This window comes from Massilimicrobiota sp. An142 (genome assembly GCF_002160725.1).
GTDB classification, from domain to species: domain Bacteria; phylum Bacillota_I; class Bacilli_A; order Erysipelotrichales; family Coprobacillaceae; genus Allocoprobacillus; species Allocoprobacillus merdigallinarum.
Genome location: NZ_NFLD01000022.1, coordinates 1 through 47,290, shown reverse-complemented (window position 1 = coordinate 47,290; position 47,290 = coordinate 1). Strand labels below are relative to the sequence as shown.

The window sequence follows — 47,290 nt, the reverse complement described above, 5'->3', positions numbered from 1 at the left end:
TACCGACATGCTTTGGTCCCCGTTGGGTTATCCCCGCGAGGTAAGTCGGTTGCTTTACATCGCATTGCAGGAGCGATGATTTCAAAAGAAATATATATTAAGCGCAAGAACGTGCGCACGGAAAGAAGGGAAATAATATGAAAACAAGTGATTTAGAAAGAGAATTGGGACTAAGTAAACATACAATTCGTTATTATGAAAAAGAAGGTTTTATTACTCCTCAAAGAGATGATAATGGTTATCGTAACTATAGTGATGAAGATTTACAGGTCTTAAAATTAGTTAAATTTTTAAGAGGATTAAATATTTCTATTGATGATGTTAAAGCTATTGTTAATGGACATTTAGATTTTCATGAATGTTTAAGAGTCAATCAGGTTCATTTGGATAATCAAATAGAAAATATGAAAGAAATTAAAAAAACGATTGATAACTATCATGATAAAGATTTACCATTAATTCCAGCTTTACAGGATATTGAAGAAACCTCACATCATTGGAAGTTAGGTATTCAAAAAACAACCAATACTGTATCGTTAGGAAGAAAGCTAACAAAGGCATGGGCTAAAAGACAAATTATTTATGAAGTATTAGGTTCATTATTTTTGACAGGAACAGTCATGATCTGGTTAAGGCTTGTTATAGAACAGTCTTGGATATGGTGGACTCTTTTTGCTTTGATGTTTATCACTTTAACCATTGTGTCGATTGGTGTGGCTAATCGTGCAACAGGTCCATCCATGATGTTAGATAACTCTTTAGACCAGTCTGTAGAATTTTTAAGAGATGGTATTCGCTATTATAAATTTAAAGGAATGATGGATAATTTAAAATATTTCTTTGCAGTGTTAGTGGGTAAAGATGAAAAGATTATGCATTATTATCGTTATGAAGATATTGAAAAAGTCAATGTTTATGCAAATCGTAAATATATGAATGTCATGGGAGCAAGCCTTGTTGCCTATGAAGTCTATGTTCCTGATTTTGAGTTTTTCTTTAAAGATGGGACAAGATTCTACTTTTTCTGGCCGATGATTTTAGATGATGATGCCAGATATATTGCGACAATCCTAGAAGCAAAAGTGGCTCATATCAATGATAAAAATCATGTTCTATATGCTATGAAACATGGTATTAATTTAACAGATTATATGATAAAGCAGAGTTAATTCTCTGTTTTATTTTTTCACATATTTATATGATAATCCTTTTCATAATCTGACATACAATGATGATTGGGTGATGTTATGGACTTGAAAGATGAATTGAATGATCATAAGACTTTTTGGAAAATAATGCAGCCTTATCGACAGGCTATTAAAGTCATGAAAATGAAGTTAGAAAATATTGATGATGAATTGAAGTGTGAAAATGGATATAGTCCCATTCATAATATTCAATCACGTATTAAATCTCCTGAAAGTATCATAGACAAACTGCAACGAAAGCAATATCCTTTAGAAAGGCAATCTTTAGAAAAGTTAAATGATATTGCTGGTTTAAGAGTTATTTGTCATTATATCAATGATATTCAATATATTTCTCAATTATTAATCATGCATGATGATATTATATGAGTAAAGAAAATGAATTATATTGATTATCCTAAAGATACAGGTTATCGCTCTTTGCATCTTGTGTTAGAGGTGCCTGTTTATTTGAAATCTGGAAAAATGAAGCTTCCAGTTGAAATTCAAATGCGAACAATTGCAATGGATTTTTGGGCCAGTTTAGAACATGAAATTTTATATAAAAACAAAGATCAGGTATCACAGGATATTTGTGAAGAACTCCAACAATGTGCCAGTCGTATGGCATTAACAGATTTACAAATGCAAAAAATATATCAGAAAGTACATAAAAAAGATGGGTAGCCCCCATCTTATTTCTTTGGTAATTTAAATGAACTTTTTAAAGAGACAATTCTATTAAAGACAAGATGATCATCAGTAGAATCTTTTGTGTCAACACAGAAATATCCATTTCTTACAAACTGGAATGAATCTCCAGGTTTTGCCTCTTCAATAGCTGGTTCAATATAGCAGTTTTCAACAACTGTTAATGAATTTGGATTTAAATTGACACTTCCATCTTCATTGTAAACACCTTTTTCTTCATCCACAAGATTTTCATATAATCTGGCAGTGACTTTCTTTGCGAAAGGTACTGGTACCCAATGAATTGTTCCTTTGACTTTACGACCTGTAAAGCCAGTTCCATTTTTTGTGATTGGATCATAAGTACAATGTACAACAGTCACTTTTCCATTTTCATCTTTTTCATAACTTACACATTTAACAAAGTAAGCATTCATTAAACGGACTTCATTACCTGGGAATAAACGGAAATATTTTTTAGGTGGTTCTTCCATAAAGTCATCTCTATCTATCCATAACTCCTTGCAGAATGGAATTTGTTTTACACCTAATTCAGGATTTTCCATATTCACTTGCGCATCTAAGTATTCAACCTGATCTTCTGGGTAGTTGTCAATCACAAGCTTAATAGGATCTAAAACAGCCATAACACGAGGTGCTTTTGGTTTTAAATCATCACGAATACAATATTCAAGCATTGCATAATCAACTGATGAATTACTTTTTGCGACACCAACTAAATCCATGAAATTCTTTAATGATTCAGGTGTAAATCCTCTTCTTCTTAAAGCAGCAATGGTAACTAATCGTGGATCATCCCATCCATCAACAATACCCTGATCAACTAAACGCTTAATATAACGTTTTCCAGTAATGACATTTGTTAAATAAAGTTTTGCAAATTCAATCTGTTTTGGTGGTTCAGGATATTCAAGTTCTTGGACAACCCAATCATATAAAGGACGGTGATCTTCAAATTCAAGTGTACAGATAGAATGAGTGATATGTTCAATCGCATCTTCAATAGGATGAGCAAAATCATACATTGGATAAATACACCATTGATCACCAGTGTTATGATGTGTCATTCTGGCAATTCTATAAATAATCGGATCACGCATATTGATATTTGGTGAAGCCATATCAATTTTAGCACGTAAGACTTTGCTTCCATCTTCAAATTCACCATTTTTCATTCTTTCAAACAAATCAAGGTTTTCTTCAATACTACGATCACGATAAGGTGAATTTTTTCCTGGTTCTGTTAATGTTCCACGGTATTCTTTGATTTGTTCAGCTGTTAAATCACAAACATAGGCTTTTCCTTTTTTGATTAACTTCACTGCAGCTTCATACATATCTTCAAAATAATCAGAAGCAAACTTGATTTCACCATCATAATGAGCACCTAACCATTCCACATCTTTAACAATAGAGTCAACGAATTCAGTCTTTTCTTTTGTTGGATTTGTATCATCGAAACGAAGATTAAAAGTTCCGTTATATTTTTTAGCGAGTCCATAATTTAATAAGATAGACTTCGCATGTCCAATATGTAAATATCCATTAGGTTCAGGTGGAAAACGTGTAGCAACTTTTGTGTATGTTCCTTCCTCTAAATCTTTATCTATAATTCTTTCAATAAAATTTTTACTTATAACTTCTTTATTATCCATGTGTCCAACCTTCCTTGTTTCAATATATGCTTTAGTTTACCATATTTTTTGAAAATATAAAACAGTTTCATAAGATATAGTTTTGTATATTCATCTTATTTGTGCTAGAATAGGGCAGAAAGGGTGATGTGTATGATGAGAATTGGACAATCTATTGATATTCATCAGTTAGTAGAAGGTAGACCACTTATCTTAGGTGGTGTGGAAATTCCTTACGAAAAAGGTTTAAAAGGACATAGCGATGCGGATGTTTTGCTTCATGCGATTATTGAAAGTATTATTGGTGCCATGGGACTTGGTGATATTGGAAAGCATTTTCCAGATACAGACCCTAAATACAAAGGGATTTCATCCATGTTATTATTAGAATATACGTATCAGATGATGAAAAAAGAAGGTTACCAGATTGGAAATATTGATAGCTTAATTTTGTGTGAAGAACCTAAGATGGCTCCACATATTGCCAAGATGAAAGACAATGTTGCTCGTGTTCTTCATTGTGACATCACACAAGTTAATATTAAAGCCACAAGAGGCGAAAAGATGGGCTTTGTTGGAAGAAAAGAAGGTATTGTTGCCCAGAGTGTTGTATTATTAAATAAGGAAGGATAGAGAAAATGAGTAAAGTACGTACAAGATTTGCCCCAAGTCCAACAGGTTATATGCATATTGGGAATTTAAGAACAGCTTTGTATGAATATTTGATTGCAAAACATGATGGTGGGGATTTCATTTTAAGAATTGAAGATACTGACCAGCAAAGAGAAGTTGCTGGGGCAGTTGATATGATTTATGATGTTCTTGATAAGACAGGTTTACATTATGATGAAGGACCAGATAAACCAGGAGATGTAGGACCTTATATTCAATCACAAAGATTAGCTATTTATAAAGAATATGCTGATAAATTAGTAGAATTAGGTGGCGCACATTATTGTTTCTGTGATGAAGAAACAATTGAAGAAGCGAAAAAGGAAAATGCTGATCATGAAGAATTAGGATATATTGATCCATGTAAATCATTATCTTTAGAAGAAGCAAAACAAAGAATTGCTAATGGTGAAAAATATGTTGTCAGACAAACAATTCCAAGTACAGGAGTCACTTCTTTTGATGATGAAGTTTATGGACATATTGAAGTTGAAAATGCAGGATTATCTGAAGGTGTATTGTTAAAGAGTGATGGATATCCAACATATAATTTTGCTAATATTGTTGATGATCATTTAATGAATATTACACATGTTGTTAGAGGAAATGAATATTTATCTTCTACACCTAAATATAATTTGATATATCAGGCATTTGGATGGGAACCACCAGTTTATATTCACTGTCCACCTGTGATGAAAGATGAAACACATAAATTAAGTAAGCGTAATGGGGATGCTTCTTATCAGGATTTAATTTCAAAAGGATATTTAAGTGAAGCTATTTTGAATTATATTGCATTGTTAGGATGGTCACCAAAAGAAGAAAAAGAATTATTTACATTGGATGAATTGATTGAATCATTTAGTGTTGATCGTATCTCTAAATCAGGGGCTATTTTTGATAACGATAAATTAAAATGGATGAATAGCCAATATTTAAAAGAAAAAACTTTAGATGAATTGGTTGATTTGTGTTTACCATTCTTACAAAAGGCTTATGATTTATCTGATAAGAGTGATGAATGGATCAAACAATTAATTGATGTTCATCGTGATCATATCAGTTATGGTGAAGAAATTGTTGAACAGGTTGCATTATTCTTTGAAGATGACATGCAAATCAGTGAAGAAGCTCAAGAGTTTATGCAGGATGAATCTATTCCAAATACATTAGCAGTGTTTAAATCACATTTAGAACAATTGTCAGATGAAGAATTTGATGCAGATCATATCTTTGCATGTATTAAAGCAACACAAAAAGAAGCGAAAGCAAAAGGAAAGATGTTATATATGCCAATTCGTATTGCAACGACTGGTATTATGCATGGACCAGATTTAACAAAATCAATTGCTTTGCTTGGAAAAACAAAAGTTTTATCAAGATTAGAAGGGTAACCCCTTCTTTTTTCAAAAGAAAAAGCATTAGACACAAAAATTTCATATTTTAGTGATATAATATTTAATAGGGGGTGTATACTATGCAGAATAAAATTATTGTTTCAATTTTAACCTTTTTTATTCTTGTTGATACAATATTAATTTATTTAGCATTAACAATTTCCCCAATTAAATTAAAAAGAAATGTTTTTACATTTCAATATGGACAAGTTATTCCTACAGATGTTAGTGAATATGTCAATGCGAATCATTCAGTCTTAGAAAATGTGAAATTAGATTTATCACATGTTTCAAAAGAAGTTGGAACATATCAGGCATCTATTACTTATTTTAATGAAACACAATATTTTGAGATTGTGGTAGAAGATACAATTAAACCTAAGTTTCAATTAAAGAAAGTAGAATGGCATGTTCAGTTAGGTGAAACACTTCAAGCTGAAGACTTGATTGAAAATGTTGAAGACCATTCACTTACAAAGGTTTATTTCTATGATGAAAAAAGTGGTAAAAAGAGTGAAACAAAATCTTTTGAAATTGAAGGAACACAGATTGAACGTATCATTGTAGAAGATCAGCATGGCAACCAGTCAAGTTCTTTAAGAGTCAAGGTTGTTGTAGAAAAAAATGCTATTGCACCAACAATTAAAGGTATTGAAAACCTTGAAATTCATGTTGGAGAGAGTGTGGATTTATATGATGGTGTTTATGCGACAGATGATATTGAAGGAGATATTACATCACGTCTGATTGTCGATGGACATGTTGATAATCAAGTACCAGGAATCTATGAGATTATGTATACGGTTAGTGATAAAGATGGAAATACGACACAAGTCGTAAGAACAATTACAGTTATAGAGGTAGAAGATGATAACTAATATTTATGTATTAATTTGTGCAGTTATATTTATATATATTCAGTTTATACAACATGATGATAAATGGAGTTGTGCATTAAAATTAGGAGGATTTTATCCTCCTTATATTCAAGAACGTCATCAATATTGGCGTTTTATAACATGTCACTTTATACATGTAGAATTCTTCCACTTTTTAATGAATGCATATGCATTATATCAGGTAGGACATTTTCTAGAGGCTTGTCTAGGAACAGTTCCTTACTTGTATCTGGTTATTATATCCATGATATTAAGTTCATTATTAAGTTATAGTGCATCACAAATTTCATCACGTTATTATCAGACTTTAACGATTGGAGCCAGTGGTGTTGTTTTTGGATTTTTTGGAGCTATCATTGCTTTAGGATATATTTTAGGTGGTCCATTTATGAGTGTATTAAATGATTTTGCATTTGTGATTATTATCAATCTGATTTATACATTCATGGATAGACGTATTTCTAAAACGGGTCATATTGGTGGTCTCATTGGTGGTATTGTCGCTATGGTTTTGATTTTGGCACTACATATTGTATGAGAGTGATTGTTGATGGCGATGCTGCCATGTATAAAAATGACATTTATCAATTAACATTAAATTATCAAATAGAGATGTTTGTGTATTTAGATTATGCCCATTTATTAAAGGATGCCCCTTATCCTGTTATAGAATGTGAAATTGGTAAAGATAGTGTTGATATGCGTATTTTATCTGATTTGAAAAAAGGGGATTTACTCATTACTCAAGACTATGGGTTGGCAGCCCTGGCATTAGGAAAAGGCGCTTATGTTTTACATGTTTCTGGTTTGAAAATCACATCACAGAATATTGATGAGCTTTTATTAAGACGTTATATTGGGGCTCATCAAAGAAAAAGTCATAAGCATATCAAAGGTCCATCTAAACCAACAAAAGAGAATAAGGATTATTTTTTAAAACAGTTAGAAACTATTTTGAGTATTTCGTTAAAAAGGTGATAATGTTTCATTCATTTGATGATAAAACATAGTCACTATAGATTGATTATCAATGACGTAGTTGATTAAGTATTTTGATTTAAGTGATGATTCGCTTTGATATAATGAACTCACTATATAGTATTTAATTGTAGAGAGGTATCGAAGATGTGTAAGTAATAAATCATTTCTTTGTATTGAAATAAAAAATATTTTTATTGAATGATTCATTTTTTGAATACGACTTAAAAGCGTCCATTTGGACGCTTTTTGGTCTTCTTATAGGAATTTGTTTTCGTCTGCGTTTATTGCATAAAGAACTCTATTTAATAGAATATTTAAAAGTTCCAGTTCAAGTTATACCTCATTTAACAGAAGAGATTTTATTATCTTCGTTTTATAATGATATAAAGGAAAATTTTAAACTCAAGATTGTTGGTGCTAATCGTAAGATTAGGGCTGATTTACCAAACAACTTGGAAGTCGAATACTTAAAATGTACACCAACAACACCTATGCTTGAAGTACAACAAGTAACGTATTTAAATAATGGACTCCTTTTGAATATGTTCGTTCACGTCATACGTATGGTAAAAGGTCTGTCCTTGTTCATAGTCTTTATAATGTTGATTAAATGAATTGTGTTTTGTTTTCTGCCCATTCAAAAATTGTTTTGATTTGAGGTGGAAGATCATTATGAGATGATAGTATTTGCTTTTTGAGTTGAAGGACTTCTTCAGGTTGATTATGAATATAAGCGACATAAAGAGAAACAATCAAAGTTAATGTTTTGATATTTTCTCTTTGGTGTAAACGAGGATGACTTTGATAAAGAGTTTGAAACTTTGTATAAGCATCCTCAAACTTTTCAAGATCCTGTAGCATTGCTAAATGAGCAATACAATGTTCATAGTAATAAAGTTTTGTGAGGGCAGGAAGTCTTTTGGCATTTTGTTTCCATATAAGTAAAAAATCGTAAGCTTCCTGAGGATAACCCAATCTTCCCAATGCTGATGAAACATTCATAAGTGTATTGTAACTCAAGATGGCTTTTTGAAAGACAGGGATACAACAAAGATGATAAGTCATTTGAATATAGAGTTTATAATCATGATATAAATAAGACTGATAATATGTTTTTTCAATATGCGTATAGATGTATGCATATACAAATACAATTATCAACAAACAGACTATAAACAACAAGAAAATCATACTTATAGGCTGATCAAAGAGAATACGCATAATAATATAATAAGAAAAAACAATAGCCATGATATTTAAACAGAAATAATAGACTAATAAGGCGAAGATACGTTTTTGAGCGTATGTTGTAGCGTAAGATAAAGATTGCAAATGTTGAATATCTGAATGTTTGGCAAGAAAGTTTTTTAACCAGTCATGAATGGCTGGTGTTTTTTTGTTTTGAGAAAAATACATGATCCATTGTATCAATATGATACTTATAAAAACGATTGTATAGATTATACGAAAGATAGGTGTATAAGTATAAACATTAATACGCAAGAAGAAAAAGAGAAATATAAAGAATGATAGTGTTGTGAGAATAATCATCTGATTTCTTAATTTGTTTTTGAGATTCATTTTTATCCCCTCCTGATAGTCATTATACTATAAATATGCTTATAAAATATGTGATTATCTTGGAAAATAGAATATAGACAAATGGTACAAAATTTTATAAGATAGTAAAAAAACAGGAGGTTATGATGAAATATAAATTAATCGCATTAGATTTAGATGGGACTTTAAAGAATTCTGATAATCAAATCACTGCTAAAACAAAAGAAGCTTTAATCGAAGTTCAAAAACAGGGAGTTAAGATTGTTTTGGCTTCAGGTAGACCAACAGCAGGACTTAGACATGAAGCTAAAGAATTATTGTTGGATAAATTTGGTGGATATTTACTTTCTTTTAATGGTGCCAGAGTGGGAACTGTACCGAATCAGGAAACAGTATATGAACAAACATTATCTATTGAAGAAGCTAAAAAGGTGTATACACGAGCTAAACAATACAACTTAGCTTGTATGACATATAAAAATGATAGTATCTATACAGAAGATATTGACGATGAGTATGTTTGCATTGAAGCAAAAATTAATGATATAAGAAAATATCAGGTTTCATCTTTTATTGATATATTAGAAAATCCTATACATAAAGTTTTATTAACGGGAACACCAGAATATATTGCTTCTATTGAAGAAGAATTTAAAAAGCCTTTTGGAAATGAATTAAGTATTTATCGTAGTGCACCATTCTTTTTAGAAGTAATGGCCAAAAATATAGATAAAGCAGCGTCTCTTGATCGTTTAGCTAAGAGTTTAGGCATTAAACAAGAAGAAGTCATAGCTTTTGGAGATGGCTATAACGATTTAAGTATGATTGAATATGCAGGGCTTGGCGTTGCGATGGAAAATGCAGTTGAAGAAGTGAAACAACGTGCAAAAGTCGTAACGAAATCAAATAATGAAGATGGTATTGCATATGTTTTATCACAAATCTATGAAGGAGTTGAATACTAATGTTACCTAAAGATCCAGCCATGCTTTTAAGTTTTATCAATATGAAACTGAGAGATCAATATGATTCATTAGAATCGTTATGTGATGATTTGGATGTTTCACAGGATGAAGTTATCCAAACATTACAAAAGATTGATTACATCTACGATGAACAATTAAATCAATTTAAATAAAAAAGCCTCTACAAATATGAGAAGAATTTTGTTATTTGAGTGTTCTAATAACGAGATTCATTTCATATTATAGAGGTTTATTTTTTTTAGAATACTCTTTTTATAACAAACGTCATTTGAAATACATTTGTGATGATAAGGTTTACTGATAATTGTGTTTTTTTTATGGGAATTAAACTAACTTTAGATTGGAAATAAGTATAGTATCTTATTCATATGACTTTTTATATCAGAAAAAATCTTTATAAAATATTAACATGTCATGAAAGGTGTGTTATCGTAAAGGTATGGTTTATCAACTATATCTTTTATTGTCATGGAGGTGATCAAATGATTTATTTTGCAAGTGATTTACATTTAGGACATCAAAATGCTCTGCGTTTATGCAATAGACCATTTCAGGATGTTGATGAGATGAATAGAACATTGATACAAAACTGGAATCAGTTTGTAAAAAAGAATGATTTTATTTATATCTTAGGAGATTTAACAATGAAATTGTCTTTAGATGAAGCCAACCAAATGATTTCTCAGTTAAATGGAAGAAAAATACTGGTGAGAGGGAATCATGATAAAAAGTATGATGCATGTTTGTTTGAAGAAATCTGTGATTATAAGGAATTAAAGTATCAAAAGAAGTTTTTTGTTTTATCACATTATCCTTTTTTAGAGTGGAATCATTCTTTTAGAGGTTCTATTCATTTACATGGACATCAACATAATGATAGGAGCTATAATTTAAAAATGAGAGAAGAAGGTATTTATAGATATGATGTTGGTGTGGATGCGCATGAATATAGACCTGTAAGTATTGATGAAATTTTTAATTTCTTTCATATATAAATTTGTATTTAACTAAATCATAAGTATAGTATTTATGAATATGAAAAAAATCAATTCAAATCTATAATGAGTTATGTTATAATGTTGAAAATATATGAAAGAGAGGGAGATTCAATATGTTAGATTTAAAGCATTTTCAAGAAGCCAAAAAGAGAGTTGATGAAGTCATTATTCCTACTCCCTTAATATATAGTGAAGCCTTTTCAAAGGAATGTAAAAATCAGGTTTATATCAAACCTGAGAACTTACAGAGAACTGGTGCTTTTAAAATAAGAGGGGCTTATAATAAGATTGTCAAAATGGATGATGAAGCGAAAGCTAAAGGTTTAATTGCTTCCTCAGCTGGTAATCATGCGCAAGGGGTGGCATACGCAGCTTCTAAGTTAGGTGTCAAGGCCACAATTGTAATGCCTCAACATACACCATTAATTAAAGTAGAAGCAACAGAAGCACATGGGGCTGAGGTTGTTTTGGCTGGTGAAGTTTATGATGAAGCCTATCAGAAAGCTTGTGATTTACAAAAGGAACATGGATATACTTTTGTACATCCATTTAATGATGAAGATGTCATTGAAGGGCAAGGAACAATTGCATTAGAAATTCTTGATGAATTGCCTGAAGCAGATATTATCTTAGTGCCAATTGGTGGTGGTGGATTGATTTCAGGGATCGCCTGTGCTGCCAAACAAATCAAGCCAACAATCAAGATTATTGGAGTAGAACCAGAAGGTGCTGCCAGTGCTTTAGCGGCTATTAACGAAGATCAGGTTGTGGCTTTAAAAGAAGCCAATACAATTGCGGATGGGACAGCCGTTAAAGAAATTGGTGATATGACTTTTGATTATATTAAAGAATATGTGGATGGTATTATTACGGTTTCTGATTATGAATTGATGGATGCGTTCTTGTTGCTTGTGGAAAAACATAAACTGGTCGCTGAAAATTCAGGTATTTTATCTCTTGCAGCATTAAAGAAATTAAATGAAAAGAATAAAAAAGTGGTATCTTTGATTAGTGGTGGAAATATTGATGTTTTAACAATTTCTTCAATGATTAATAAGGGATTGATTGCTAGAGGTCGTGTCTTTACATTTACTGTACAGTTATTAGATAAACCTGGTGAACTTGAATATGTATCTCATGTTTTAGCTCAATGTAATGCGAATGTTATTGGTGTGGAACATAACCAGTTTAAGAACTTTGCACGTTTCTCTGAAGTGGAATTACGTGTCACTTGTGAAACCAATGGGGAAAAGCATATACAAAGAATTATAGATACATTTGCCAAAGAGGGATATGAAATCACAAGAATTAATTAATAATTTATTATCTTTTTGATTATTATTTATCATTTTCTTGAATGTATAAATACAAAAATATATACTTATTAAGGATAAGGAAAGGAATGAGAAAAATGATGGATTTTGGTTTAAAAACAACGAATCAAATAGCTGTTTCTCCAGAGTCTTCTTTTTCTTATTTTTTATATTTGTTATAGGACATATCATTTGATTTGATATGTCTTTTTTATGGGTAAGGAGGAAAAGATATGCCAAAAAGAGAAGATGTAAACACAGTATTAGTTATTGGTTCAGGACCTATTATTATTGGTCAGGCTTGTGAATTTGACTATTCAGGAACACAGGCATGTAAAGCATTGAGAAGTTTAGGATACAAGATTGTCTTAGTCAATTCTAATCCAGCGACAATCATGACAGATCCAGAAACTGCTGATGTGACTTATATTGAACCATTGAATTTAAAAAGATTAACACAAATCATTGAAAAAGAAAGACCAGATGCCTTATTGCCTAACTTAGGTGGACAATCAGCATTAAACTTATGTGCTGAATTACATAATGCCGGAGTCTTAGATAAATACAATGTCAAAGTTCTAGGTGTGCAGGTTGATGCGATTGAACGTGGTGAAGACCGTTTAGAATTCAAAAAAGCCATGAATGAACTTGGTATTGATATGGCAAGAAGTGAAATTGCGAATACAGTTGATGAAGCTTTAGCGATTGCTGATAAATTAGGATATCCTGTTGTTGTGAGACCTGCTTATACAATGGGTGGTGCCGGAGGAGGACTTGTTTATAATGTTGAAGAATTAAAAACAGTTGTTTCTCGTGGTTTACAGGCAAGTCTTGTTCATGAATGTTTGATTGAAGAATCTATCCTTGGATGGGAAGAATTAGAAGTAGAAGTTGTCAGAGATGCTAAAAACAATATGATTACTGTATGTTTTATTGAAAACATTGATCCATTAGGTGTGCATACTGGAGATTCTTTCTGTAGTGCGCCAATGTTGACAATTTCTCAAGATGTTCAAGATCGTTTAAAAGATCAGGCTTTTAGAATTGTAGAATCAATTGGTGTTATTGGTGGAACAAACGTTCAGTTTGCACATGATCCAAAAACAGATAGAATTGTTGTTATTGAAATCAACCCAAGAACCTCACGTTCTAGTGCTTTGGCTTCAAAAGCAACAGGTTTCCCTATTGCCCTTGTTTCAGCTATGTTAGCTGCTGGTTTAACTTTAGATGAAATTCCATGTGGAAAATATGGAACTTTAGATAAATATGTACCAGATGGTGACTATGTTGTTATTAAATTTGCAAGATGGGCTTTTGAAAAATTCAAAGGTGCACAAGATAAACTAGGAACACAGATGAAAGCTGTTGGGGAAGTTATGAGTATTGGTAAGACTTATAAAGAAGCTTTCCAAAAAGCGATTCGTTCTCTTGAAATTGGTCAATATGGTTTAGGATATGCAAAGAATTTCAATGAATTAACAAAAGAACAATTATTAGAAAAATTAACAGTTCCTACAAGTCAAAGACAATTCATCATGTACGAAGCTTTAAGAAAAGGAGCAACTGTTGAAGAATTATATGAATTAACAAGTATTAAACATTATTTCATTGAACAAATGAAAGAATTAGTTGATGAAGAAGAAATGTTAAAATCATATGCAGGGAAAGAGTTGCCAGTAGATGTTTTAAGACAAGCTAAACAAGATGGTTTCTCAGATAAATATTTAAGTCAGATTTTAAATGTTTCTGAAGATAGTATCAGAAATGAAAGAATTGAAAATGGTATTACTCAAGCTTGGGAACCAGTTCATGTCAGTGCTACAAAAGATAGTGCATACTACTATTCTACATATAATGCCAAAGATCATAGTGATATTCATCATGATAAGAAAAAGATTATGATTTTAGGTGGAGGACCAAACAGAATTGGTCAAGGTATTGAATTTGACTATTGCTGTGTTCATGCTTCACTTGCTTTAAAGAAATTAGGATTTGAAACAATTATCGTCAACTGTAATCCAGAAACAGTTTCTACTGATTATGATACTTCTGATAAATTATATTTTGAACCATTAACATTAGAAGATGTTTTAAGTATTCATGATAAAGAAAAACCAGTTGGTGTGATTGCTCAATTTGGTGGACAGACACCATTAAACTTAGCTTCTCAGTTAAAAGCCAATGGTGTGCATATTTTAGGAACAACACCTGAAACAATTGATATGGCAGAAGATAGAGATTTATTCAATGAAATGATGGAAAAATTAAAAATTCCTATGCCAGAATCAGGAATGGCTGTCAATGTTGGAGAAGCTTTAGAAATCGCTAAAAGAATTGGTTATCCATTAATGGTAAGACCTTCTTATGTCTTAGGTGGACGTGGAATGGAAGTTGTTTATGATGATGATAGCTTAAAACAATATATGGCTGCGGCTGTTGGTGTGACACCAGATCGTCCAATCTTAATTGACAGATTCTTAAATAATGCAATGGAATGTGAAGCAGATGCTATTAGTGATGGAACAAATGTTTTCGTTCCAGCTGTTATGGAACATATTGAATTAGCTGGTATTCACTCTGGAGATTCAGCATGTATCTTACCTTCTAAACATATTCCAATGAGACATTTAGAAACAATCAAAGAATATACAAAGAAAATCGCGAAAGAAATGAATGTTCGTGGACTTATGAACATGCAATATGCGATTGCTGATGATAAAGTTTATGTTCTTGAAGCCAACCCAAGAGCTTCACGTACAGTACCTTTAGTATCTAAAGTATGTAATGTTAATATGGTGAAAATTGCAACTGATATTGTGACAATGGAATTAACTGGTAGAGAATCACCAGTACCAAAATTAACTGAAAAGAAAATTCCACATGTTGGTGTTAAACAAGCTGTATTCCCATTCAATATGTTCCCGGAAGTTGACCCAATCTTAGGACCAGAAATGAGATCAACAGGTGAAGTATTAGGATTAGGAAGTTCATTTGGAGCAGCTATCTATAAAGCTGAAGAAGCGACACAAACAATCTTACCAACTGAAGGAAAAGTATTAATCAGTGTTAATGATTTAGATAAACCACAAGTTGTCTCTCTTGCAAAAGGATATTACGATGCAGGATTTACAATTGTAGCAACAGGAAATACATACGCTTTAATTCAAGAAGCAGGTGTACCAGTTGAAAAAATTAAGAAATTAAATGAAGGACGTCCAAACATTACAGATGCCCTTACAAATGGTGAACTTGCTATGGTGATCAATACACCTCATGGTAAACAAAGTGCTCATGATGATAGCTATATCAGAAAAACAGCTATTAAGATGAGAATTCCATATATGACAAATATTGCTGCTGCAAAAGCTGCATTAGAAGGAATTATGGAAATGAAGATTCATGGTAGCCATGCAGTGAAATCTTTACAAGAATATCACCGTGAAATTCAATAAAATCAATGAGAGAATGGAGTTATCTATTCTCTTTTTTTGGTTAAAAATAGTTGAATAGAAGGATATCGTTGTTGTGGATAATAGTTATTGGTATAATAAACATACAGGAGTAGACAAATTAGAAGTTGTAGGAGAGGATAAAAAATGAATTTGGAGGAATTAAAAAAAGATTGCAGTAAAAAGCAAAAGAAAGGTATACATTTTATCATTGCATCAGTAGTAATATGGACCATGGTTTTAATAGTACAATTAACAAATTTGCCTGTATTAACAAAAAATCTATTAACATTTTGTTGTACTGCACCATTATTACCAATAGCTTTTTTAATATCTAAAATATTAAAAATACAATTTCAAGATAGAAGTAATCCATTAAATAATTTAGGAATACTATTTTCTGCAAATCAAATGATATATCTTTTAATAGCAATGTGGATTTATCCTACATTGCCAGATAAAATGCTAATGGTTATCGCTATGATTTTTGGGGGTCATCTATTACCTTATAGTTGGTTATATAATTCAAAATCATATATGGTGTTATCTATAATAATCCCTATATTATCATTAGTAGTAGGATTAACTTTTGAAAATTATGTTCTTGCAATGATGATGATAGGGATAGAGATAATATTTAGTGTTTTATTAGTATTTGAAAATAAAAAACTTATGAAAGATTAGAATTGCAAATACCAGTTTATCAGCGTGTTAAATAAAGCAAAGTTTACAGTCGTATATTATAGAAAAAGATAAATCCTAATTTAGAAGTGTAATCATAATGAACAATATCGATTTTTGGAGATGATAAGATGGAATTTAGACTAGCAAGAATAGAAGATCTGAAACAACTGAAAATAATTTATAAAGAGATCATAAAAAATATGAATAAAAATAACATTCAAATTTGGGATGATATTTATCCTTGCGAGTTCTTTGAAGATGACATAAATAACAAGCGTTTTTATGTTATTGCAGATGATGAAGAAATCATATCTGCTTTTGCTTTATGTGATAACAATGCAGGAGAAGCTTATGTTGAATGGAGTGAAAAATCTGCTAAAGCAATGTATATTGACCGATTGGGTGTTAATGTTGAGTATTCTAAAAAAGGAATTGGTCAGCAAATGCTCAATAAAGCAAAAGAAATTTCTAAATCACTTGGTGCTGAATATTTGCGATTATTTGTAGTAGATATAAATAAACCGGCTATTCGATTGTATCAAAAAAATGGTTTCACAAAAGTTGATGGAGTTTATGATGAGGTGTTTGACGATGGATATGTTTTACATGAAATAGGATATGAAATCAAGTTGTAAAACAAATCCTAATTGACCTAGCAAAAAGCGAGAGATACTTCTTGTCTGGAGGGTAAGAAGAGAAAAAAATTGTATGAATCAAGGAAATTTAAGTATATAAATGATTAAGAAAAGGTGGTGCTAATTATGTCAGTACAAACAGATTTTGAAAAAGAATTCGAAACAGAAGAATATGAAATGCTTATTTTAGTACAATCACCGTGTAAAGGGGCTGCAAATATAAAAGACATGTTGAAACCTTTTGTTGATTTTCTTGCGTCTATAGATTTGCGTACTGGTCAGTTCTTTCATGAGAAAGGTCGTGTTGAATGGCTTATAAAAAATGATAATAAACGCAATGGATGGGGATATAAATTTGAGCAATTTGGCATTTATCGTGTCACTGTCAGAAAATGTATACCGCAAAAATTGCTGCCATATCAATCACAATATATAAACAACAGATATATGCTTATAAATGTACTTGAAGAAAATGCTTCAAATGAAAAATTGGAAGCTTTAAAAGAATATTATTCTAAGCCAATTTCTATAGAAAATGAATTAGGTTCTTTTGCCATAGATAGAGAATTTTCATGGTTTGAGGGAATTGTCAATTGGAATGGAGTAGAAGTGAATGCATATCTGGAAACCGATGAGGAGGATGGGGATACTGCAAAACAGGCAATGAAGGTACTAAAAAAGGTATTAGATAATATTGTGGAGCATGATACGAAGTACCGTGAATTCGCTGCGCAAGAACTAACAGAACTTGCAAATGAGTGGATGGATGCGTCAGATGAAATTGATGCTGAAGAAATTACAAAAGAAATATTTATGAAGCGTATGGAAATGAGTGAAATAATAGTTAGTTCAGATGGAAGTTTATCTTTGTTTTACAATGATGACGATATGTTTTGGGGACATGCTATTGAAATAGAGGTTAAGCCAAATGGAGAAATTATAAGTGCTAATATAGCTGGATGAGAGTAAAAACTTGCAATTGAGCAAAGGAGGATTCTTTATTCATGATATATTTAAGAAGTTTTCAATTGAGTGATTTTCAAATATCTAATCCTCATATTTATCCGTATAGTGTTTTTAGGGATAAAGATATAGAGCCTTTTGTATTTACACCAGTAACAGTCTTTTATGGGAATAATGGTTCTGGGAAATCAACATTACTTAATATTATCGCCAACAAGCTAGAACTTAAAGGTAGGGAAAATGAAACTTGTCATTCATATGGTATGGCAAACTACTTTACTCAATTTTGTTTAGAATGCTCTTATCGTTTGGGTGAAGATGAACTTGGTCAAAAGATAAGACACTTACCAGAGAATAGCCATTATATCAAAAGTGAAGATATTCTCTATGAGATTAAGAAAATTCAACAGCAACAAGTGTTATCAGATGGTATGTTATATGATTATGTAAAAAAGGGAATGACGAAGGAAGAAGCAAGAAAATATTTAGAGTCAAAGGATGGCTCAAAACAGATGGAGTATATCATGTTTGCACAAGAAAAATATTCTAATGGTGAGACATCTATGCAATACTTTGATAACTTTTTACAACCGGATGCATTATATCTATTAGACGAACCTGAAGTATCTCTTTCTCCTGCAAATCAAGTTGCATTAGCCCAAGAAATTAATAACATGGCAAGGTGGCTAGATTGTCAATTTATTATTGCAACTCATTCACCTTTTATGTTAGGAACTTTAGATGCAAAAATATATAATATTGATTCCAAAGAATATGCTGTTACCAAATGGAGCGATTTAGAAAATGTTCGTTATTTTTACAATTTTTTTAAAAAGAATGAAAAAGAATTTGAGTAAATCTTGTAGATATCTGAAATTTTTGTTTTTCAGAGAAATTGTAGCTTATTGAACACAATTGTCATTTGATAATTAATTGATAGAAATGAAACGATAATGTTTTTCGTTATTACTTGCTGATCAAAATAATTATAAGGGTGTTGATATTATAAAATTTGGACAAGATATTGATGAAATTATGGATAGAATTATTTTAGAAAATAAATCTATTTTATTGTTATTGGAAGAAAGTGTTGAAATGTATAAAAAATATTATCAATATGAAAAAATTGATGGAACTTCTAGAAAGATTGTCACACGTATCCCAGAAAATGCGTTTCGTGAAGCTATAGCCAATGCTATGATTCATCGCTTTTGGGACATCAATGCATTTATAAGAGTAAGTATGTTTGATGATAGAATCGAAATAAGTTTTCCAGGAGGTCTTCCTTCAGGAATGAGTGAAGCAGAATATCTCGATGGACAGATTTCAATGATTAGAAATCCAATTATAGGAAATGTATTCTATAGACTAAGATATATAGAAATGTTTGGTACAGGAATCAAAAGAATCAACAAATCATATCACAATTCTCTAACAAAACCACAATTCAAAGTCTATGAAAACTCCATAACAATTATATTGCCAACTGTATTAAGTATAGCTAGTTTAACAAGTGAAGAACAATTGATTGTACAGCTTTTTCATGGAAATTTAAAATTATCAAGACCAGAAATAGAAAAACAAAGTCATTATAATAAGGCAAAGCTTATTAGAATACTGAATTCATTATCTGATAAAAATATTATTGATAAGTCGGGGAAAGGACGAGCTACTAAATATCAGTTACGATAGAGAAAAAAGTTTATTTACAAAATACAGATAATAGTAATGAGGATATTTTTCAAAAGTTAACTATCGTACAAGAAGAACGAATAAATATATTATAGGAACTTTAGCCTATGCAAATGGATGTTTGTATAGGCTTTTTACATATATGAATTATATATGTTTAGTAAATATTTAGTAGGCAATTGCGATAATGCTTTGTTTTAATAAAATCTTAACTTAAAATAAAGACTATGAATATATCATTAATATCTTGCTTTGTTATACTGAAATCAAGATAAGAAAATGGAGGGGGGAGAAAATCATATGTTGTATATGACAATGCCAGAATTTGCTTTCTTTATGGGACTTACATCTTATGTCATAAGAGATGTTTTTTCTAAGAGACATGTTTTTAATGGCTCAAAAAGATTACATATAATAGGAAGTATAGTTATAGGGTTATTGTTGTTTTTATTATATTTACATGATGAAATGAATTTAAATGATTTAAAGATTTTAATGATATATGTTCTATTTGTAGGTATGGATTTTTATAAAATGCAAAATCATCATTCTATTACGGAACATTTTTTATGGCTTTCATCAAGACAAGAAAATATGGTTTTAAAAGTTTGTGGAACTTCTATAGTCATTGCACTATTAGCTTTGTTGGTCATGATTAAGTTTATATAAAAAAGAAATAGCTTTATTTTGCTATTTCATTGAGAATATATCGTTTCTAATTGATTGTCCAAGTTTTTTTGTTTGATTTCTTTGATTTGATTTTGACTATTATCAATTGTTATTTCTAAAGGGTATTTCTTTCCTGAAAGCATAGAGCCATAACCCTGAATTTGATAAACACCATCTTCTATTTGATTTAGCTTATATTTTTTATAGTAATAATGACCTGAACCATAAGGAATATGAATAATAATCTGGGATTGTTGCTCATGGACTTGATCAATATATAAATAGATAGGAACAGTTGTGAAAGTGTCTATGATGATCCATGCTATGAGAAGGGATATAAGCCCTCCAATAATGAGACGTATTTTCTTTTTATTCATGATGTCCACTCCTCTTCTTCATTATATAACAGAAAACGGTGTTATCTAAACAAAAAAGTGAATACACAAAAATTTCATATTATTTTGATATATATAAGATGGTGATCAAAATGGAAGAAATCATTCGAGAAATTGTTTATATATGTGTTATGTTTATTGGGATTATATTATATGAAGTGATGAGTGATAAATGTCTGGTTTGTATTCTAGATAAGCCTTTGTTTCCAGAATTATTTAAGAAAGAATGGAAAAGAGAAGTTATACAGGATTGGCTTGCAGTCTTATTCTTATTTGTATTTCCAGGTCTTTTTTTATCTTTTGGAATAGCATATATCAAAATAGCAATACTAGGTATTATTGTAGTTTATGAAAGCAAAACTTTACGTAGACTGAAAATCAGTCAATATGTTGCTGATAAGCACTTTTTTAAGAGGGAAGAAGAGTAAAATGTTATATATGACTTCAGCAGACTATTTGTTCTTTGTAGTTGCTTCGACATTAATTATGAAAGATGTGCTCTGTCGAGATTATCAGGCATATGGCTATTGGAATACATATAGGTATTCTAAAGGAATTTATTTTACTGGTTTGGTTATTGTTGTTTTGCTTTGGGCATATGTTTGTGATTTGTTTTCAGGGTTTGATGTGAACTCTTTAAAATTGTATATCATATTTTTAATTTTCTTAGGCGTTGAAATTTATAAATCTATGACACAGCAGTTAATAAGTGAAAAATTTTTATGGCTATCTTCTAAGCAGGAAAATAAAGTATTAAGGATTTGTGGGACAGTTCTTGTTATTGGGATGTTGGCTTTGATTATTGCGATAAAAATATAAAAGGTTTGTCGTTTTGACAAACCTTTAATCGTCTTGAAAATCATTATCATATAGTGGTGTGACATATTTTCTATTGAAACAAGCCATACATAAATCACAGGTATGTTCTTTTTTGAAATGAATAGATTTTTGAAGTCCTTCTTCACTGATGAAGGCTAAGGAATCAGCACCAATATATGCGCAAAGTTCCTGAGTTGTCATCTTGTGAGAAATTAATTCATCAAGAGTAGAAGTATCTACACCATAAAAACAAGGATATTTGATTGCAGGTGAAGCAATTCTGACATGAACTTCTGTAGCACCTGCTTCTTTTAATAAAGTCACAATACGTTTGGATGTTGTTCCTCTGACAATAGAGTCGTCAATCATGATGACTCTTTTTTGATTCACAATTGAAGAAACAGCCGAAAGCTTCATACGAACACCCTGATTTCTTAATTCTTGAGTAGGCTGAATAAATGTTCTTCCGACATATTTGTTTTTAATTAGTCCCATTTCATAAGGAATGTGTGAAGCTTCTGAATATCCAATGGCAGCAGATATAGATGAATCTGGCACGCCAATCACAATATCAGCATCTACGGGACTTTCTAAATAAAGTTGTTTTCCAGCATTTTTACGTGTTGTATGAACATTGATACCATCAAGGATACTGTCGGGACGAGAAAAATATACATATTCCATAGCACAGATCTTATCATGTATAGACTGTTTTGTATAAAGACGAGATAACAATTGATTGCCTTTGACTCTGACTATTTCTCCTGGCTCGACATCTCTTAGAAATTTAGCGCCTACAATATCTAATGCACATGTTTCTGAAGCAAAGACATACGCTCCATTAGGGAGCTGTCCAATAGCTAGTGGTCTTAATCCATAACGATCTCTGACAGCATAGAGACGATCTTCTAAAAGAATGAGGAAAGCAAAAGCTCCATCTAATTTTTCTAAAGAAGCACAGATACGATCTATCATATGTCCTTTTTGACGTTTGATTAAATGTCCTAAGATTTCAGTATCAGATGAAGATGAAAAGATACTGCCTTGTTCTTCAAATTCAGCTTTCAATACATTAGCATTCACAATATTTCCATTATGACAAATTCCCATATCACCCACCATGGTTCTAAAAAGTAAAGGCTGTACATTCATAATACCTCCACCACCTGCAGTTGAATAACGCACATGACCAATAGCGTGAATGCCATTCATCTGATGAATCTTTTCACTGTTAAAAACTTCAGTGACCAAACCTTCTCCTTTATGAATAGAAAGCTGATGATCGTTCGCAACTAAAATACCGGCTCCTTCCTGCCCACGATGCTGAAGGGCATGTAAACCATAATAACAGAGGTTAGCTGCATTTGGATGCTGAAACACACCGAACACACCACACTCCTCATGAATTTCTTTTAAATCATTTATCATTATTGTTCTCCTTATATTTTATAGAAGAATAGGAGATACATATATCAAAATTTGTTGTATAAGATGTTACATAAAAATAAATATTACGGGATTCAATATCTCCTATTCGTCTTTATTATAACGGAATAATTGTATTTTTTCAATCAAATATAATAATAATTTATTAAAATGATAAAAAAACATTGACAAAAACACGAAGCTGTATCATAATGCAAAATAAGTAAACGGATAGGTTTACATAAAGGAGTGATAGATATGGAAAAGAAAATAACAGATATTTTTGGAACTTTGGTATTTGATGAAGAAGTCATGGAAGAAAGACTGGCGAAGGATACTTTCAGAGAACTTCAAAAAACAATTAAAGAGGGGAAATCTTTAAATATCAAGATTGCAAATGCTGTGGCAAATGCGATGAAAGATTGGGCTGTGGAACATGGAGCTACACATTATACGCACTGGTTTCAACCGATGACAGGTGTAACAGCTGAAAAGCATGATGGTTTTATTGGAACAAACAAAAATGGGAAAGTTATTTTAGAATTTTCTGGCAAGGAATTAATTAAAGGAGAACCTGATGCGTCATCTTTCCCGAATGGGGGATTACGTGCAACATTTGAAGCCAGAGGATATACAGCATGGGATCCGACATCTTATGCTTTTATTAAAAATGGCGTTTTATGTATTCCTACAGCATTCTGTTCATATTCAGGACATGCCTTAGATAAAAAGACACCATTATTAAGAAGTATGCAGGCTATTAATAAACAGGCATTACGTATCTTAAAGTTATTTGGTAATGAAAATGTCAAGAATGTCAAAACAACAGTGGGACCTGAACAGGAATATTTCTTAGTCGATAAAAAATATTATGAACAAAGAAAAGACTTGATTTATACAGGACGTACTTTATTTGGTGCACCATCTCCAAAAGGACAGGAAATGGAAGATCATTATTTTGGAACGATTAAGAGTAGAGTACAAGAATTTATGAATGATTTAAATGAAGAATTATGGAAATTAGGTGTCTTAGTGAAAACTGAACACAATGAAGTTGCACCAGCTCAACATGAGTTAGCACCTATTTTCTCTACTACCAATATTGCGACTGATCATAACCAATTAACAATGGAATTGATTCAAAGAATTGCGAAAAAACATGGTTTGGTAGCTTTATTACATGAAAAGCCATTTGATGGTATCAATGGAAGTGGAAAGCATAATAACTGGTCATTATCAACAGATACAGGTGTGAATTTATTAGAACCTGGAGATACACCACATGAAAATGCTCAATTCTTATTATTCTTATGCGCTGTGATTAAAGCGGCTGATGAACATCAGGATTTGTTGAGATTATCTGTTGCGACTGCAGGTAACGATCATCGTTTGGGAGCTAACGAAGCACCGCCAGCTATTATTTCTGTTTTCTTAGGTGATGAATTAGCTGAAATCTTAAAAGCTATTGAAGAAGATCGACCATATGATTCTAAGGAAAAAGAAGTCATGAAGATTGGGGCTCATGTCTTACCTAAATTTCCTAAAGATACAACAGATCGTAACCGTACTTCACCATTTGCTTTTACAGGTAATAAATTTGAATTCCGTATGCCAGGATCAAGTTCATCTATTGCAGGATGTAATATTGTTTTAAATACAGTGATTGCAGATGAATTAAAAGAATTTGCGGATATTCTAGAAAAAGCACCGGATTTTTCTTCAGCATTACATGCATTGATTCAAGGAACAATCAAAGAACATAAACGTATTATTTTCAATGGTAATGGTTATGATGATTCATGGGTAGAGGAAGCCAAGAAACGCGGACTATTAAACTTACGTACAACACCTGATGCTTTACCATATTTTATCAAGGAAAACAATATTGAATTATTTAAAAGACATAAAGTCTTTGATGAAGAAGAAGTGCATTCTCGTTATGAAATTATGATGGAAGAATATGTCAAGATTTTGCATATTGAAGCTTTAACAATGGTCAATATGTCTCAAAAAGAAATCTTACCAGCTGTTAGTCAATATTCATATGACTTAGCACAAACTTGTGCAATGAAAACAGAAGTTGCCAAGTTAGAAAATGTTTATGAAAAAGAAACTTTAAAAGATGTTTCAGCATTATTAGATCAAGCTTTCAAAGCTACAAAACATTTAGACAAAGTCTTAAAAGAAGCTGAAACGATTGAAGACTTTGAAAAGGCAGCTTTCTATTATCGAGATGAAGTCATTCCAGCTATGAGTGCTTTACGTACACCATGTGATGAATTGGAAACATTAACTGCCGAAAATGTATGGCCATTCCCAACATATGGCAAACTGTTATTTGGTATTTTATAAAATTATATAAGAGAGGGGTTATGACAATGTGTTCGATTATGGCATATTGCGACAGCAATGTAGAAAAAGAGATTTTTTTAAAGGGTTTTGAAAGAACACATACCAGGGGACCTGATGCTATGCGTATTATTGATACAGGTAAAGGGCTATTGGGATTTCAACGTTTATCCATCATGGGATTAAATGAGTATGGTATGCAACCATTTCAAAGAGGGAAGCATTATGTTGTCTGTAACGGTGAAATCTATGGTTTTAGACCAATGAAAGAAGAATTGATGAAGCAGGGGTTTGACTTTCAAGGGGAGAGTGATTGTGAAATCCTGCTTCCTCTTTATCAAAAAATGGGTGTAGACATGTTTAAAGAATTAGATGGAGAATTTGCTTTGATTCTCTTTGATGGTGATACAAAAGAATTTATTGCTGCTAGAGATCCGATTGGAATTCGCCCATTATTTTATGGTTATGATGATCATCAGCACATTGTCTTTGCTTCAGAAGCCAAAAATTTAGTTGGCATCTGTGATAAGATTGTACCTTTTCCACCAGGACATTATTATCAAAATGGGGAGTTTGTTTGTTATAGAGATATGAGCCTGGTGGAAAACTATCATTATGATGATTTCAATACAATCTATACAAATATACATGATTTATTGGTCAAAGGTATTGAAAAAAGATTGGATGCAGATGCACCACTTGGTTTCTTATTAAGTGGTGGATTAGATTCATCACTTGTCTGTGCAGTCTCATCACGTCTGCTAAAAAAACCAATTCGTACTTTTGCGATTGGAATGGACAAAGATGCTATTGATTTAAAATATGCCAAAGAAGTGGCTGAGTTTATTGGCAGTGAACATACCGAAGTGATTATCACAAAAGATGATGTTCTAAGTGCTTTAGAACCTGTTATTGCCACTTTAGGAACATATGATATTACAACAATTCGTGCATCGATTGGGATGTATCTTGTCTGTCAGTATATTCATCAGCATACAGATATTAGAGTTTTATTAACGGGTGAGATTTCAGATGAATTATTTGGTTATAAATATACAGATTTTGCGCCAAATGCAAAAGAATTCCAAAAGGAAGCTGAAAAACGTATTCGAGAAATTTATATGTATGATGTCTTACGTGCTGATCGTTGTATTAGTGTTCATTCCTTAGAAGCACGTGTGCCTTTTGGAGATTTGGCTTTTGTGGATTATGTTATGCATATTGATCCTGCTTTAAAAATGAATAATTATGGAAAAGGAAAATATTTATTGCGTAAAGCGTTTGACAGAGGATATTTACCTCAAGATATCTTAATGCGTGAAAAAGCAGCTTTTTCAGATGCGGTAGGACATTCATTAAGTGATGAAATCAAAGCTTATGCGAATAATTATTATAGTGATCAGGAATTTGAAGAAAAAAGAAAGAAATATGATTTCGCCCAACCATTTACAAAAGAGTCATTATTATATCGTGAAATCTTTGAAAAATATTATCCACATCAGGCACAAATGGTGAAAGGATTCTGGATGCCAAATCCAAATTGGGAAGGTTGTCAGGTCAACGATCCTTCTGCCAGGTTTTTAGAAAATTATGGAGATAGTGGAAAGTAGAAAGGATGATTTGATGAAAGAGTATAATCAGGGATTGCATCATGTCAGAGAACATGATGCCTGTGGTATTGGCGCTGTCGTTCATATTGATGGACGACAGGATTATCAGGTTATTGATCAGGCACTTACAATTGTTGAAAAACTAGAACATCGTGCTGGAAAAGATGCTAGTGGAGAAGTCGGTGATGGGGTTGGAATCTTATTACAGATTTCACATCGTTTCTTTAATAAAGTTGCACATAATCTCCATATCACTTTGCCTCAACCTTATGATTATGCTGTGGGAATGTTCTTTTTACCACAGGATACACTGACAAGACAAAAAGCTATGAAAACTTTAGAACGCATTGTTTTAAAACATCAGGCCACATTTCTAGGGTGGCGAGAAGTGCCATGTCATGAAGATATCTTAGGTCAAAAGGCTAAGGATTGTATGCCTTATATTATGCAATGCTTTATTGAAAAACCTAAAACTTGTCAACAAAGAATGGACTTTGAAAGAGTATTATATGTGATTCGTCGTGAATTTGAAAAATCTTCACCACAGACATATGTGGTTTCATTATCTTCGTCAACAATTGTCTATAAAGGGATGTTTCTTGTTCATCAGTTAAGACAATTTTATGATGATTTACAAGATCATGATTATCATAGTGCCATAGCATTGGTTCATTCACGCTTTTCTACCAATACCAATCCAAGCTGGCAAAGAGCACATCCTAATCGTATGATTGCTCATAATGGAGAAATTAATACAATTAGAGGTAATGCGAATCGTATGCTGGCCAGAGAAGAAACATTAGATTCAAAGTATTTTTCATCAGATATGACAAAGGTTTTCCCAATTGTTGATGTACATGGTTCAGATTCAGCTATGCTGGATAATACATTAGAGTTCCTATATATGAATGGGATGCCATTAGCTAAAGCTATGATGCTATTGATTCCAGAACCATGGAAAAATACAGCCATGTCACAAGAGAAAAAAGATTTTTATCATTATTATGCGACAATGATGGAACCATGGGATGGACCTGCTGCTATTTTGTTTTCTGATGGTATTTCCATGGGAGCCACTTTAGATAGAAATGGGTTAAGGCCATCACGTTATTATATTTTAGATGATCAGACTTTGATTTTATCATCAGAAGTTGGCGTTTTAGATATTGATGAAAGTCATATTGTCAAAAAATCACGTCTTCAACCAGGAAAAATGTTATTAGTAGATACTCAAAAACAGCAGCTGATTGAAGATGATATATGTAAAATGAGCTATGCTAAAGAACATCCTTATGGAGAATGGTTGGATTATTATTTATTGCATTTAAAAGATTTACCAGCGCCAGATAAAAAATCTCATATTCATAGTCAAAGTGACCGTGATATTTTATATAAAATTTTTAGTTATACATATGAAGATGTCAAAGATATGATTTTACCTATGGCCAAAAATGGTGTAGAACCTACAGCATCCATGGGAACAGATATTCCACTTGCTATGTTGAGTCAAAAACATCCAACATTATTTCATTATTTTAAACAACAGTTTGCTCAAGTGACCAATCCACCTATTGATTCTTTAAGAGAAGAAGTGGTTGTAGATACAACGGTATATTTAGGATCTAATGGAAACTTATTACAGGATCAATCTGATAATTGTCAGGTCTTAGAAATTAATAATCCGATTTTAGACAGTCGTGATATGGATAAACTCAAACAGTTAAATCGTGATGGTTTCCATAGCCAGGTGATTTCTTTATTATATTACAAAGGGATTTCCTTAACAGAAGCTTTAGATCAGTTATTTCTTGATTGTGATAAAGCTTATCGTCAAGGTGTCAATATCTTAATTCTTTCTGATAAAGGTGTCGATGATAATCATTTGGTGATCCCTTCATTACTGGCTGTTTCAGCTGTAGAAAGTCATTTGGTCAAAACTAAAAGAAAAACAGCGATGTCCATTGTCTTAGAAAGTGGTGAACCACGTGATGTTCATCAATTTGCCTGTTTATTAGGTTTTGGTGCTACAGCTATTTATCCATATCTGGCCCATGAATGTATCATGGAAATGATTCAACTTAATATGTTGGATAAAGAGGAAAATAAGGCTATTGAAGATTATAATCATGCCATTTTAAAAGGTATTGTCAAGATTGCGGCGAAGATGGGTATTTCTGCTTTACAGTCATATCAGTCAGCACAAATCTTTGAAGTTGTTGGTTTAAAAGAAGATATTATGGAAAACTATTTCCCTCATACAGTTTATCGTGTGGGAGAAAAAGGTTTGACAGATATTGAAAATGATATTCGTTACTATCATGATCATGCCTTTGATCCATTAGGATTAAAGACAGATACATCGTTGAAAAGTTTAGGTTTTCATAAATTTCGACGTGGACCACAAAGTGAAGTTCATATGTATAGTCCAGAAACAATTGTTTTACTTCAAAAAGCGACTCAAAGTGGAGATTATACATTATTTAAAGAATATTCACGTCAGTTGGAAAGTCAACCCTTTGCTTTACGTCATTTATTAGAATTTGATATGACACAAAGACAATCTATTCCTTTAGAAGAAGTAGAAAGTGTTGATGATATTGTCAAACGTTTTAAAACAGGAGCGATGTCTTATGGTTCTATTTCTAAGGAGGCACATGAATGTTTAGCTGTGGCAATGAATCGTTTAGGTGGAAAATCAAATTCTGGTGAAGGTGGAGAAAATCCAGACAGATTATATACTGAGGCGAATAGTGCTATTAAACAGGTGGCTAGTGGACGTTTTGGTGTCACAAGTGAATATCTGGTGAGTGCTAAAGAAATTCAAATTAAGATGGCACAAGGTGCAAAGCCAGGAGAAGGTGGACATTTGCCAGGACAGAAAGTCTATCCTTGGATTGCCAAAACACGTTATTCAACACCAGGCGTGACTTTAATTTCACCACCACCACATCATGATATTTATTCTATTGAAGATTTGGCGCAATTGATTTATGACCTGAAAAATGCCAATCGTGATGCACGTATTTCTGTCAAACTTGTTTCAGAATCAGGTGTAGGAACAATCGCATCGGGGGTGGCCAAAGCTGGGGCTGAAGTTATCTTGATTTCTGGTTATGATGGAGGAACTGGGGCAGCTCCACAAAGTTCGATTCATTATGCAGGGTTGCCTTGGGAACTGGGATTGGCAGAAGCACATCAGAGTCTGATTGAAAATGATTTAAGAACGCGTGTTGTCTTAGAAACAGATGGAAAATTAATGACGGGTCGAGATGTGGCGGTGGCTGCATTATTAGGTGCAGAAGAATTTGGTTTTGCGACAGCCCCATTAGTGACAATGGGTTGTGTGATGATGCGTGTCTGCAATCTTGATACTTGTCCAGTCGGTATCGCAACACAAAATGCTGAGCTTAGAAAACGTTTTAAAGGAAAACCAGAATATGTTATGAATTTTATGAAATTTATCGCTCAGGAATTACGTGAAATTATGGCACAATTGGGATTCCATAGTGTTGATGAAATGGTTGGACATATGGAAGTTTTGAAAGTGAAACCTGAATATCAGCAGTTAGAACCATTCTTTGCTAAGGAAGATTTTCATGTTCACTTTGAAAAAGACAATGTCTTTGATTTCCGTTTAGAAAATAGTCAGGATTTAAAAGTGCTACTTCCAAGATTTAAGACTTATCTTGAAACAAATCAGCCACATCAGGAAACAATACGTATTACCAGTCTTGATCGTAGTCTAGGAACATTGCTAGGAAGTGAAATCACCAAACGTTTCCAAAATCATCTTCCAGATGATACATATCAGGTTCATTGTCTTGGTGGTGCTGGACAATCATTTGGAGCCTTTATACCAAAAGGCTTAACAATGCAAATTGAAGGAGATGCCAATGATTATTTTGGTAAAGGATTATCTGGTGGAAAACTGATTATTCATCCTTCTTTACATGCGCAGTTTGTCGCTCACGATAATGTCATTGTTGGAAACGTCGCCTTATATGGAGCGACATCAGGAGAGGCTTATATCAATGGGCGTGCTGGAGAGCGTTTCGCTGTGCGTAATTCAGGAGCAATAGCGGTCGTAGAAGGTTGTGGAGATCATGGACTGGAATATATGACGGGCGGAAAAGTTGTTGTCTTAGGAAAAACTGGAAAGAACTTTGCAGCTGGTATGAGTGGAGGAATCGCTTATGTCTTTGATAAAGATCATGATTTATATTTACGTTTAAATAAAGAATTAGTGACAATGCAGGAAGTGAAACAGCATAAGGATATAGAAGATTTAAAATTGTTATTACAAAAACATGTGCAATATACAGGATCGTTACTGGCTAAAGATATTTTAGAAAGTTTTGAAGCCTGGTTACCACATTTTAAAAAGATTGTGCCAGTTAATTATGCGTGTATGTTAGATAATATTGAAAGCTTTGAAAAACAAGGCTATTCACATGATGAGGCTGCATTAATGGCCTTTAAAGAAGTTCATCAATAGGAGGGTAATGTATGGGAAAAGCTACAGGATTTTTAGAGTTTGATAGAGAAGATAATTTCACTGAATCACCAGAAACAAGAATCGCTGATTTTCAGGAATTCCACATCCCTCTTTTGGATGAAAAACGTCGTCAGCAAGGAGCTCGCTGTATGAATTGTGGTGTTCCGTTTTGTCAATCAGCTATTGAAATCAATCATATGGTTACAGGTTGTCCTTTACATAATCTGATTCCAGAGTGGAACGATGAAATCTTTCATCATAATGATGAACGTGCACTCTCACGTCTGTTAAAAACAAATCCCTTCCCAGAGTTTACAGGACGTGTGTGCCCGGCTTTATGTGAAAAAGCATGTGTATGTGGATTGCATGGAGAAGCTGTAACGATTAAAGATAATGAATTATTTATTATTGAAAAGGCTTATCAGAATCAATTGATGAAAGCTGAAAAATCATCTGTATGTTCATTTAAAAAAGTGGCGGTTGTAGGAAGTGGTCCCGCAGGATTGACTGTTGGCTACAAGTTAAATCAACGTGGACATCAGGTCAGTGTTTTTGAAAAAGATGATCGTTTAGGAGGATTGCTGATGTATGGTATTCCTCAAATGAAACTTGAAAAACAAATTATTGAACGTCGTATTCAATTGATGAAAGAAGAAGGTGTTCAATTTTATACGAATGTTCATGTTGGAAAAGATTTGACGAAGGAAGATTTGTTGAAGGATTATGATGCGATTGTTTTATGTTGTGGAGCGAAAAAAGCACGTGATTTAAATGTGGTAGGTAGAGAAGCCAAAGGCATTTATTTTGCAGTGGATTTTTTAAAAAGCACAACACAGGATATATTGAATCAAACTTCTTTTCGTATTGATGCCAAAGGAAAGCATGTCGTTGTTGTAGGAGGTGGAGATACGGGCAATGACTGTGTTGGAACATGTATTAGACAAGGATGTGCATCAGTTACACAGCTGGAAATGATGCCATCTCCGCCTCATCAAAATACACGTCCATGGCCAATGTGGCCTGATGAATTAAAAACAGATTATGGACAGGAAGAAAGTCTAGCTGTTTTTAAGCAGGATCCACGTGTTTATGCAACAACAATTAAAGAATGTATTGAAGAAGATGGGCAACTCAAAGCTGTCAAAACGATTCAGGGGAGAATGGTTGATGGTCAATGGGTTGAAAAAGAAGATAGCGAAAAAATGCTGAAGGCAGATTTGTTGCTGATTGCAGCAGGATTTGTAGGTATTGAAGATGATATTAAAGAGCAGTTTGATTTATCTGTGAATCAACGTCAGGTTGTCATGACAATGCCAAAGAGCTATGCGACAAAGGAAGAGAAGATTTTCGTTGCAGGGGATATGCATCGCGGTCAATCTCTTGTTGTCTGGGCTATTGCGGAAGGAAATGAATGCGCCAAAGAAGTGGATCGATATTTAATGGGATATAGTTATATGAATGAATAATGAATAGAGTTAGGGGGTCTATGATATGAATTCAGGGGATATTGGTTTTATGTTAATATGTAGTGCCCTGGTGTTATTAATGACACCAGGCCTGGCTTTCTTTTATGGGGGACTTGTTCGCCGTAAAAATGTTGTTAATACAATGATGACATCTGTTTTTGTCATTGGTATTGCAGCTATTATGTGGGCATTATTTGGATACTCACTGGCTTTTGGAAATGATCATTTTGGAATTATTGGAGATTTCAGCTGGTTAGGTTTACAGGGCATTGAAGGAAGTACAACAGATTATGTTTCTACAATTCCTCATTTAGAGTTTGCTATTTTCCAAATGATGTTTGCAATCATTACACCTGCTTTAATAACGGGGGCAGTTGCTGGTCGTATGAAATTTAAAGCTTTGTTTTTGTTTATTATTCTTTGGTCAGTCATTGTTTATTATCCAATGGCTCATATGGTCTGGGGACTTGGTGGCTTTCTGGCTAAAATTGGTTCGGTAGACTTTGCTGGTGGAAATGTTGTTCATATCAGTTCTGGTGTCAGTGCATTAGTTTTATGTATTGTCCTAGGAAAACGCAAAGACTATTTACGCGTACAATATCATGTTCATAACATTCCATTTGTTGTCTTGGGAGCCAGTTTACTGTTGTTTGGATGGTTTGGTTTTAATGCAGGCAGTGCCTTACAGGCCAATGAACTGGCTGTTCATGCCTTTATAACAACTGGTTTATCAGCAGCAGCTGGAATGCTGTCATGGATGGGTATGGATGTATGGATGAGTGGAAAACCAACACTGGTAGGAAGTGTAACAGGTATGGTTGTCGGTCTTGTCGCTATTACACCAGGAGCAGGATATGTGCCTATTTGGGCATCAATCATTATTGGGCTTGTTGGAAGTCCTATTTGTTATCTGATGATTTCTAAAGTGAAACAGAAATTGGGCTATGATGATGCTTTGGATGCTTTTGGATGTCATGGTATTGGCGGTATCTGGGGTGGTATTGCGACTGGATTGTTTACACAAACGTCTATTAACGATGTTGCCAGATGGAATGGTTTGTTCTTTGGAGATACACAATTATTCATAGCACAAATCATCAGTATCGTTGTTACGATTGCTGTGGCTATTATTGGAACGCTTATTTGTATAGCCATTGTCAGATGTTTCACAACACTTCGTGTTTCTAAACAGGAAGAACAAAAAGGATTAGATATTTCTGAACATCAGGAAAATGCATATCCATCTTTTAATGGATTGGATTAGGAGGACAGTGAATATGATCAAAATTGAAGCGATTGTGAGAGAAGAAAAATATGAAGAAGTGAAAGAAGCACTTGCTCGTATTCATGTGAATGGTATGACAGTTTCTCAGGTAATGGGATGTGGCACACAGCATGGCTACACAGAGTATGTTCGTGGGCAGGAAGTTGAAGTCAATATGTTGCCAAAGATTAAATTTGAAATTGTTGTCAGCAGTGAAGAATGGGCTGAAAAAACAATTGAAGCCATTTGTCAGGCGGCTTATACTGGAGAAGTAGGAGATGGTAAGATTTTTACTTATAAGCTTGATAATGCTATCAAGATTCGTACGCGAGAAAAGGATGAAAAAGCAATTAATGAGTAATGATTAATAATTTAAAATTATGATAATAAAAAATTATGAAAAAATATCTTGATAATTATGTTAAATTTGACTATACTATACAAGAATAAATAGAAAGGAATGAGAATTATGGTGGGAAAACAAGTTATGGATACAACGATTGTTAGAACATCTTTTTCTCATTTTTTATATTTCTAAAAACATATCTTTTATGGATATGTTTTTTTATGATATAAGGAGGTAACAATGAAAGCATATTTGATATTAGAAGATGGACATGTCTTTGAAGGTGAACATTTTGGTGGTCATAAGGAAGTCATTAGTGAGTTTGTCTTTAATACATCTATGACAGGATATCTGGAAGTCTTGACAGATCCTTCATATGCTGGACAAAGTGTTGTCATGACATATCCATTGATTGGAAATTACGGTGTTTGTTTGGAAGATCAGGAATCAAGACAACCATATGTAGAAGGTTTTGTTGTGAATGAACTGGCAAGATTAGGTAGTCATTTTAGAAAAAATATGGATTTAGAAGATTATTTGAAGAAACATGATATTGTGGGAATTCAAGGTGTTGATACACGATATATTACAAAATTAATCAGAAATAAGGGTTGTATGAATGGTTTGATTACAACACATCACTATGATGATTTAAGTGATGTTTTAAAACGAATTCATGAGTATAAAGTTTCTGGTGTTGTGAAACAAACAACATGCTGTGAACCTTATGTTTTAGGAAAGGGTGCATATAAAGTCGCTTTATATGATTTTGGAGCAAAGCAAAATATTGCCAGAGAACTAGTCAAAAGAAATTGTGAAGTGACAGTTTTCCCAGCTGATACACCAGCAAAGACCATTTTAGAAGGACACTTTGATGGAATTATGCTTTCAAATGGTCCTGGTGATCCTGAAGAATGTGTAGATATTATTGAAAATATGAAGATTTTAAGTCAAAGTGGTTTGCCTATTTTTGCTATCTGTTTAGGACATCAGTTAATGGCTTTAGCACATGGTTTTCAAACAGAAAAGATGGTTTACGGTCATCATGGTGCCAACCACCCAGTTAAGGATTTGAAAACAAATCGTGTTTATATTTCAACACAAAATCATAATTATGTTGTCAAAGAAGAATCATTGGATAGCCAAATGGCAAAAATGTGGTTCCAAAATGTCAATGATGGCACATTAGAAGGTATTGAATATTTACAAAAACCTATTAAAACAGTGCAGTTTCATCCAGAAGCATGTGCTGGACCATTGGATACATCTTACTTATTTGATGAATTTATCAAAATGATGGGAGGAAATCAAAATGCCTAGAAATCATGATATTCAAAAAGTATTAGTGATTGGGTCAGGACCTATTATTATTGGACAAGCTGCTGAATTTGATTATGCAGGAACACAAGCTTGTCGTGCTTTAAAAGAAGAAGGAATAGAAGTTGTACTCATTAATTCTAATCCAGCAACTATTATGACAGATAAAGATATTGCTGATAAGGTTTATATAGAACCTTTAACTGTACCGGTTGTCAAACATTTAATTGAAGTTGAAAAACCAGATAGTATCTTACCAACGCTTGGAGGACAAAATGCTTTAAATATTGCGATGGCTTTGGCTGATGAAGGATTCTTAGACAAACATCATGTGCGTACTATTGGAACTTCAACAGATACAATCAAACTGGCTGAAGATCGCTTAGAGTTTAAAACATTAATGGAAAAGATTGGAGAACCATGTGCTGCTTCAATTGTCGTGAATCATGTAGATGAAGCCATTGAGTTTGCAAATAAAATTGGTTATCCAGTTGTTGTTAGACCAGCATATACATTAGGAGGAACAGGTGGTGGAATTGCCAATAATGAAGAAGAATTACATCATATTTGTTCTAATGGATTGCGTTTATCACGTGTGAGTCAGTGCCTCATTGAAAAAAGTATTGCTGGATGGAAAGAAATTGAATATGAAGTGATGCGTGATGGACATGGTAACTGTATTACAGTATGTAATATGGAAAACCTTGATCCAGTTGGTGTACATACGGGAGATAGTATTGTTGTGGCACCAAGTCAAACTTTATCTGATAAAGAATATCAGATGTTAAGAAGTTCGGCTTTAAATATTATTACAGCCTTAAATATTCAAGGTGGATGTAATGTGCAGTATGCTTTAAATCCAGATAGTTTTGAATATTGCGTTATTGAAGTTAATCCACGTGTTTCGCGTTCTTCAGCTTTAGCTTCAAAAGCAACAGGTTATCCAATCGCCAAACTGGCAGCGAAAATTGCTTTAGGTTATACATTGGATGAAATTAAAAATGCAGTTACTGGAAAAACATATGCTTCTTATGAACCAACGTTAGATTATATTGTTTGTAAGATTCCAAAATGGCCATTCGATAAATTTGTTGGGGCATCTAGAAAACTAGGAACACAGATGAAAGCCACAGGAGAAGTCATGAGTATTGCTCATAATTTTGAAGGTGCATTTATGAAAGCTTTACGTTCTCTCGAACAAAATGTTTATGATTTACATATTCCTGAAGTCGATGGACTTTCATTAGATGAATTAAAAGTCAAATTAAAAGATGTTGATGATCATCGTATCTTTGTAGTAGCACAGGCTTTAAGACAAGGAATGAGTGAACAGGAAATTCATGATATAACACGTATTGATTGCTGGTTTATTGATAAAATCAAACATTTAACGGAAGTCGAACAACAATTAAAAACAGAACCACTGACTGTTGAATTATTAAAACTTGCTAAAAGATTAGAATTCCCAGATCAAATTATCGCTAAGTACACAAATCATACAATTCAAGATATTCATCAAATGAGATTAGATCATCATATCGAAGCTGTTTATAAAACAGTAGATACATGTGCAGCTGAATTTGATGCAACAACACCTTATTATTATTCTGTATATGGAGAACATAATGAAGTTGATCCTCGTGATGATAAAAAGAAAATTATGGTTTTAGGTTCAGGACCAATCCGTATTGGACAAGGGATAGAGTTTGATTATTGTTCTGTTCATTGTGTCTGGGCGTTAAAGGAAGCTGGCTATGATACAATTATTGTGAATAATAATCCAGAAACAGTATCAACTGACTTTGATATAGCTGATCGTCTGTATTTTGAACCATTGACACCTGAAGATGTAGAAAGTATTGTGCGTTTAGAAAAACCAGATGGTGCCATTGTACAATTTGGTGGACAAACAGCCATCAAGCTTACAAAAGCTCTAATGGAAATGGGAGTTCCTATTTTAGGAACATCAGCTGATAATGTAGATGCTGCTGAAGATCGTGAAAGATTTGATGAAATCTTACAGCGTTGTGATATAGATCGTCCAAGAGGTTCAACAGTTTTCACAACAGAAGAAGCTTTAGAAGTAGCCAATCGTTTAGGATATCCAGTGCTTGTCAGACCTTCTTATGTATTAGGTGGAGCTGGAATGGAAATTGCTTTAAATGATGGTGATATCAAGAAATTCATGGAAATCATTAATCGTCAATATCAGGAACATCCTATCTTGATTGATAAATATTTATCTGGTAAAGAAGTTGAAGTCGATGCTATCTGTGATGAACATGGTGTATTGATTCCAGGTATCATGGAACATGTCGAACGTGCAGGAGTGCATAGTGGAGATAGTATCTCAGTATATCCACCACAAAAGATTAAACAGGAAATTAAAGATGTGATTGTGGATTATACACAAAGACTAGCAAAAGCGTTACATGTCATTGGATTGATTAACATTCAATTTATTGTTTATGAAGATCAAGTCTATGTTATTGAAGTCAATCCACGTTCTTCACGTACTATTCCTTATATTTCTAAGGTTACTGATATTCCTGTGGTAGATGTCGCAACACATGTCATTATGGGAAAAACAATCAAGGAACAAGGATATGAATATGGATTGGCTAAAGAAAAAGAAACAGTGGCTATTAAGATGCCAGTCTTCTCATTTGAAAAGATTACTGGTGCAGAAATCAGCTTAGGCCCTGAAATGAAATCTACAGGAGAAGTTTTAGGTGTGTCTAAAGACTTTGATGAAGCCATTTATAAAGCATTTATTGCGACAGGTATTGATTTGCCAAAGAAAAAGAATATTATCTGTACGATTAAAGATAGTGCCAAAGAAGAATTCTTACCAATTGCAAAACAATATCATCAATTTGGGTATGACATTTATGCAACAATTGGAACATTTACGTATCTTATTGAACATGGAATTCCTGCTCATCTTGTCAATTACATTGCTGATAAGAAAAATACAATCTTTGATTTAATGTTAACTGATACAGTTGATTTAATCATTGATATACCAACAAGAAACAATAATTTAAAAGATGGATTTATGATTCGTCGCTTTGCGGTAGAAGCAGGTATTCCAATTTATACATCATTGGATACAGCTCAAGCATTAATTAACTGTCTTGAAAAAAGACATCATGGTGATACATCACTTATTGATATTACAAAAATTTAATAAAAGAAAAATGGGTGTCATATTTTGGTGACATCCGTTTTTATCTGTAATAAAAAAGACTCCATATAAAGAGTCTAAAATTATTGATGCAATTTTTCTGTTTTTTTGAAGAATACAAAACCAATGAAGAACATGATAGCTAATGAACCTACACCTATATTCATCATACCTGTAACTTGAGAAATAAGGGAAACAAGAGTTGTTCCCATGAATGATGCCCCTTTACCACAAATATCATATAAACCAAAATATTCACCAGAACGATTGGCTGGAATGATTTTAGCATAATAAGAACGTGATAATGATTGAATAGCTCCTTGGAATATTCCAACACCAACAGCTAAAATCCAGAATTGATATTGTTGTTGGAGAGTGATTCCATATAATGCAATAAGGAAATAAGCAAGAATACAAACTTTAATCAGTTTTGTATTTTCAATAAGATTACTTAATTTTCCAAAGATTAAAGCAGCAGGGAAGGCAACAATTTGGGTTAATAACAACGCTAATAATAAACCAGTTGTATCTAAACCTAAAGCAGTTCCATAAGCCGTTGCCATATCAATGATAGTATAAACACCATCAATATAAAAGAAAAAGGCAAGCAAGAAGAATAACACTCTTGGATTATCTTTTAATTCACTAAAGATATTTTTTAAACGTAGAAAGCTGGCTTGAACATAGTGACTTTCTTTTTCTAAATAATAAGTCTGATGATACCCTTGAAGTAATGGAATTGATAACAACAACCACCATAAAGCAATCAAAAGAAAACAAATACTCATAGCTGTTTCCATTGTTAATGAAAGTTGTTCATAGAATAATACAAGAGCTAAACTGGCTATAAAAGGTATACAGCTTCCAATGTATCCCCAGGCATATCCTTTGGCAGAAACATTATCCATACGTTCTGGAGTTGTAATATCTATAAGCATAGAATCATAAAAAACCAGACTTAATGAATAAGCAGATTTTGCAATCACAAATAAACATAAAAACCATAACCAGGATGAAGTAAATCCAAGTAAAATACAACCCAATGCGCCAATGAGTAAAGCAACCATGAACAGCTTCTTTTTCCATCCTTTAAAATCAGAAGCAGTTCCTAATATAGGACCAAGAATTGCTGTAATGATTGTGGCTATAGATGTTGCATACCCCCAAAAAGCTAAATAGTTTGTTTCAGAAATATGTGCACTGTCAGCTAAGAAATTAAAATAAATAGGCATGATTGTAGATACAAGTAATGTAAAAGCAGAGTTTCCAATATCATACATAATCCACTTCTTTTCTAAAGATGTTGTTTTAGATGTCATATTCTTTCTCCTTTTCATACGATAATACTGGAATATTTTCCCAACCTTCTTGAGCACTGTAATGTGCTAAAAAATCATGACTGAGTGGTTCGTTTTTTGTTAAGTATGTATAATAATTTTCACTGAGTTCAAGACAGTGTGGAATGGCTTTTTTCATTAATTTTTCTAAACGTAGATTACTATCTTTGCATGCTTCGTGGTCTTTTTGATCCATCAACAATCCACGATAACCTTTATATTTACCTGAAATCAATAAAAAGACTTTCACTAATGTTCTGATGAATGGATTATGACTTGCTAGAAAACGATTATATGTTTTCATAGATTTTAATGTTGATAAAATCTGTTGAACACTAAATTGATTAAAAAAAGTTTGAATGACTTTGGCATTTTCCATAGTGGGATGTAAATGCTGAGTTAAATCTGTGTATAACGGTTTTTGATGATTCTTGATCAATAAATATTTATCCATTTCACATTCAATTAAGGAATGTGAAACATGTGAAGCTTGCATTTTCTTTTCAATATAACTATGACATTCATAGTCCAATGCAAAATGAGCAATAAAACCTAACATATAGGCTATTTTGGCTTCTTTATGACTTTTTTCTAAAATAACATGACGAGAATTTTCAAATAAGTCATAAGCTTTTTGTTTATGCATGGCACTTCCCCAACGATTTAAATCATTATGATGATAAATCTGATAATAGAAAAAAATATCAGGACCATGTAAACCTATTTCATAAAGTTCAATATTGTCTTGAATGATTTTTTGAAGATGGGGTGAATAAACTTTTTTCATTTCTTCCCCAAAACAATAATGTGTATATATGGCTGGCATATATCCCCCTCCTAACGTGTATATATTACCACAAAAATATAAAAAGAATGTAAAAAATACTTAAAAAAATTGTAATATTCATATGATTAAAGAGATAAAAAGATCATCATAAGTATGAATCCTATGATGATCTCGATTATTGAATGGCTGAAAGTTGTTGGATAAATGATTGTAAATCCTCTGGGCTAGGATGTGATAATGCCTGATCAAAATTTTCAATCATAGGAATAAATTTTTCCGGCTGTTTTTGTGCCATTTGTTCATAACGTTGTCTGACACTCATAGGCATTTTTCCTTGACACATAAATTGTCCCACAATTTGATTATCATCAGCAATGTTTGTTTGGACACGTTTTAAAATACCATCAAAATATTCTTGACTACCACCAAAACCAGCAGTTCCAAATAAAAAGATTTTTTGATGATGGAGTTGTTTTAAATAATCCTGAATTGATTCATCACATGTTCCTTTATCTGTCCAGAAACCTACAAAAATATAATCAGCCATCAATGGTGCTAAGTCAGCCTTTCCATAATAACAACATTCTCCTTTTATATGATTTTTAATAGTTTCAGCCAACATTTGTGTATTTCCTGTTGGACTTGAAAAAATAATAGCATATTGCATAGAAATATCCTCCTTTTTTATGACGATATTATATGAATTTGTGTGAATGTTGTCAAATGAAATAAATTAAGTAAATATTAAGGAATTTTTCGTAGAATTGGTTTATAATGGTAGCTAAGTAAGGGTATAGTTTTAATAAGTCGTTATGTTATGGAGGTAGTCATGAAAAAAATTGTCATAGGGATACTCTCTTTTATGTTTATGTTAACAGGATGTCAATCACAAGACAAGGAAGCTCCTGTTTTAACGTTAACAAAATCAAGAGTTCAAATAGCATTAAATGATACATTTGATTATAGTCTTTATATTGAAAAAGCCAGCGATTCACAAGATGGTGATTTAATGGATCAGGTGAGCTACAGTGATATAGATACATCTACGGTAGGGAAGAAAACTGTCCATTATTCTGTAGAAGACCAGGCTGGAAATAAAGCTCAAAAGGATTTGATTGTAGATGTTGTGGAATATGTGGGGGATTTGATTAATCCTATCACAGCACAGGCGGATATTGTTGAAAATCCTGATGATGTGACTGTTCTTGTCAATAAGTTACATGAAATACCTGAGGGATGGAAGCCTGATGATTTAGAAAAAGTGATTGATTGTAGTCAAAAGTTGCGTCATGAAGCGAATCAGGCATACACGCAATTTTATCAGGCAGCCAAGGAAAAAGGCATTGAGATTTATACTATCTCAGGCTATCGTGAACCAGAAACACAACAGCTTTATTGGGATAATTCTGTAAAAGTGTTTGGCCAAGAGCATGCTATTCAATATAATGCCTATCCTCGTCGTAGTGAACATGAACTAGGCTTATGTGTAGATATATCCTATACTATGGATGGAGATCGTTTAAGTGAAAAAGTGGCTGATAGTCCACTGGGAAAATTCATTGAAAGTGATGCTTATAAATATGGCTTTATTTTGCGTTATCCTCAAGATAAAGTGCGTATTACAGGTTATGGGTATGAACCATGGCATATTCGTTATGTAGGTGTAGATTTAGCTACACAATTACATCAGGAAAACAAAACATTAGAAGAATATTATGAAGGTTAAGGAGAACAATATGACAACAGCAAAATTTTATAAAGTATCTTATCAACAATTTGAGGAAGCTTATTTAGATTATGAAGCACATGCTTCTAAGCAACAGATTCAATCTGTTTATGATTCTATTCAATTACCTAAACGTGCGACTAAAGGTTCAGCGGGATATGATTTTTATACACCTATTCATATATGCTTAAAACCACAGGAAACAATCAAGATTCCAACTGGTATTCGTTGTGAAATGAATGAAAGATGGGTTTTAATGATTTATCCTAGAAGTGGACTAGGATTTAAGTATCGTCTACAATTAAACAATACAGTGGGAGTTATTGATAGTGATTATTTTTATTCAGATAATGAGGGGCATATCTTTATTAAGATGACAAATGATACAAATGAAAATAAAACTGTAGAAGTCTTACCTGGACAAGGGATTGCGCAAGGAATCTTTATGCAATATGGTCTTGTTGAAGATGATGATGCAAATGAGATTCGTAATGGTGGATTTGGGAGTACAACCAAATAAATGAAAAAGATTATCCAATTATTGATATCTGTTTTATTGATTTCTGGCTGTCAAAATACACCAAAAAAAGAAAAAGTTCAGGAACAAAAAAAAGATGATACAGTTTCGTTTGTCGCCGTTGGGGATAATTTAATGCATCAAAGATTATTGGATGAAGCAAAAACGGATGATGATTATGATTTTTCATCCTACTATACAAACATAAAGCCATATATTGAACAGGCTGATTTGGCTTTTGTCAATCAGGAAACAATATTAGGTGGGGGTAAAGCATCTGGCTATCCTTATTTTAATACTCCTGATGCTATGGCAAAGAATTTACATGATGTTGGGTTTGATATTGTCAATGGTTCTACTAACCATGCCTTAGATCAAGGATATGAAGGAATCCAGCATTCTATCCAGGTTTTTAAAAATTATCAGGATATGCATTATATTGGATTATATCAGTCTCAAGAAGAACGTGATCAGATCCAGGTTGTTGAAAAGGATGGTTTACGTATAGCTTTTTTAGCATATAATCAGATGTTAAATTATACAGAAGATTATCCATCTTATTGTATTAATGATTTTGATGAAGAAAAAATGAAAAACGATGTAGAAAATGCAAAGGAGATCAGTGATATTGTGATTGTATCTTGTCATTGGGGTATTGAAAATGATATGGAACCACAACCATTTCAAAAGAAAAATGCGAAGTTTTTAGCTGATTTAGGTGTTGATATCGTTTTAGGAACACATACGCATACTTTACAGCCTGTAGAATGGATTGAAGGTCAAGATGGTCATCAAACACTTGTAGCATATAGTTTGGGTAATTTTATTAGTGGAATGTTAGAAGAAGATTCTCAATTAGGTGGAATGCTGACATGTGATTTTAAAAAAGATGGAAGTGAGTGGTCTATTCAAAATGTCACTTTAGTACCACTTATGAATCATTATGAAACAACGAATCAAAAGAATATCATTGATACAAGAGAGAAATTTACAGTATATAGATTAAAAGATTATACAGATGAACTTGCTAAAAAACATGCTTTACAAGGATACAATGGGATAACAATTTCAAAAGAACGTATGCAAGAAAAAGTAAAAGAAAGAGTAGGAAGTCATATTCAAATTGATATGTAGGGAACAGAAATGTTCTCTTTTTAAATACAATGATTATAGGAGATTTTGTAAGTGGTGATTTTGTTGAATAGCTTATCTTCTGTTGATATAATATGGGATATAGGAGAAAAAATATGGCTAGAAAGAAAATACCTTCAATTGATGAATTAAGAGATTATCGAGAAAAGCAAGAGGCTTATCTTCAAGATTGTATTAAGAATCATAAAACATTTGTTATAACTGGTCCAAAATTTCAAGGAGAGAATATTTGGGTAGCTAAAAGTACCTTGCCTTTAATGGAAGCTGCCAAAGAAGTTGGTGCATCTTTTGAGGAAATATGGCAGTTATGTCGTAAATTAGCAACTCTAACACATGCTCCCATAACAAAAAAAGAATATGAAAGAATGATTCCTTTTTCTAAAAAACCACATACAGTCGATACAGTTTTGCAATTTTTAGAAACAAATATTCCTCAATATAACCATAAAAGACACTGTTTAGATTTTGATATTGTCGCCTATTTTTATTGTTATGCATTGATTTCACTTTCAGATTATAGACAAGAAGATTGTCAAAAACAATTATGGTATGCTGTTGATGACTTTATGGAAAGAGATCGAAATATGGCTATGGTTTTATTAAGAAACATGAAAGTTTTAGAACCGATACGTCCGTTTTTAACACCAATGAAAGAAAAGTTGGAAAAAGCAACAGAAAGTTAAATATATTTATTGAAAAATAAAGATGAAATAAAAACATATATGTGAGAAGGAATGTCAATAGGAATGTGTATTGGAACATCACTAGGAGTCATTATAGGACTGTTTACTGATAACATTCCTATATATATGTTTTGGGATAAGTATAGGTTTATGTGTTGGTTTAGGAATAGATTCTTTAATCAAAAAATAAGTGGTAGTTTAAAATTATAAAAAGGAATGATAAGATTGAAAACAGAAAAAGAAAAAATGATTTCTGGAGAAAAATATAATCCTGCTAATCCTAGACTTGTTCTTGAACGAGCACGAGCAAATAGAATATGTACTAAGTATAATAAAAGAAGTTTTAATGAGATCAATATGAAATCACGATTAATGAGAAAATTAATAAATACTAACGGAAAATTTTGGATTAAACCACCATTTTTTTGTGATTATGGATATAATATTTTCATTGAAAAAAATGTTATGCTTAATTATGGTTGTGTAATATTAGATGTTTGCCCTGTAAAAATAGGAGAGCATACTTTAATAGGACCAAATACCCATATTTATACAGCTTGTCATTCATTAGTTCCAGATGAAAGAATTTCAGATATTGAATTTGGCAAACCTGTAACTATTGGTAAAAATGTATGGATTGGAGGAAATTGTACTATTTTACCGGGAGTGACTATTGGGGATAATTCGGTTATTGGTGCTGGAAGTGTTGTAACAAAAGATATTCCAAACAATTCTATAGCAGTAGGCAATCCGGCAAAAGTGAAATCAAAAAATGAGTGATATAAATTAAAATACTATTAGTAGGTGATAGAAGAAATGAGTAAATTGGAATTTGGAGTGAAACAGAATGATTATAATAATCGAAACCGTAATTTTATGTATTGCGTTTTTTCTAATATGTTTTTGGGGAACAGGTACAGATAACAAAAATTTAAAAAGCTATTCATCTTATCCAGATGAAGTGCAAAATCGAATAAAGAGTATTGCAGAATATCAAGGAAAATTTAAGGAAAGCAATAAAGTGGTTACATTTATATCCAATTTTCTGTTATTTCTGTTCGTACTATTTATATTAGGGTTGTTTAACAAAGAAAATGGCTTCACACATAATTTTCTTTGTTTAAGTATTATAGGACAGGGATTGAATATCTTTGACTTATTTATTGTAGACCTTTTATGGTGGCGGAATACAAAGCGTGTTCGTTTAAGAAAAATACCAGAAAAGGAATTGTATCAAAATCCGAAAAAGCATATAGAAGCGTTTATCAGAGCCTTTATTATGTATCTGCTAATTGCTCTGATAGACGGATATATATTGACACTTTTATAGGAATAGATATAAGTAAATCCTAATTTTGTAAAAGAACTTGAAACTGGTTATGTGGTTATTGGAGATAATCAGCATTTTAAGGGATATACTTTATTTTTATATAAAGATCATAAAATAGAATTATTTCATTTAGAAACAATCAAAAAAATGAAGTTTTTAGAAGAAATGTCTATTGTAGCTGAAGCAGTTTCTAAAGCTTTTAATGCAGAAAAAATGAACTATGAATTATTGGGAAATGGAGATACACATCTTCACTGGCATTTATTTCCAAGAGTCAATGGTGATTTAGGAAAATATGGTAATAATGGTAAGGGACCTGTCTGGTGGTATCCAATGCAAAAAATGTATGATGATTCTAACTGTCCTACAAATGAATAATTAAGGATAATGAAATCAAGATTATTAATGGAGTTAGATAAACTCTTGTAAATACAGATTTTTAATAAATTCATATGATTATATGTTGACATAATGTGTGAAAAAATGTTTTTAGCACTCTATACTTGACTCTGCTAAAATAGAGGACTATAATGTAAATAGAAATAAGGAAAGAGAATAAAAAAGGCATTCCTTACTTCTCATATCAAACATTGTTCATTCTCTAACAATGCTTAGAATTATTCATAAGAGGTGATATATATGTTAATGCCTA

42 protein-coding genes and 1 pseudogene are annotated in these 47,290 nt (G+C 32.4%); 36 read left to right on the top strand and 7 right to left on the bottom strand.

Annotation, left to right across the window (positions count from 1 at the left end; all coding sequences use genetic code 11):
• Positions 1-137: 137 nt before the first annotated feature.
• Positions 138-1,169, top strand: coding sequence for a MerR family transcriptional regulator (locus tag B5E87_RS09960; protein ID WP_087244782.1), 1,032 nt, complete (start codon positions 138-140; stop codon positions 1,167-1,169).
• A gap of 78 nt (positions 1,170-1,247) precedes the next feature.
• Positions 1,248-1,874 (top strand): annotated as a pseudogene (locus B5E87_RS09955) (GTP pyrophosphokinase).
• 8 nt (positions 1,875-1,882) lie between these two features.
• Here B5E87_RS09955 and B5E87_RS09950 read toward each other — a convergent pair.
• Positions 1,883-3,553 carry a glutamine--tRNA ligase/YqeY domain fusion protein gene (locus B5E87_RS09950; protein WP_087244781.1) on the bottom strand — a complete coding sequence of 557 codons (1,671 nt, stop codon included), beginning with the start codon at positions 3,551-3,553 and terminating at the stop codon, positions 1,883-1,885.
• 132 nt (positions 3,554-3,685) lie between these two features.
• Between B5E87_RS09950 and ispF the strand changes: the two genes are divergently transcribed.
• The 6 genes from ispF to B5E87_RS15705 all read left to right on the top strand — a co-directional run bounded on the left by ispF (position 3,686) and on the right by B5E87_RS15705 (position 8,098).
• Positions 3,686-4,165 (top strand): 2-C-methyl-D-erythritol 2,4-cyclodiphosphate synthase, encoded by a 480-nt coding sequence (ispF, locus tag B5E87_RS09945; RefSeq protein WP_087244780.1) that lies wholly within the window; start codon positions 3,686-3,688, stop codon positions 4,163-4,165.
• A 5-nt stretch (positions 4,166-4,170) separates the two neighbouring features.
• Entirely contained in the window at positions 4,171-5,601 is a 1,431-nt protein-coding gene (gene gltX, locus B5E87_RS09940) for a glutamate--tRNA ligase (RefSeq protein ID WP_087244779.1), read from the top strand.
• A gap of 83 nt (positions 5,602-5,684) precedes the next feature.
• Entirely contained in the window at positions 5,685-6,482 is a 798-nt protein-coding gene (locus B5E87_RS09935; RefSeq protein ID WP_087244778.1) for a DUF5011 domain-containing protein, read from the top strand.
• Complete coding sequence (locus B5E87_RS09930) at positions 6,472-7,041, top strand: rhomboid family intramembrane serine protease (RefSeq protein WP_087244777.1); 570 nt, start codon at positions 6,472-6,474, stop codon at positions 7,039-7,041. The genes B5E87_RS09935 and B5E87_RS09930 overlap by 11 nt, the downstream gene beginning before the upstream one ends.
• Entirely contained in the window at positions 7,038-7,481 is a 444-nt protein-coding gene (locus B5E87_RS09925) for a DUF188 domain-containing protein (protein ID WP_087244776.1), read from the top strand. The genes B5E87_RS09930 and B5E87_RS09925 overlap by 4 nt, the downstream gene beginning before the upstream one ends.
• A gap of 197 nt (positions 7,482-7,678) precedes the next feature.
• Positions 7,679-8,098 carry a GntR family transcriptional regulator gene (locus B5E87_RS15705; protein ID WP_158095597.1) on the top strand — a complete coding sequence of 140 codons (420 nt, stop codon included), beginning with the start codon at positions 7,679-7,681 and terminating at the stop codon, positions 8,096-8,098.
• Here the strand turns inward: B5E87_RS15705 and B5E87_RS09915 are convergent.
• Entirely contained in the window at positions 8,091-9,065 is a 975-nt protein-coding gene (locus tag B5E87_RS09915) for a hypothetical protein (protein ID WP_087244774.1), read from the bottom strand. The two genes, B5E87_RS15705 and B5E87_RS09915, sit on opposite strands and share 8 nt — an antisense overlap.
• Before the next feature lie 125 nt (positions 9,066-9,190).
• Between B5E87_RS09915 and B5E87_RS09910 the strand changes: the two genes are divergently transcribed.
• The 11 genes from B5E87_RS09910 to B5E87_RS09860 all read left to right on the top strand — a co-directional run bounded on the left by B5E87_RS09910 (position 9,191) and on the right by B5E87_RS09860 (position 20,433).
• Positions 9,191-10,009, top strand: a complete 819-nt coding sequence (locus B5E87_RS09910) for a Cof-type HAD-IIB family hydrolase (protein WP_087244773.1) — start codon at positions 9,191-9,193, stop codon at positions 10,007-10,009.
• Positions 10,009-10,182, top strand: coding sequence for a DUF4250 domain-containing protein (locus B5E87_RS09905; RefSeq protein WP_087244772.1), 174 nt, complete (start codon positions 10,009-10,011; stop codon positions 10,180-10,182). The genes B5E87_RS09910 and B5E87_RS09905 overlap by 1 nt, the downstream gene beginning before the upstream one ends.
• Positions 10,183-10,512: 330 nt before the next feature.
• Entirely contained in the window at positions 10,513-11,025 is a 513-nt protein-coding gene (locus B5E87_RS09900; protein WP_087244771.1) for a metallophosphoesterase, read from the top strand.
• Between the two features lie 116 nt (positions 11,026-11,141).
• Positions 11,142-12,344 carry a threonine ammonia-lyase gene (ilvA, locus tag B5E87_RS09895; protein WP_087244770.1) on the top strand — a complete coding sequence of 401 codons (1,203 nt, stop codon included), beginning with the start codon at positions 11,142-11,144 and terminating at the stop codon, positions 12,342-12,344.
• A 230-nt stretch (positions 12,345-12,574) separates the two neighbouring features.
• A complete protein-coding gene (carB, locus tag B5E87_RS09890; RefSeq protein ID WP_087244769.1) occupies positions 12,575-15,793 on the top strand; it encodes a carbamoyl-phosphate synthase large subunit in 3,219 nt (1,072 codons plus the stop codon).
• A 144-nt stretch (positions 15,794-15,937) separates the two neighbouring features.
• Entirely contained in the window at positions 15,938-16,474 is a 537-nt protein-coding gene (locus tag B5E87_RS09885) for a DUF7010 family protein (protein WP_087244768.1), read from the top strand.
• A 128-nt stretch (positions 16,475-16,602) separates the two neighbouring features.
• The gene (locus tag B5E87_RS09880) at positions 16,603-17,109 is read left to right on the top strand and encodes a GNAT family N-acetyltransferase (RefSeq protein ID WP_087244767.1); all 507 of its coding nucleotides are present in this window, start codon (positions 16,603-16,605) and stop codon (positions 17,107-17,109) included.
• A gap of 126 nt (positions 17,110-17,235) precedes the next feature.
• Positions 17,236-18,072 (top strand): DUF2262 domain-containing protein, encoded by an 837-nt coding sequence (locus B5E87_RS09875; RefSeq protein ID WP_087244766.1) that lies wholly within the window; start codon positions 17,236-17,238, stop codon positions 18,070-18,072.
• Positions 18,073-18,113: 41 nt separating this feature from the next.
• Positions 18,114-18,929 carry an AAA family ATPase gene (locus B5E87_RS09870; RefSeq protein ID WP_087244765.1) on the top strand — a complete coding sequence of 272 codons (816 nt, stop codon included), beginning with the start codon at positions 18,114-18,116 and terminating at the stop codon, positions 18,927-18,929.
• A 178-nt stretch (positions 18,930-19,107) separates the two neighbouring features.
• Complete coding sequence (locus tag B5E87_RS09865) at positions 19,108-19,764, top strand: ATP-binding protein (RefSeq protein WP_087244764.1); 657 nt, start codon at positions 19,108-19,110, stop codon at positions 19,762-19,764.
• Positions 19,765-20,064: 300 nt separating this feature from the next.
• Positions 20,065-20,433 (top strand): hypothetical protein, encoded by a 369-nt coding sequence (locus B5E87_RS09860; RefSeq protein WP_087244763.1) that lies wholly within the window; start codon positions 20,065-20,067, stop codon positions 20,431-20,433.
• 26 nt (positions 20,434-20,459) lie between these two features.
• On the opposite strand, the gene B5E87_RS09855 is transcribed toward B5E87_RS09860, so the two are convergent.
• Positions 20,460-20,810 carry a hypothetical protein gene (locus B5E87_RS09855; protein WP_087244762.1) on the bottom strand — a complete coding sequence of 117 codons (351 nt, stop codon included), beginning with the start codon at positions 20,808-20,810 and terminating at the stop codon, positions 20,460-20,462.
• Between the two features lie 110 nt (positions 20,811-20,920).
• Here B5E87_RS09855 and B5E87_RS09850 point away from each other — a divergent pair, with 110 nt between their 5' ends.
• A complete protein-coding gene (locus B5E87_RS09850) occupies positions 20,921-21,256 on the top strand; it encodes a hypothetical protein (protein ID WP_087244761.1) in 336 nt (111 codons plus the stop codon).
• Position 21,257: 1 nt separating this feature from the next.
• Entirely contained in the window at positions 21,258-21,647 is a 390-nt protein-coding gene (locus B5E87_RS09845) for a hypothetical protein (RefSeq protein WP_087244760.1), read from the top strand.
• A 24-nt stretch (positions 21,648-21,671) separates the two neighbouring features.
• On the opposite strand, the gene purF is transcribed toward B5E87_RS09845, so the two are convergent.
• On the bottom strand, positions 21,672-23,075 hold the full coding sequence (purF, locus tag B5E87_RS09840; protein ID WP_087244759.1) for an amidophosphoribosyltransferase: 1,404 nt from the start codon (positions 23,073-23,075) through the stop codon (positions 21,672-21,674).
• A gap of 255 nt (positions 23,076-23,330) precedes the next feature.
• Between purF and B5E87_RS09835 the strand changes: the two genes are divergently transcribed.
• From B5E87_RS09835 to carB (B5E87_RS09800), 8 genes are all read left to right on the top strand, one after another.
• Positions 23,331-25,424, top strand: coding sequence for a glutamine synthetase III family protein (locus B5E87_RS09835; protein WP_087244758.1), 2,094 nt, complete (start codon positions 23,331-23,333; stop codon positions 25,422-25,424).
• Positions 25,425-25,450: 26 nt separating this feature from the next.
• A complete protein-coding gene (gene asnB / locus B5E87_RS09830; RefSeq protein WP_087244757.1) occupies positions 25,451-27,031 on the top strand; it encodes an asparagine synthase B in 1,581 nt (526 codons plus the stop codon).
• 13 nt (positions 27,032-27,044) lie between these two features.
• Complete coding sequence (gene gltB / locus B5E87_RS09825; RefSeq protein WP_206399293.1) at positions 27,045-31,526, top strand: glutamate synthase large subunit; 4,482 nt, start codon at positions 27,045-27,047, stop codon at positions 31,524-31,526.
• Positions 31,527-31,537: 11 nt separating this feature from the next.
• Positions 31,538-32,992, top strand: coding sequence for a glutamate synthase subunit beta (locus B5E87_RS09820; protein WP_087244755.1), 1,455 nt, complete (start codon positions 31,538-31,540; stop codon positions 32,990-32,992).
• Positions 32,993-33,017: 25 nt separating this feature from the next.
• Positions 33,018-34,256, top strand: coding sequence for an ammonium transporter (locus tag B5E87_RS09815; protein ID WP_087244754.1), 1,239 nt, complete (start codon positions 33,018-33,020; stop codon positions 34,254-34,256).
• A 13-nt stretch (positions 34,257-34,269) separates the two neighbouring features.
• The gene (locus tag B5E87_RS09810; RefSeq protein ID WP_206399288.1) at positions 34,270-34,617 is read left to right on the top strand and encodes a P-II family nitrogen regulator; all 348 of its coding nucleotides are present in this window, start codon (positions 34,270-34,272) and stop codon (positions 34,615-34,617) included.
• A gap of 225 nt (positions 34,618-34,842) precedes the next feature.
• Complete coding sequence (locus B5E87_RS09805) at positions 34,843-35,922, top strand: carbamoyl phosphate synthase small subunit (protein WP_087244752.1); 1,080 nt, start codon at positions 34,843-34,845, stop codon at positions 35,920-35,922.
• Entirely contained in the window at positions 35,915-39,109 is a 3,195-nt protein-coding gene (gene carB, locus B5E87_RS09800; protein WP_087244751.1) for a carbamoyl-phosphate synthase large subunit, read from the top strand. Before B5E87_RS09805 ends, carB (B5E87_RS09800) begins: the two co-directional genes overlap by 8 nt.
• Before the next feature lie 80 nt (positions 39,110-39,189).
• Here the strand turns inward: carB (B5E87_RS09800) and B5E87_RS09795 are convergent, their stop codons facing one another.
• The 3 genes from B5E87_RS09795 to bilS form a co-directional block, all read right to left on the bottom strand.
• The gene (locus tag B5E87_RS09795) at positions 39,190-40,425 is read right to left on the bottom strand and encodes an MFS transporter (RefSeq protein ID WP_087244750.1); all 1,236 of its coding nucleotides are present in this window, start codon (positions 40,423-40,425) and stop codon (positions 39,190-39,192) included.
• A complete protein-coding gene (locus B5E87_RS09790; RefSeq protein WP_087244749.1) occupies positions 40,415-41,269 on the bottom strand; it encodes a zinc dependent phospholipase C family protein in 855 nt (284 codons plus the stop codon). Before B5E87_RS09790 ends, B5E87_RS09795 begins: the two co-directional genes overlap by 11 nt.
• Before the next feature lie 136 nt (positions 41,270-41,405).
• A complete protein-coding gene (gene bilS, locus B5E87_RS09785) occupies positions 41,406-41,897 on the bottom strand; it encodes a flavodoxin family protein BilS (RefSeq protein WP_087244748.1) in 492 nt (163 codons plus the stop codon).
• A gap of 162 nt (positions 41,898-42,059) precedes the next feature.
• Between bilS and B5E87_RS09780 the strand changes: the two genes are divergently transcribed.
• From B5E87_RS09780 to B5E87_RS09750, 7 genes are all read left to right on the top strand, one after another.
• On the top strand, positions 42,060-42,956 hold the full coding sequence (locus B5E87_RS09780; RefSeq protein ID WP_087244747.1) for a D-alanyl-D-alanine carboxypeptidase family protein: 897 nt from the start codon (positions 42,060-42,062) through the stop codon (positions 42,954-42,956).
• Positions 42,957-42,966: 10 nt separating this feature from the next.
• On the top strand, positions 42,967-43,476 hold the full coding sequence (locus tag B5E87_RS09775; RefSeq protein ID WP_087244746.1) for a dCTP deaminase/dUTPase family protein: 510 nt from the start codon (positions 42,967-42,969) through the stop codon (positions 43,474-43,476).
• Entirely contained in the window at positions 43,477-44,607 is a 1,131-nt protein-coding gene (locus B5E87_RS09770) for a CapA family protein (protein WP_087244745.1), read from the top strand.
• 113 nt (positions 44,608-44,720) lie between these two features.
• Positions 44,721-45,308 carry a hypothetical protein gene (locus B5E87_RS09765; protein WP_087244744.1) on the top strand — a complete coding sequence of 196 codons (588 nt, stop codon included), beginning with the start codon at positions 44,721-44,723 and terminating at the stop codon, positions 45,306-45,308.
• Positions 45,309-45,524: 216 nt separating this feature from the next.
• A complete protein-coding gene (locus B5E87_RS09760) occupies positions 45,525-46,088 on the top strand; it encodes a sugar O-acetyltransferase (protein ID WP_087244743.1) in 564 nt (187 codons plus the stop codon).
• Positions 46,089-46,155: 67 nt separating this feature from the next.
• Positions 46,156-46,638: an ABC transporter permease gene (locus B5E87_RS09755; protein ID WP_087244742.1), complete on the top strand. Its 483-nt coding sequence runs from the start codon at positions 46,156-46,158 to the stop codon at positions 46,636-46,638.
• A 51-nt stretch (positions 46,639-46,689) separates the two neighbouring features.
• Positions 46,690-47,016 carry an HIT family protein gene (locus B5E87_RS09750; protein WP_087244741.1) on the top strand — a complete coding sequence of 109 codons (327 nt, stop codon included), beginning with the start codon at positions 46,690-46,692 and terminating at the stop codon, positions 47,014-47,016.
• Positions 47,017-47,290 lie beyond the last annotated feature (274 nt).

Coding starts and splice junctions, on each gene's coding strand:
- B5E87_RS09960 (WP_087244782.1), top strand. CDS start 138: ATGAAAACAAGTGATTTAGAAAGAGAATTGGGACTAAGTAAACATACA.
- B5E87_RS09950 (WP_087244781.1), bottom strand. CDS start 3,553: ATGGATAATAAAGAAGTTATAAGTAAAAATTTTATTGAAAGAATTATA.
- ispF (WP_087244780.1), top strand. CDS start 3,686: ATGATGAGAATTGGACAATCTATTGATATTCATCAGTTAGTAGAAGGT.
- gltX (WP_087244779.1), top strand. CDS start 4,171: ATGAGTAAAGTACGTACAAGATTTGCCCCAAGTCCAACAGGTTATATG.
- B5E87_RS09935 (WP_087244778.1), top strand. CDS start 5,685: ATGCAGAATAAAATTATTGTTTCAATTTTAACCTTTTTTATTCTTGTT.
- B5E87_RS09930 (WP_087244777.1), top strand. CDS start 6,472: ATGATAACTAATATTTATGTATTAATTTGTGCAGTTATATTTATATAT.
- B5E87_RS09925 (WP_087244776.1), top strand. CDS start 7,038: ATGAGAGTGATTGTTGATGGCGATGCTGCCATGTATAAAAATGACATT.
- B5E87_RS09915 (WP_087244774.1), bottom strand. CDS start 9,065: ATGAATCTCAAAAACAAATTAAGAAATCAGATGATTATTCTCACAACA.
- B5E87_RS09910 (WP_087244773.1), top strand. CDS start 9,191: ATGAAATATAAATTAATCGCATTAGATTTAGATGGGACTTTAAAGAAT.
- B5E87_RS09905 (WP_087244772.1), top strand. CDS start 10,009: ATGTTACCTAAAGATCCAGCCATGCTTTTAAGTTTTATCAATATGAAA.
- B5E87_RS09900 (WP_087244771.1), top strand. CDS start 10,513: ATGATTTATTTTGCAAGTGATTTACATTTAGGACATCAAAATGCTCTG.
- ilvA (WP_087244770.1), top strand. CDS start 11,142: ATGTTAGATTTAAAGCATTTTCAAGAAGCCAAAAAGAGAGTTGATGAA.
- carB (WP_087244769.1), top strand. CDS start 12,575: ATGCCAAAAAGAGAAGATGTAAACACAGTATTAGTTATTGGTTCAGGA.
- B5E87_RS09885 (WP_087244768.1), top strand. CDS start 15,938: ATGAATTTGGAGGAATTAAAAAAAGATTGCAGTAAAAAGCAAAAGAAA.
- B5E87_RS09880 (WP_087244767.1), top strand. CDS start 16,603: ATGGAATTTAGACTAGCAAGAATAGAAGATCTGAAACAACTGAAAATA.
- B5E87_RS09875 (WP_087244766.1), top strand. CDS start 17,236: ATGTCAGTACAAACAGATTTTGAAAAAGAATTCGAAACAGAAGAATAT.
- B5E87_RS09870 (WP_087244765.1), top strand. CDS start 18,114: ATGATATATTTAAGAAGTTTTCAATTGAGTGATTTTCAAATATCTAAT.
- B5E87_RS09865 (WP_087244764.1), top strand. CDS start 19,108: ATGGATAGAATTATTTTAGAAAATAAATCTATTTTATTGTTATTGGAA.
- B5E87_RS09860 (WP_087244763.1), top strand. CDS start 20,065: ATGTTGTATATGACAATGCCAGAATTTGCTTTCTTTATGGGACTTACA.
- B5E87_RS09855 (WP_087244762.1), bottom strand. CDS start 20,810: ATGAATAAAAAGAAAATACGTCTCATTATTGGAGGGCTTATATCCCTT.
- B5E87_RS09850 (WP_087244761.1), top strand. CDS start 20,921: ATGGAAGAAATCATTCGAGAAATTGTTTATATATGTGTTATGTTTATT.
- B5E87_RS09845 (WP_087244760.1), top strand. CDS start 21,258: ATGTTATATATGACTTCAGCAGACTATTTGTTCTTTGTAGTTGCTTCG.
- purF (WP_087244759.1), bottom strand. CDS start 23,075: ATGATAAATGATTTAAAAGAAATTCATGAGGAGTGTGGTGTGTTCGGT.
- B5E87_RS09835 (WP_087244758.1), top strand. CDS start 23,331: ATGGAAAAGAAAATAACAGATATTTTTGGAACTTTGGTATTTGATGAA.
- asnB (WP_087244757.1), top strand. CDS start 25,451: ATGTGTTCGATTATGGCATATTGCGACAGCAATGTAGAAAAAGAGATT.
- gltB (WP_206399293.1), top strand. CDS start 27,045: ATGAAAGAGTATAATCAGGGATTGCATCATGTCAGAGAACATGATGCC.
- B5E87_RS09820 (WP_087244755.1), top strand. CDS start 31,538: ATGGGAAAAGCTACAGGATTTTTAGAGTTTGATAGAGAAGATAATTTC.
- B5E87_RS09815 (WP_087244754.1), top strand. CDS start 33,018: ATGAATTCAGGGGATATTGGTTTTATGTTAATATGTAGTGCCCTGGTG.
- B5E87_RS09810 (WP_206399288.1), top strand. CDS start 34,270: ATGATCAAAATTGAAGCGATTGTGAGAGAAGAAAAATATGAAGAAGTG.
- B5E87_RS09805 (WP_087244752.1), top strand. CDS start 34,843: ATGAAAGCATATTTGATATTAGAAGATGGACATGTCTTTGAAGGTGAA.
- carB (WP_087244751.1), top strand. CDS start 35,915: ATGCCTAGAAATCATGATATTCAAAAAGTATTAGTGATTGGGTCAGGA.
- B5E87_RS09795 (WP_087244750.1), bottom strand. CDS start 40,425: ATGACATCTAAAACAACATCTTTAGAAAAGAAGTGGATTATGTATGAT.
- B5E87_RS09790 (WP_087244749.1), bottom strand. CDS start 41,269: ATGCCAGCCATATATACACATTATTGTTTTGGGGAAGAAATGAAAAAA.
- bilS (WP_087244748.1), bottom strand. CDS start 41,897: ATGCAATATGCTATTATTTTTTCAAGTCCAACAGGAAATACACAAATG.
- B5E87_RS09780 (WP_087244747.1), top strand. CDS start 42,060: ATGAAAAAAATTGTCATAGGGATACTCTCTTTTATGTTTATGTTAACA.
- B5E87_RS09775 (WP_087244746.1), top strand. CDS start 42,967: ATGACAACAGCAAAATTTTATAAAGTATCTTATCAACAATTTGAGGAA.
- B5E87_RS09770 (WP_087244745.1), top strand. CDS start 43,477: ATGAAAAAGATTATCCAATTATTGATATCTGTTTTATTGATTTCTGGC.
- B5E87_RS09765 (WP_087244744.1), top strand. CDS start 44,721: ATGGCTAGAAAGAAAATACCTTCAATTGATGAATTAAGAGATTATCGA.
- B5E87_RS09760 (WP_087244743.1), top strand. CDS start 45,525: ATGATAAGATTGAAAACAGAAAAAGAAAAAATGATTTCTGGAGAAAAA.
- B5E87_RS09755 (WP_087244742.1), top strand. CDS start 46,156: ATGATTATAATAATCGAAACCGTAATTTTATGTATTGCGTTTTTTCTA.